Source organism: Reichenbachiella versicolor (assembly GCF_003171675.1).
GTDB classification, from domain to species: Bacteria; Bacteroidota; Bacteroidia; order Cytophagales; family Cyclobacteriaceae; genus Reichenbachiella; species Reichenbachiella versicolor.
The window spans coordinates 57,672-115,342 of record NZ_QFZQ01000002.1; the positions used below are offsets into that span (position 1 = coordinate 57,672).

The window sequence follows — 57,671 nt, forward strand, 5'->3', positions numbered from 1 at the left end:
CGGATTAGGAATTTCTATCGGTATACCTATTGAAGGATGATTAAACCAATTGTCATAAGCAACATAATCATCTTCCAAAGGCACGCCTTCATTTAAAACGATAAATTGCTGAGCCGGAGACTGAAGATAATAATATCCAGAAAGGTCATGCTTGTAATTTGTCCTGTTGTATCCAGTAGAGATTTGGAAGGAAAACTGATTTAATACTGCCCGAATAGGAGATCGGTAAATATCTTTTTCTGAATATTCATATTCTTGAGCGTACCCCAAAAATGAAACATTAATCAATATTATAGTAAAAACTAACCTCATGGATTTATTGGAGGTCTAGAAAGTTCTACATTAAAAACTAATACTTCGTAAGGGCTTATACGAGTTGCATATTCAGGAATTACTTTCTCTTCCACTAAAACAGCTAAATCAGCTGTTGGGAGTGCAAAAACACTTCCTCCATAAGAATTAGATGATGTGTATATGAAAGTAGCCCTCTCCCCAAATTCCATTTGTCGAATAGAAGCCTCTAAACCAGAAAATAAAACCCCTGTATTGTGTTGATAAATGAACTGATTAACAGTTTGAAAAGCCCCTCCACGCGGGAAATTTTCAAGTTTATACGCAGAAAAACTAAGGCTAACTGAATCTCGATCATTTGCCCTTTCATTTTGTACACCTACAGTTGTTCTTTTATAATATATACCTGTTTTAAACTCATTGAAAGGGTCTACTGGAAAAGCAACAGTATTGTTTAAATCATTGTCAGTAATCATAGTTTCTATCTGAGATTTTTGAAGAGCCAAAATTTCGGTTTCCGTTTGTTTAGAAACTACTTTTATTGAAAGTGTGATTATACTTGAATCAGATACAGACAAATTTGATTCTCCGAAAAAAGCTTGTGCTGCTGGTATGTAGAATATGGTACTATCTCCCACACGCATCAATGAAAGAGCCACATCTATACCTAATGGAAAAACGGCTCTTGAATTGAATAAGACTTTAATAGGATCTCCATTGGACGGTGAGTGAGAATCGAATGTCCTCCCTTCTAATACACTTGCTTGGTAATAAATCTCTAGTACATCTCCTGCACTATAAGATTCTCCACCTGACGTAACCAGATTTTGATAAAAAATACCTGACCTATCTTGTGTAGTAAGATCTAAAAGGTTGTTCCTTTCCAAATACGAAATGATAGAATCTCTATTTGCTATGTCTAACTGTGAAGTAGAAAGATCATCTTCACTACAACTACTCATCAAAAGGGATATAGCGACTCCCATACATAACACACAGACACCAATAAATTTATTCAACACTATTATCTAAGTTACAATCGAGTCAATAACGTATAAATAACTAAATAATTACATCAAGGTATTTATCCTATTTAACTTCAAATGTATTAAGGAAATAATGAAAGAGTGGAATTTTATCTAGACCTAATTTTTGTCCAATTGAAGTGATTCTACCGAAGTCTGTGGAATTCACCTTTCTAGGTCCAAATACGTCATCATCCGATTCTAAAAAGAATGACGCTAAAAAGCGCGTAAAGATATATGGCGCCTTTAACATTTCTAATCGATATTGAGAAACATCTACTGTAGCATTTGGATCATAGTCTTTCTCAAGTTTCTTGATGTCAAAGGTTTTCTCCATCGTCATTCTTATAAAATCTAAAAACTCCTTCTCCCAAAAATCATATTTCTGAATTAAAAATTTCATACCAAATACTACGGGGTCCTTTTTTAGAAAATACCCTCCCTTAGATAGCTTACGGGCCTTTTTGTTTAGCGCCATTTCTTCAAACAAACTCACACTTCCGTTCGCAAGAGCTACTCCAACGGTCGGCACCATCATCATTAACGCAAAAAAATCTTCATCTGATAATTCAAGATATGGAGCTTCTTGTTTCAAAAACTTCTTTTTAAGACTTTTAGTACTAGTCATCAAGTCTTCATTGCCTATTAAGGTCTCGATTTCGTATTCTGTGAACATGCCTTTGAATTTAGATGAATCATTTAATTAGTGGTTATCGGGAATTTAGTTAAATACTTAGCTAAATGAAACCTTTAAATGATCAAGAGCCTGAAGATAGTTCAGTGATGAGTGCATCATACTGAACATTTAACGAAGAATCAGAATACAATTGATGACGGATCTTATTAAATTGACTTAAGCCAACAGCATTTTTTATAATCTTAACATATTCTTTTTTATAGATTGATTTCATACTATCTATTTCCAATAGAATATCCTTATATATAGTCTTTTGTTCGTTCGATACTTCTGAACAATCGCCTTTTTTTATTTTGTTATAAACCTCTCCTTTATTCAAAAGTGGCGCATTATATATTGTATTAATTAATTGATACTCAAATATGGTAGACAAACTATCAAGTTGAATAGTTGTCTTGCAATACGCTTCCAATTGCTCTTTTGCTATTTTGGATTCTTGACCGAACAACCTTCCCTTACTTATTAGTAAGGCAAAAAACAGAATAATTATTACTCTCATTTTATATGCTTATTTAGCGAAATAAGAACCTAAGACCTTAAAAAACAAGAAGCCTATCTATAATTGCCTTTTATTTAAGAATTGACGTAATGAAAAAGATATACCATTTAAGTACTTGTAGTACCTGTAAGCGAATCATCAAAGAGCTTGATTTAAATAGTAATGGTTTCGAGATGCAGGATATTAAATCTAATCCTATCACTGAATCTCAATTAGATAAGATGAGAGAAATGTCTGGTTCTTATGAATCATTATTTAGTAGACGATCAATGAAATTTAGACCAATGGGGCTTCATGAAATGGAGTTATCTGAGTCTGATTACAGGAAATATATTTTAGAAGAATATTCTTTCTTGAAGAGACCTGTAATTATTGTTAAAGACGAAATTTTCATAGGAAATTCAAAAAAAGTAATAGCTGAAGTGGCAACTAAACTGGATTAAAATTTCCCCATAACTCTTAAGTTTATAAACCTATTAGAAAGTGAATTTGGTATTGCATAGTTATTGGATTGAAAATCTTGGATCCATGTATATGATATAGCATTGTCAGTGGCTAGAAGGTTCAATACCTCTAGCCCTATGATTATTTTTTTAGGCATCAATTTTTTGACTTTCACTAACTGAAAATGTTTGGTAAAACCAACATCAACTCTAAAATAACTATCTCCAATAAACGATGCTCGTAGCCGATCATTATTTGAAGGTCCAAAAGGTAACCCAGTACCGTAAAGCATATTCAAACTCACACGAATTGAAGGATCATTAGGAATGTGGTCTTGATAGAAAATCCCTAAATTAATTCTTTGATCTGTTGGTCTTCTTACGAAAGATGAGGTGTCATTTACAGCTTCTTTTGCATTAAGATATCCAATACTAAACCATGATTCCGCTCCTTCTACGAATTCACCATTTAATCTTAAATCAACCCCATACACTTCTGCTACCGCCTCATTATCGGCATAGTAGCGAATTTTTACATTATCAATATCATATAGATTAACATCCCATAAATACTTATTATAGCCATCAATTGACATTTTAAAAGGTCTTCCCCACATCTTAAAATATCTATCCCAGCCCAAGTTGAAATGAACGGATTTTTGAGCTTTCACAATAGGGTTTATATTACCCGATCGATCTCTCAATTCTCTATAAAATGGGTGCTGTGAATAAATACCAAAAGACATCCGTATAGCATTCGTTGTCAAACCTCTAAATACATGAACATATTGCATTCTAGGACTAGTGAGTAATTGTTGACTATAAGTCCAATAGTTAAACCTAAGTCCTATATTTATTATATCGGTTGAATCTTGATTTATCAAAGTATATTGACCAAAGGCAGCAATCTTGTGAGAGTTGATATCAAAACTATTATCAACAGATCTTTCTATTTGAACAAAATCAGCTGAATCTGTAAAAGTGTATTCTTGAAGCTGGTCATTCAATATTTCATAATCCCAATTTAAACCAAACTCCAGCAAATCATTATTGATATAGACCTCATTGCGTTGTTCTACATTTAATATCTGCGCAGTTAACTTATTTCTACCATGACGGTAAGAAGTTCCTAAACCTCTTTCTGCTATACAATCATTAAACTGATCTGTTCCTGGGGTAGCAGCTATTTCGCATAATCGATATCCAGCTTCTAAATCAAAATTTTCACGTTCACTTGATTGAATTCCTGACAAGGTCAAATTAGCAATAAAATTATCATTCAATGAATGTTTAACCTGTCCTGCTAATTGATAAGTTTGATAGTTTAATTTTTCCCTACCGTCAAAACCAATCCTTAATCTAAGAGTCTCTTGTGATGTTCCAAAAGTACTTTCCTGTATCGTAGGGATGGTTTCATAGTTATTGAATGCTGCAGCACCTAATAAGCTGATTTTAGTTTTACTTGATAATCTATGAACGAAATACGATTGAAAATCAGTAAATCGTGGAAAATATTCACCTTCTACCTCCAGAGTCCCTAAAAGATACCTAGAATTTTTGTGTCGTATTCCAGTAGCATATGAAGTTGATTGATTTTTGGAACGACCTCCTACATAAATACTCCCTCCTAACATACTGGCATTAATAGAACCTTCAAAATCCGTTGGTTCCCTATATGTTACATTCAGCATAGAAGACAGCTTATCTCCATACCTTGCTCTCCAACCTCCTGGAGAAAATTCAATACCTCTAACCAAATCTGGATTAATAAAGGAAAGTCCCTCTTGTCTACCTGCACTTACAATTTGAGGTCGATAGATTTTTATTCCATTTACATACACCAAATTTTCATCATAATTTCCTCCCCTTACTGAATAGGTACTTGATAATTCATTATTACTATAAACACCAGGAAGAGTGGCAAGAACATTATTAAAATCTCCAGTTGCAGTAGGAAGGTTTAAAACATTCTTTGCCTCTAACTTGGTAATATGCTGATCACTAAGAATATCAATTGACTTTTCTTGAACTTTAACATCATCCAGAATACTGGTCTTCTCTAATAAAACTACTTGTAAATCCTTGACGGTTGGCACACTTACTTCTCGATAAGTATCCTGAAATCTAACATGCGAAAAATTCAAATTATAGATCCCACTATCTAACAAAAAAATGAAGTGCCCATCGTTATCAGTCAAAGTACTTTTCTGAATCTGTGAGAGTTTAATAAGCACATTCTGAATCGGAGTTCCATCTTGTTCTAACACTACACCACTTAGCTTTTTTATGCTCTGTGCTGGCAAAGAAGAAACTGAACTAAAAACTAAGGTTAGTAGTAAGAATATGGTCTTTCTCATCAACTGGAAAATATACTTAGCAATTTATGTCAATCCACATATTAATACCTAAGCAGTTTTACATTTTTGACTATTCCTGCTTGATTGACTTGAAGTATATAAACTCCTTTCTCCTGTCCATTTACATTAATACTATAGACGTTTTCTTTCTTGTGGTTTTCTATTCTTATCCTATTAATCTCTTTACCTCTAGGATCAAATAGAACAAACTCTATTCTTTCCTGAGCATACTCCTTCTCTACCTTCACATTGATATTATTAGAATTAAAAGGATTGGGAAAAACAATCACCTCGTTGGTCATAACATCAAACATGGAAATTTCCTTATCTCCTACTCTTTCATAATGGGGAATTCCATATCCCGTTTTATTGTTCGGTTTTTCAAAGTCAGAACCAGAAGCTACAATAAGGTTACGAAGTTCAATATTGCTTAACTGAGGATATTTTTGCCATAAACTAGCTGCAAAGCCTGTAATCAATGGCGTTGAATAACTCGTTCCTGAACGCTTATCTACTCGGTTATTATCTAGATACAAAGTAACATTTCTACCCAAAGCCACTACATCAGGCTTAATTCTTTTGTCAATAGTAGGCCCGACTGAACTAAAAGAAGCGTATTTTAAGTCCTCATTTACAGCCCCTACTACCAATACATCAGCAACATCAGATGGAAAAATGACATAAGGCCACTGCTTATTTCTTCCTTCATTACCGGCACTATTAATGACTAATATCCCTCTATCGATAGCAAACTGTGCTGCTTTTGAAATAATAGTTGAATTACCATCCGTATCATCGTAATCGTAATCCATTGATTTATCATCAAATGTATTATAGCCTAGAGACGAACTAATAATATCTGCTCCTACACTATCTGCACGCTCTGCTGCTAACAACCAATTAATTTCCTCAATACGATATTCAGATTCTGAATCTTCGGTCACATATAATGCAAAAGAAGCATCAGAAGCACTACCTGTTAAATGCTTATGTTTTGCTGCTATGCAACTCAATACATTCGTGCCATGATCATCGTATGCGAAAGGATCTAATTCATTACGAACAAAATCTTTGGAATCGATTACTCGATTGTTTTCAAATAAGTGCTCAAACATCACACTTTTATTCACTTGATTAAATCCTGCATCTAAAATTGCAATTAAAACTCCGAGTCCGGTATAACCATCTTCTATAATTTCATCCAGACCTAAACTCTCCAACTGAAAGGCCCCATCCTTTGAAGCGATAAGTGGTTGCTTAGAACTAAATGAAAATTCATAGTCACTAGGCCTTTCAGAAAGTCTATGACCACGAGCTATTAATTCAAAAGATTTTACAAATTCGAGATCTATTTTTTCAACATCAGAATTATCAGCTTCAACGATAGCGGCATTCAGCCATCTACTAGTATATGTAGATTTAATTCCAATTTCTGCCAATGCAGAAACGTAGCTCTCATTTACTGGAAGGTCATACTCATCAATAATTACACCTTGATCCAAACGTCTTTCAATAGACCGCTGAGATAAATAATGTTCAGGTTCGCTAACATTGAATTTTGAATCGGCTTTATCTTGAAAATAAATAATATATCTATTGACTTCAGCAGAAACTGAATTGGCTAGCACCAGAAAAATGATTAATATGACACTATTCTTTACCATATTCAATCAATGTTTGTACCAGTCCCCTGCCATCTATAATCTTCTTATTTTCTGAACTTTGATCAAAAGTCCATGTACTCTCAATTTTAATTAACAACCCTACATCCGGCGCATAAACCTCTTCTCTATAATCTTTACCTAAGAAATCCTCTTCTTGATTTTTTTGAATTACCGTTCTTAAATCCTTATAAATAGACGTTTCAAAAAGTAATGTATCACTTAAACGGTTTGAATATTTATAATCTAGTTGGTTATTTCCATTCAAACCATTTGCATCCCAACTTAAATTGTTCTCGATTGGAAAAACTAATTTTATCAACGGAATACCATTTTCTACTTGAACCACTCTTGATCGGGTAACAGTAGAAGACCATATTGAATCCAACTTCCACCTCTCATTATTATTTACTCTTGAATACCTTTCAAGAGTGTATTTAATTTCATCAGTAGCATTTCCAAAAGAATCTAAAACTCTTTGTGAATCAGCTACTACTTCCATCAAAAAGTATGCTTTGATATCAGGACCTGATAATTGATATGTAGTGTCTTGCATATCGTAAATACGATATGCCCCCAACTCCATTGGATAATAATTTTGCCCTATTCGAGTCACATCATCATCTAAACTTGAATTGCATGCTATTAGTGCAAAAACCGATATGAAATACCAATATCTAAACAGCTTTAAGCTTGTTTTGATTGAAACTTGATTTAATCCATCCTCCTCCAACAACATCATTCCCTTCATAAAATACTGCCGCTTGTCCAGGAGCAATAGCTGAGACCCCATTTCCAAAAAACACTTTCATAGTACCTCCTACATGCTCAATTACTGCGGGATTACCAGGGTCATTATATCTAACCTTAGTGATTGTATCCATACGTTCACTCAAAGATTCATATTTATTCATGATCAATTGATCTACGTACATTCCATCTCTTGACAGTTCGTCAAAAGTCCCTAATACAACCTGATTTTTATCCTTTATAATCTCCACTACATATGCCGGAAAACCTAAAGCTATTCCTAAGCCCTTTCTTTGTCCAACCGTATAAAAAGGATACCCTTCATGAGTTCCTACCACAGTTCCATCCTCTAATACAAACTCTCCTCCTGCTACTTTTTCTTGTAAACCATCTACCCTTCTTTTCAAGAAACCTCTATAGTCATTATCAGGAACAAAACATATTTCATAAGATTCAGATTTATTTACCAATTCTTCGAAACCTCTTTCTAATGCCATCTCTCTGATTCGATCTTTGGTCAATTCACCCAAAGGAAGTATAGTACGGCTCAAACTCTGCTGAGACACACCCCATAATGCATAGGACTGATCCTTATTTAGATCAACTCCTTTCGACAATACATATCTGCCATTTTCTTCTCTCACCTGAGCATAATGACCAGTAGCAATATAATCACAACCAAGCTTATCAGCTCGTCTCAATAGTGCATCCCATTTGATATGAGTATTGCATAACACACATGGGTTCGGAGTACGACCATCTAAATACTCATTTGTAAAATGATCAATAACATAATCACCAAACTCTTCTCTGATATCCAATATGTAATGAGGGAAACCAAGATTAACTGCAATGTTTCTTGCATCGTTAATAGAATCTAAGCTGCAGCAGCCCGTTTCTTTCTTTCCACCTCCTGAAGATGCATAGTCCCATGTTTTCATGGTCATGCCTATCACCTCATACCCTTGTTCATGAAGCATTACTGCTGCTACAGAACTATCAATGCCACCACTCATGGCTACTAATACTCTACCTTTCGTACTCATTAATATGCATTATTGCCTGGTTCACAGCCAGGTGTTAACATCTATTGAAAACACAAAAATAGGCGAAAGGATTGTAACTATTAGACATACTAAGCTAATTCACGTTAGTTTATATTCTTATTTTGACATATATCTCTGAAATGCATCATCAAATGACTGTTCATGACTTGCCATTCTTTCTATTATCCATGTAGCAGCAGATAGTAAGTCCAAGGCTTCGGAGTCATCAGCAACATTCAAATCAAATGGCATCTGCCCTTCTATTAACAAAGTTTCCTCTGCTTGTGAAATTTCATCAACAGTGTATTTTTCTACTAGATTTTGTAAAATTGATATATCCATATGCTTTTTAGTTGAATAAAAATACAAGATTCTTATACTTCAAATTAGGCTCGTTTATCTTTGAATCCAATATTAAATAACAAATACGACACCCCTTATGAATCTAAAAACTTTTGTCAAAGTCGGTAACATTTCTAATCTGAGTGACGCTAGATATTGCGCTGGTTTTGGTGTAAATCTATTAGGATTTAACATAGATAATTCTCAATCAGATGCAATAAGCTTGGAAAAAGCGAATGAGATAATAGGCTGGGTGGCTGTAGAAGATATTATTTTAGAAGCTGGAGAATTGTCTTCGAAACAAATCTCGGAAATAAAAGAACAAAGCGGTATTAATTATTTTCAGGTTGACAACTTGTCTGTAGCGAATGAATTATCAGCCTTAGGCTATTCCATTGTTCTCAGAATAATGATACATTCGGAAGAACAAATAACTAGACTCAACAGTACTCTTTTTGGTCTTTCTGAAAATGTTAAATTTCTGCTGATAGAATCACATGACGAGCTTTTCACTGAAATACTTGAATCAAAAATAACCGAATTAGAAATTGACGTTCCAATTTTAAAAGGGTTCAATCTAGATGAAAAAAAATTAGATTCAGTTATTGATTCCAATAGTGCTTTCTCTGGGATAGCATTAAATGGATCAGAAGAGCACAAACCTGGTTTTAAAGATTATGATGAATTAGCTGATATTCTTGAATACCTTGAAGAAGAAAACTGATGTCAATTATCAGCTCAATTATTGGTATAGAATACATTAAAGAAATAGATGATCATTTATTACAAGAAATCCTTAATGCTCCTGAATCGATTTCTGAATTAATTGATACTTTTCTATCAAGCGATAATAGAGTCTCTCAGAGATGTGCTCATTTGTTAAGTAAAGTATGTGATTTTTCACCTGATTATATTTCTTCTTACGTCCCAAGATTAATAAACGTTCTTGAACAACACCCATCTACGGGAGTAAAAAGAAACATTCTAAGAATCATTCAGTTTCAACAAGTTCCTCAACGCTATCAAGGTGATTTAGTAAATCATTGTTTCCATTATCTATCATCTCAAGAACCGATTGCAATCAAAGTATTCTCAATGACTATAATAGCAAATCACTGCAAAGAACATCCAGAATTGGCGGTTGAACTTCGAATGGTCATTAATGATTTGATGGAAAAAAATTCGAGTGCTGGAATTCAATCACGAGGTAGAAAAACACTCAAACAAATTGATCAGATGAATGCATCTATCTAAGTAGTATCATTCATTCGAAGAATAATGACTACTTTTAACTAACACCTTTGAATTATTCCATTTTGAATGTCTCAAATTAATCAAGGAAAACATAATGTATCTAGTGAGCTTGAAAGACTCAAAGTCAAATACAAAGAGCTCGAAAAAAAATACGATTTATTACTAGAAACCTCGGGAAGCTGCTTCTTTATTTTCGAGGGTGATGAAGTAGTTGAGTTCAGTCCAGCAGCTGAGGAAATATTTGTTTACGCTAGTGACTTTACTGAGAAAACTGTAAACGAACTAATGCCTATCTTCCAACCGAATGGTGAAAAAAGCGCTAATATTTGGAATAAGCACCTTAACTCTAATAATCCATCTTCTCCAATAACTATCTGTTTAGTTGATAAAGAAGGAGAAAGCATTCAGTGTACTGTTTGCATCAAAAAATTCAAGGAAAATCAATTTATAGCTAGCATTGATAGAGAGTTAGAAAGCCCAAAAAAAGATTTCAATCCCATTGATCAGGCACCGGTATATCTGAGAAATATTGATGAATTTGGAAAGATAACTTTCATGAATAATCTCTGGGAGAAATTACTTGGTGGGAGTCTAGATTCTTTGAAATCAATTTGGTCCTCTAAAATCCTTGATGAAGACCGTGAACGCTATCTAAGTGGTTTAAATTTCGCTTTTCAAAGCAAAAAGAAATATGAATATTCATTTAGGATACAGACCCCTAAAGGATATAGATGGTTATTAGATGCAGGAAGACCATTGTTTGCTGGTAAAAAATTCATTGGATTTAGCTGTGCTGCTCTTGATGTTACAGATAGAAAAAACCTCGAACTAGAAACTACCAGAGATGAAGCTATCACAGCATCTGAAATAAAAATTCAGGAATCTCTAAATGCTTCTGAAGTCATAGCTTTAACTACTGATACAGAAGGTAATATTCGATTTGTAAACAAACGACTTCTGTCGATTTTAAGCATTAAACAAGCGGAAATTGCTGGAGACAACCTATTTGATCTATTTGTTCCAGAGTCTCCAAATATTACGCCTAGTAAATACAGTGAATTTGCGATTCAGGGTAAATTCGACGGTGCTATCACAGGAAAATTCTTCACAAAAGAAAAACAAGATATAAATGTAAGACTCAACGTTGTATTGCTAAAAGATGCATACAATGAAGTATCAGGAGTTAATCTTATCGGAGAGAATATAACAGATCAGCAGAAAGTAAAGCGACAATTAGAAAGAACAAATGATCAACTCAAGGAGCTTTTCGATAATTCATATGATCTTATTACCATTTTTGATCAAGATGGAAACTTTCAATTTGTAAATACTGCATGGATTGAAAAGTTAGGGTATTCAGGTAAGATTCTTGAAATGAAGTTCAAAGATGTTGTATTATCAACTCAATGGGCTAGCACAGTCAAGAACCTAGAAAAGGTAATTAAAGGAGAAAGAATAGAAAGGTTTGAGACCGTTTTAATATCAGATAATGATAAAAAACTATCTGTATCAGGAAGAGTGAATTGTTCGTTTGACATGAACGGAAAGGCTGAATACAGAGCTATTTTTTATGATATTACAGAACGTATTAGAGCAGAAAAAGCTCAGTACCTATATAACAGCATTGCAAATTTTGACTTTGAAGATTTAAAACTAAAACCTCTTTTTAGCTACTTATATGAACAACTAGATAATATTTTACCAATTAAAAACCTATTTATTGAAGTCGATGCATTTAGTTCCAGTATACGACTTCGAGAAGAGTTTTCTACTACTTCAAACACCATAGATCAAAAAAACCAAGATGCATTCAATAGACAGGTATCTAGATATACGAAAGAAGACAGTGTAGCTAAAATCCTATATGACGACGAAATAAAATCCGTATTCAACACAAAATACACACCTCCCATGGTTTATATGGGGGTTCCTATTATTATATCTGACCGTTCAGTCGGTAGTATTTCAATATATTCATTTGACAAGAGGTCAGACTATGGACATAAAGACCTAGAGTTACTCTACTTTATATCTAATCAAATATCACTGGTCATTGAACGCTTGGTCAATGTTGAAAAAATAACTGATCAGGATGCGAGATTGAAAGCTATTTTTCAAAGCAGTAGCCACCAAATATGGTCAATTGATCAAGATCATATCCTGACGTCATTTAATCACGAATATGCCCAAAGTATAGAAAATAAAACATCTAACTCCTACAATCTCCAACTAGGTTCAGAGGAACTTAACGCCAAAGAAACAACTTGGGCAAAAAAATATGAACGGGCATTTCTAGGAGATTCTATAAACTTTCAACATCAGGACACCACATCAGATGGAGAAAAAGTATGGTCTGAAGTTTTTATTAACCCCATCCAAAAAGGAGATGGAACAATTAATGAAGTTTCGGTTATAGCAAATGACATTACTGAAAAGAAAATATCTGAACTAGCTCTAGCGGAAAGTGAATATAAGTTTAGAGAGATATTTGAATCCATTCAAGATATCTACTTTAGATGCGATCTCGATGGCTACATAAACATGATAAGCCCTTCTGTTTCAGAACTAGGCCTTGAAGTTTCTGAAATACTAAAGCATAGAATTACTGATTATTTCGTTTCGGAAAGGTCTACTTTAGATGTACTCAAGGAACTTCTTGCCAATCAATCCATACAAAACTTAGAAGCCACGCTTAACAGTCATGAAAACCCGATAGACTTCTTATGTAATGTCAGATTACTCTATAGAAATAATATTGTTATTGGCATAGAGGGAGTAGCTCGTGACATTTCACAAATTAAAGAAACCAATAGGGCTTTATTACTAGCCAAGGAACAGGCAGAAAGATCATTAGAAATTAAAGAACGATTCTTGGCCAATATGAGTCATGAAATTCGTACGCCGATGAATGGTATAATCGGAATGATTGACCTATTAGGAAGTACCAATCTCGATACTGAGCAATTTGAATATGTTAAGACAATTAAAAAGTCTTCCGAGACATTGCTAGTTATTCTTAACGACATACTTGACCTATCTAAAATTGAGGCTGGTAAAATGGAACTCAAGTTCGAGCCTGTGAGATTGGTAAGTACTTTTGAGAAACTCTACGACCTGTTTTCACAGCAAGCTCTTAATAATAATACTGCTCTTTATTACCATGTAGGAAAAAACATCCCAGACTTAGTATTGGCTGATGAAACCCGCCTATTACAAGTATTATCTAACCTTACAAGTAATGCAATCAAGTTCTCTGATGGAAAGGGTACCATTAATATTAGCGTCATGCTAATGGAGTCGCAGGGATCCAATTACCAATTCAAAGTTCAAGTGAAAGATGAAGGCATTGGAATACCTAAAGATCAAATTGATCGATTATTTATCAACTTTAATCAATTAGATAATTCTCGTACAAAATCATATGGTGGAACAGGATTAGGTTTAGCAATCTCGAAAGAAATAGTGCAATCTATGCGTGGTCATATCGGAGTAGTTTCAACACCTGGTTTAGGTAGCACATTCTGGTTTACTTTCATGGCCTCACAAGTGATAGACATTGATGCTCAAAAACCAAAAAAGGAAGATCTTTCGAAAATAAAGAAAGAATTTACAATTGGATCTCCCAACATTTTAGTGGTAGATGACAACAAGGTGAATAGAACAGTATCTTCACAGATACTTATGAAATCTGGATGTAATGTGGATTTAGCAGAAAGTGGAAAACAGGCTTTAGAAGCTGTAAAACAAAAAAAATATCACCTTATCTTCATGGACATCCAGATGCCTGAAATGGATGGTATCGAAGCAACTAATAAAATCAAAGCCCTTAACCTAAAAGACTCTCCGCCTATAGTCGCTATGACCGCATATTCTATGGAAGACGATGAGGAACGTTTCTTGAAAGCTGGCTTGGACGACTATGTACCAAAACCAATTAAGGCTCAAACTATAATAAACAAGGTCAAAGACCATATCAACTTCGAGTTGAAAGATATCAAAACTACTCTAGATACAGAAGAAGATCTTCCACTGATAATCAATCAAAACACCCTCAATCAGCTTTCCAAGTTCGGAGGAATTGAATTAATAGAATCAGTACTTTCAGATTTTGAAGAAGAAGCCATAGAACTCTTGAATAATGCCATGAACTTCTACGAAGAAAATAATTTGGAAGGTATCAGACAGGAATTGCATACTCTGAAAGGAAGTTCTGGTACTTTAGGAATTGAAATATTAGAAAACCGTGTAAAAAAACTTGAATTACAACTAAAAACTTCCGACACAACCGATCTGAAACCACAACTTGACTCTATATTTGAGGCTTATTATCAATTTCAGGAAAACTACAAAAACATCATCCAGAACTAGTATTTTGTAGTTATCTTAGGATAGGAAACTAAGAATCTGCCTGTCATTTTTATATCTTATTACCGATTACTAGAATGAAAAAAGTAATAATTGCTGAAGACAGTTCTGTCATCCAGAATCTAACAAAAAAAATACTTCAGGTACAAAGCTTTAATATTAGCTCAGTCAAGAATGGAGAAGATGTATTAAAGTTGCTCAATGGAGACCATTTCGATCTTATTCTTATGGATATAAATATGCCAAAAATGGACGGAATGGAATGTGCAAAGCAAATTAGAGCTTTGGCTGACCCTATCAAATCTAGTATCCCAATTTTAGCCATCACAGGCAATGCTAAGAATTATTCAATTGAGGATTTCAAAGAAGTAGGCATCAATGAATACATACCTAAGCCATTAAATTTTGACTTATTAGTAGAGAAAGTAAAGAAATATACTGAGTCTGAATGATAAAGTACACAAACCATTTTCTCAATAAGCTTGAAGACTTGTTTTCGGAATCAAATTACATTCTGAGATATGAAAAAGGCAATTTCAAATCTGGATACTGTGTGTTAAAAGATTCGAAAGTCGCTATAATCAATAAGTTCTACTCATTGGATGGGAAAATCAACTGCCTTATGGAAATTTTAAAGGAGGTAGATATTGATACATCAAAATTCAGTGATAAGAATCAGCTGTTCTGGAAAGAAATTACTCAATATCAATTAGAGCTTTGAAGGTCACTTTTTTAGGAACAGGGACATCACAAGGAGTACCAGTTATAGGATGCAATTGTGAAGTATGCCAGAGTATTGATTTTCGTGATAAGAGACTTAGGTCTTCCATTTTAATTGAAAAAGATGGCACAAATATCGTCGTAGATACTGGGCCAGATTTTCGCCAGCAAATGCTATCCAACAATGTCCAGCACCTTGATGCTGTTTTATATACTCATGAGCACAAAGATCATGTAGCTGGTATGGATGATATACGCAGTTTTAATTTTAAGCAGAAAAAAGACATGCCGATCTATGCTCAGTCAAGAGTAATAGATCGATTAAAAAAAGAATTCTCTTACGTTTTTGCAGAAAATAAGTACCCTGGTGTACCAGCCGTTGAGGTTCATGAAATTGATACAGACACCTTTACTGCAAACGGGGTTGAGATCAGCCCAATTCAAGTATGGCATTACAAACTACCTATTCTTGGATATAAAATTGACAATTTTGCATATCTCACGGATGTCAAAACAATAGATGATTCCGAAAAAGAAAAACTACAAAACCTAGACATTTTAGTTCTTAATGCTTTGCAGCATAAGGAACATATTTCACACCTTACTCTTCAAGAAGCCATTGATTTGGTGGGAGAATTACAACCTAAAAAAGCTCTATTCACTCATATTAGTCACAAACTAGGTTTACATAGAGAAGTACAGAAAATACTCCCAGACCACATAGATCTGAGTTATGACGGTATGATAGTACATTGCTAATGCAGTTCAATTACTACTTTCTAAAACACCTCACTCCTATACTCTCGCAAGAAATCAAAGGAGGTAAAATTGCTCGTTGTTTTTCACAAAATAAAAATGAGCTAATAATTGAAATTCTTAGACCTACCAAAGAGCTATTCACAATCAAATTGATACTTGATGGTCAAGTATCAATACTAAGTTTTCCAGAAACATATGCTAGGGCAAGAAAAAATTCAGTAGATATTTTCCCCGAAATCTTAGAGTATGAAATTACATCTCTGACACAATTTTCGAACGAACGCTCCTTTGCGTTAAACCTTAAGAATGATTTTTCAATTTTATTTAAGCTTCATGGCAGACTTGCCAATGTGATACTTTTTAATAAAAAAAGTCCTTTTTCTTTATTCAAAAATAGTCTTACAAACGATAGTAATATCGAGCTCGATAATTTGAATAAAAATGTTATTCAGAATTTTGAAGAATTCAAATCTGTCGATGGCAACCTTAAATTAGCCTTTCCCACGTTTGATAATAACATCATTCAGTACCTGAAAAACAGAGGGTATGAAAATGAATCTTTAGAAGAAAAATGGAAGTTAGTGGAGCACACGTTAGTAGAGCTAAACACTCCAAAATTCTATTTAACAAAGAATACGCCGAAGTTATTATTACTAACTCCTAAAGAAGAACACAGTAATTTTAGTAACCCAATAGATGCTTCAAATCAATACGCAAACAAGTTTCTTTCTACCTTCTATCTTGCAAGAGATAAGAATGCTATTTTAAATAAAGTTCGTTCTGACATTAAGAAAGCTAAGGGATACATTAAAAAGAGTCAATCAAAGCTTTTAGAGATAAAGGAAAGAAGAAGCTATGAAGAGATTGCTAATATTCTCATGGCTAATCTTCATATAAAACAAGAAATTGGTTCGAAGACTATTGACCTACTAGATTTCTACAACAATAAGGATATTAGGATTAAACTAAATGGTAAGCTAAGCCTTCAGGCAAACGCCGAATCATACTATCGCAAGGCTAAAAATCAAAAAATTGAAATCGACCAGCTCGTACAAAACATATCCAATAAAGAACAAAAACTATTTGACTTGCTAAAACAAGAAGAAGAAGTAAATAGCATTTCAAACCATAAAGAACTTAGACCCTTTCTTATATCATCTAATAAACCACAGAAAGAAATCATCAACCTTCCATATACTTCACAGATCATAGAAGGATATGAAGTAAGAATTGGAAAAAATGCCAAAGCCAATGATGAACTGACTTTAAAAATGTCTCAAAAAAATGATCTTTGGTTACATGCTCGAGATGTAGCAGGCTCACATGTCGTCATAAAAAGCAAAAACCTAGATTCCTATCCAAACTCCGTCATTGAAAAGGCAGCACAACTAGCCGCATGGCATTCTAAACGTAAACACGATACCTTATGCCCTGTAATCTACACCTTAAAAAAATATGTGACTAAAGCAAAAGGAGCTCCTGCTGGTGCAGTCAGAGTTCACCAGGAAAAAGTGGTGATGGTAGAACCTAAAAGAGAGTTATAAAATTAATAATCGTTAGTAGCATTAATCAAGTCAAGATCATGACCAGTCATCCTTGATTGCTTCTCTGTGTATTGAAAATCATTATCCTTGGAATACTTGTCAACATAATTTAGATCTACATCTCCATCTGTCGCAAAGCCTTTAGTCATTAAGTTGCCAATTGCCGAAACGACACCTCCTTGATAGTAACCTATAGCAGCTTTCGTATTTCCCACTAATTTTAGATATGCATTGGTTATAGGTGAATTATAGATTTTAATTTCTACATTCTTTGAGTCATTACCTTGTAGATCCCAATGACCTAACCCAAAAGCAGTCTGAAGATCAACAACATTCTTCAAATGACTCTGACCCCCTAATTCTGGTCTCACAGCCATTAACTCTGACCATTTTTCAGAATTCATAACCTTTCCTGCAGTAAAGTAAAGATTATCCTGAGCAGTCTTAAAAATAGCCTCCTTGGCTTTCTTAAATCCAGCTCCACCTATTTTTTTATTAGACAGCATTAATAGCTTAATACTCACTAGAGCGAAATAATTCACATAATGCCTAGTTAAAGTCGTATCAAACTCATGAATCAAGCCATCATCAGACTTTCTACCATCCAAATTCAAATCTTCAATTGCGTGTAAAACTGGATTAACCTTTAGTTCATTAAACTCAGCAGTATTTTCTTTCCCAAAAGAAGGAGAAGCATTTATCTTCCTCTTTAGCCCTCGATAAATCTCAAATTTACACTCACTATCCCCTTTACTAATACAACTCAATTGAATACCCGTAAACACACCTGGTTGTGTATCAAAAATAGCCTCTACAGCTCCGGCCAAAAAACCTAATGTGAAATAACTCACACCTGATTCATGCTCTGTGCGTTTGCCAAAATGTTTTAACCATGCTTGGGCATAATGCTCATTTTCAGCAATGATGTAGCCACCTTTAGCTTGAATAGGTTGGAGATCTATTTTTCCAAAACCACAACTCTGAAAATAATTTTCAACAGCTCTCTTTCGATCATCAATATCACCTTTTGACATTGATTTGAAATATTTCGAAAGTTGAGAATAAACTACCTCTTGGGCAGAGGTTACCAAAATATTGTTTAGATCTAAGTGATTTCTAAACTCTTCTACAGCTTTTTGGAAATAAACATTGAAGTACTCACTTTGATAGAATAATGGCTCCTCGTGAAATTCGTACACATTTTTATCTGATAGATATGAACCGATTTTCTTCATATGAGTCAATAGGGATTTAAGGCGTTCAAATTAGCCTGTATCTGTTAATGATACAAACCAACGCGAATATATCGATAGATGGTAATTTTGGAAAGCTCTGCAATCAAAGATTCCTGCAACAATATTTAAAGCGTTATATACAAGTCAATTATAGCCTTGGGTCTTGCCACTACTTCACGAAGAATTGCAGGGGAATGTTCTATCCAACTTGGTGAATCTGCCACGAAGCAAACAGCATCTACTCCCAACTTTTCGGCTATGAACAGAGCACGATAGGCATGATACTTTTGAGTCACCAATACGCACTGATCTATCTTATAGACATTTTTTAACCTTGAAATTGAATGAATAGTCCGATTACCAAAATCATCTAATATTATTTTTTCTTCACTAACTCCCTTCTGCAAAAGCGCCTGTTTCATCGCTTTGGCCTCATTATAATAAATAGAGTCTTTAGATCCACTGACAATTAACTTCTCAACTTTACCTGATGCTAATAACTGATATGCAGCATCTATTCTTTTTTCAAAAAATGGATTCCCCCCTCCTTCCTTAAGGTATTGACTAGTGCCAAATACTAGACCTGCTTCAGCTCCTAATAGTTCACGAGTATCTTCCACTATATGATCAGAGGTAGAAGATATAATCCAATAATTAGAAGCCAATAATATGGCTAACAAGGAAAAAAAAGCTAAGTAAAAAAGTCTCTTCATTAGTAGGTTGTCATACCTGACAGCTTTTCAAATCGTTTGACATGGATATCGATATTAGGCACCACCTTTTTCATCCATTCCATCTTCAGTTCAAACAATTCTGACTTTGAGAGCTGCCAGTTTTTATTGACACGAATTTGATGATTGTAATGCTCTAAAACAATAGCAGCGCTTACTGAAATATTAAAACTTTCTGTAAACCCTCTCATTGGAATTTTGATCAGCTGATCAGCATGATCTCGAGCATAATCAGATATTCCATTCTCTTCTGAGCCAAATACTATAGCCGTCTTGTCATTTAACTCTACTTCTCTGTAGTCAACAGCATCATGTGGAGAAGTAGCAAGAATTTGATAACCTTTAGATTTCAACTCCTTATAACACGTTTCAGTATTATTTACACCACTTTTCATCAGATGGTGATGAATAGAAAGCCATTTACCAGAGCCTCTAAGAACATATGGATTTAGGTTGAAAGCATTGTCCTGTTCTATTACGTGCACATCTTGCAACCCAAAGCACTCTGCGGTACGCATTACCGCACTTGCATTGTGAGGTTTAAAAATATCCTCTAACACTGGAGTCAAACATCGAGTGCGCTGAGACAATATCTCATCAAATTTATTCAGTTTGTTAGGCGTAACGAACTCTAATAGATAGTCATAAAGCGCCTTGTCGTATTTCAGATTATCCAAAGAGCCCTAATTGATCTTTATCATCATCATCTTTTTTCTTATCATCTGATAAGTCAATTGACGATCCTACATCATACCCTTCCTTACTTGATTGATCCTCTGATTCTACTTCTTTCTGAATCTGATCTTTGATATCATCTGTATCTGTAGAAGTTTTTTCTTCCTCAATCGGTTCTTGAACAATGTCTTTAACAGACATGATATTCTGAAGTGGGAATTTGTTGCCGATTGCTCTCCAACCCTTTTTATCAATAATCTCAGACAAATCCATCTCTCGAACACTCTTAGTCCTTTCGCCCTTTTTCTTGTAGCTAATTTCTACAATTGGCTTACCTTGAGTAGTTACATGAACCAATTTTGATCCTTTAGAATCATTGATATAGGAATAGTTCTTCCCTACCACCATGGCTTCTACTGTAAATCTCTTTACATATACAATCTTAGAGTCTCCATCTAGATGAAGTGCCGATACTATTCCTTCAGAATCAAACTTTTCGATTTTAAGAATCTGTGCCTGATTATAATGATTTGACAATTCAAATGAAGTCAGCTCATAACTTCCATCCTTAAAGAAAACAATGATCTTATCTTCCGCTTTGAAATTACCAAGTAGTACACCTCGTTCATCCCTATTCAATCTACCAATAGTAGCATCATACCAAATATCAGTGCCTGGAAGCGTAGATACTCCTTCAGCTTTTAATTGCACTTTTCTTACAGGGTGCTTGGTCAATATATTACCTCCAGCTCCACGACCTTTAACTTCTAGATCAGCAAAGTCAAAATCAAATACTTTCTTCCTAGCAGTAGCTCCGGCTGTCAAGTACACTGTCACTAATTCAGCCTCACCATTTGGATTTGCAGTGAAGTAATGAACTTTAGACTTCTTGTTTCCAGTTTTAGTCTTAGTGAGAGGATATTCTTTATCTCTGGTGACAGCAGTGACATTAAAACGCTTCACGTAACTATTTCCAGTCCCACCATCTACATAGGCCATGTTATACACCATTCGCTCGTCTCCTTTCTTAAAGACTCCTGCATATATCACATCTTTACCTACGAATACTTTGTCTTGAATTTTTGTCACCAAACACTTACCGTCCTTTCGAAAAACGATGATATCGTCAATATCCGAACAGTCACAGACAAAGTCGTCCTTCTTCAAAGCTGTCCCGATGAACCCATCTTTATAATTAGCATAAAGCTTAGTATTGTTCGCCGCAACTGCTGTTACAGTAATATTTTCGATAGATGATATTACCGTCTTACGCTCTTTTCCTTTACCGTATTTATCTAATAAGTTTTGGTAATAATCAACCGTAAAATCTATAATATTAGCAAGGTTATGCTCTACCTGAGCTAAATCTTCTTGCAACCTGCGCATCAACTCATCCGCTTTGAAAGAGTCAAATTTTGAGATACGCTTGATTTTAATTTCAGTAAGCTTGATGATGTCTTCTTGCGTGATTTCTCGATAGAAGTCAGGCTTATAAGGGTCTAGTCCTTTGTCAATTGTCTCTAAAACAGCTTCCCAAGTCTCACATTCTTCTATATCACGATAGATTCTATTTTCAATAAAGATTTTTTCAAGAGAAGAGAACAAAATCTTCTCCATCAACTCTCCTTTCTTGATCTCAAGCTCTTGAGTCAGCAAACTTACCGTTTGGTCAGTGTTGTGTCTTAAGATTTCATGAACATCAAGAAAAACAGGCTTTTCGTCGATAATAACACAGGCATTAGGAGAAATTGACACCTGACAATCTGTAAATGCATAGAGAGCATCAATGGTAATATCAGGAGATACTCCGTTAGCTAATTCCACCAATATTTCTACATCAGCCGCAGTGTTATCTATTACCTTTTTGATTTTGATCTTACCCTTATCATTGGCCTTGATAATGGATTCTATTAGACCAGTGGTGGTGGTACCATATGGGATGTCTTTGATGACTAGGTTCTTTTTGTCGTACTCCTCGATTTTTGCACGAACTTTTACTTTACCACCTCTCAGACCTTTGTTATATTCTTCTACATCGATGATTCCTCCAGTAAGGAAGTCAGGATACAACTTGAAACTTTTACCTCTAAGATGCTTTATGGACGCATCAATTAATTCGCAGAAATTGTGAGGAAGTATTTTAGTAGATAGGCCAACAGCTATACCTTCCACTCCTTGAGCAAGTAGTAAAGGAAATTTTACCGGTAGAGTGATAGGTTCTTTTTTACGACCATCATACGATAGTTGCCAGTTAGTCGTTTGAGGATTGTAAAGTACATCTAATGCAAACTTGGATGGCCTTGCTTCAATATACCTAGATGCCGCCGCTCGGTCACCGGTACGGATATCTCCCCAGTTACCTTGCATGTCTATTAGCAATTCTTTTTGACCAAGGTTGACCATCGCATCACCAATCGACATATCACCGTGTGGATGATAAGACATCGTACTACCGATGATATTGGCTACTTTGTTGTATCGACCATCGTCCATTTCCTTCATGGCATGGAGGATACGGCGCTGTACAGGCTTTAGTCCATCATTGATTGCTGGTACGGCACGTTCAAGAATCACATAGGATGCATAATCCAAGAACCAGTTTTCATACATTCCAGAAACTGCAATGACATCCTGTATCTTTTCGTCTTCGTATTGACCGTGTTGTTCGTCTTCGTTGAGGTTATTCTCGTTTTCTGCCATCTTATACTTCTTCCTCTACTAGGTCTTTTTCTACTCTCAATTTATCAATAATGAAATTCTGTCTATCAGGTGTATTCTTACCCATATAGAATTTTAACAAGTCTTCAATATCAGTCTGCTTTTGAAGAATTACTGGTTCTAGCCTGATATCTTCACCTATAAACTCACCAAATTCCTGTGGTGAAATCTCTCCAAGCCCTTTGAATCGAGTGATCTCTGGTTTATTACCAAGCTTAGTAATAGCAGCCTGACGCTCTTCATCACTGTAGCAGTATATGGTTTCTTTCTTGTTTCTAACTCTGAATAAAGGAGTTTCTAAAATAAAAACGTGTCCATTTTTCACTAATTCTGGGAAGAACTGTAAAAAGTAGGTCAACAATAGCAACCTAATGTGCATACCATCCACATCAGCATCTGTTGCTATAACTATCTTTCTATACCTAAGACCTTCTAATCCGTCTTCAATGTTCAAGGCATGCTGAAGGAGGTTAAACTCTTCGTTCTCATATACTACCTTTTTTGTGTGACCGTAGCAATTGAATGGCTTACCTCTTAGACTAAATACAGCTTGAGTCTGAACATCTCTAGACTTAGTAATAGATCCACTTGCTGAGTCTCCCTCGGTAATAAAAAGCATAGTCTCACCTTTCTTCTCTTCATCACCTCTCTTGTCATCAAAATGTACTCTACAGTCTCTTAATTTCTTATTGTGCAGGTTCGCTTTCTTGGCTCTATCATTTGCCAGTTTTTTAATCCCAGCTATTTCCTTACGCTCACGCTCTGATTGGATGATTCGCTTTTGAAGAGCTTCAGCTACGTCACTGTGTTTATGGAGATAATCATCTAATGCTTTCTTTACAAAGTCATTGACGAAAGTCCTCATAGTTACACCATCAGGTGCAACATTAAGCGATCCTAGTTTTGTCTTGGTTTGAGATTCGAATACTGGTTCTTGCACCCTCACAGCAATTGCCCCAACAATACTTGCTCGGACATCTGCCGCATCGTAGTTTTTACCATAGAAGTCTCGAATGGTCTTCACCACCGCCTCACGCATGGCTGCTAAATGCGTCCCTCCTTGTGTAGTGTTCTGTCCATTCACAAAAGAATAATACTCTTCTCCATATTGGTTAGAGTGAGTCAGTGCCATCTCTATGTCTTCACCTTTTATGTGAATGATAGGGTACCTTAAGTTTTCTACATTGGTTTTTCTAGACAATAGGTCTAAAAGTCCATTTTCACTGTGGTACTTCTGTCCATTGAAATTGATGGTGAGTCCAGCATTTAGATAAGCATAGTTCCAGATTTGGTTGTCAAGGTATTCTGGAATAAAATGAAAATTCTTAAATACAGTATTGTCTGGCTCAAAGGCGAAAAATGTTCCGTTTCTTTCTGTAGTGGCTGCTACTTTATGATCGTTGACTAGGTTACCTGAATTGAACTCAGCTACCTTAGTCTCACCTTCTCTGAACGATTGTACTTTAAAATAAGTAGAAAGAGCATTTACTGCTTTGGTACCTACTCCATTTAGTCCTACTGATTTTTGAAAAGCTCCTGAATCGTATTTACCCCCCGTATTGATCTTGGATACGCAGTCCACGACTTTACCAAGTGGAATTCCTCTACCATAATCCCTCACTTCTACACGGTGATCTGATACTTTGATACTGATGGTCTTACCATGTCCCATCATATGCTCATCGATACTGTTGTCAACGATCTCTTTCACTAGGACATAGATACCATCATCCTGTGCTGATCCATCACCCAACTTACCAATGTACATCCCCGGACGTAGTCTGATATGCTCTTTCCAGTCAAGGGATTTAATACTATCCTCGGTATATTCTACTGCAGCCATTTATAAGAATCGAACGAATTAAAACTCTGTAAAATCAAGTTGTATTGAAGCAAGTTTGCTTTCAACAAAGACTCGAATTTAACAGAAATAGGACTAAAAAAAGAAGTAGAATAGCCAGTCTAGGTTGGGTTAGCTGATGTGTATTTTAGACTATTACTTTAAGGTAGTTTCACTAACTACCTGTTTAACTGCACTTTTACTTTGATATAAATTTCAAGTAGAAAAAGTAAAAAACCCATCCAATCAAAATTATCGGACATAAGTAAACTAAGGCTACATAATGGTCTGGATTGACATCTCTACTGTTGTATAGGCCTATGTAAAAGGATGAAAAGATATAGATCACATTGAATACCAATGACAATCCAGTCCACCAATGATAGATCTTTTGCTCTTTCGACAATTGATCGTATGACTCCATCGAAATCTCACTCTTTGGCAAAATCATATGTTGATAAGCTCTGATCAAGCCATTGGTCAAGATGAATAATGCAAAGTATGCGTAGAAGAAATACGACTTGTTTATAGAATATGAGGCCGAGCCATTATCATCATACATGACTCCTATGTCTGTGGGTAATAAGGCATACACATAAAGGATAGTGGCTAGGAAGATGGGAACAGATGCCCAGTATTTGAATTTGATAATCTTAATCATAACTGAAAATTGTGCGGCAAATCTAGTTAATAGAAAATGGAACATTGACACAGCTGTTCTGATTTGTTGCATGCATTCGTCGTGGAATTATCATAGTAATAGTAGTTTTGATTTTTACTTCAATCAAAATACAAAATGATGAAAAAAATAGGGCTAGCTCTTATTGCTGTACTTGTTATAATCCAGTTTTTCGGAATTGATAAAGAAACTCCTATGTCTGACCCTAAATCAGACTTTATTGCTATCCATACCCCTCCAACTTCTGTGGCAAACATGCTAAAAACTTCATGCTATGATTGTCACTCCTACGAAACAAAATACCCTTGGTACACTAATGTGGCTCCTTTGTCTTGGTGGATTGGTCACCATATCGAAGAAGGTCGAGAGGAATTGAACCTATCTGAATGGAGTAAATACCCACAAGCGAAAGCATTGCATAAACTGGAAGAGATGTATGAAGAAGTGGAGCATGATGAGATGCCTCTAAGTTCTTATCTATGGGTGCATAGTGAGGCTGCTCTTACTGATGAACAAAAAGAAGAAATGGTCGCTTGGATCAAATCGATTCCCAGTGTAGAGGATGAGCATTAACCCGAAAGATTCGGGATCCAATTAATGAAGCTCCCCGACCCAAGGGTACGGGGTATCTTTGGGATTTTATTTCTACTCGACCCAAGGGTCGGGGAATTAAACCCAAAGGGCTATCGCCCTGCGATTAAAAGCATTATCTAATTGATTGTCAAATAGGTTTGACGTTTGAAGTACACCAAGAAACTGGCGATAAATTTAACTGGTCATTCGATATATAAAATATTATATATCAATCTCTTGTGCTTCATAATAAACATTACTGGTGAATTATGCGGGTTAAGAAATAAGCTATAGCCCTGCGATTCTAAAACCCTGAAGGTAATTACACAAAATAGTACGTTTGAACAGCCCTGTAATAGGTTTTAACAGGTCTCTCAAACGTATTTTCTTTAAGAAAAAGCTTTAGTCCTTTTTTGTGCCAAATATCACTTTCAATATCAATAGTGAATATGGAGTGATGGCTGCTCCGGTGATAAACCAAGCCCAAAATGGTGAGATAACTTTGAGCAAGTTGGAAGATATTAGTGCGTGAAGGACTATTTCTCCTGTGAATGCCAAGGCATATAATAGACTCCTAACTCCTCCATTGAGCTTTCTATTATCTTCTTGAGCCGGATAGGTAAAATACTGATTGACAAAGTATGAAAAAATCAGGTTGAGCGTTTGAGATGAGACTGATGCAGCTATTGGGTTGAAATGGTGCAATACTATCAAGTATATATTTCTATTGAACAATGCACAGACCATGATCGCAATCCCAAAGCGTATCACTAAATGCATATTCAATGGGGCTGATAACAAAACAGCATTGGTCGCCACTGTTCCAAACAATAGCATGTAAAACACCCAATCATTGATAGCTTGTTCATTGACTGACATGAAGTACAGCAGACTGAATAGAATGGGGACTATACTAAGAAAACCTAGTGATCGATAGCAGGGTCGATTAACAGCGTCTAGGACGAATAATTGTCTCATGAGTGCAAAGTTATGAGTATCAATGAGCACTATCAACCTACTCTCAATATTATTCTCAAACTGCCTAAGACTTAATCTTCTGTTTCAAGTTTCGTTATTTAATCATCATATAAATTTTAAATTCTCAGGATCTACCATTCCATCCCCTTAGTATCATCTAATTTTCAAAGCGTAAAGCAAAATTTATTTATCTCTCTGTCTAGAAATTTCAATCTTTCTTCTTCCTCTTTGGGTCCTTCTTCTTCTTTGGGGCCTTCTTAGAATAGTCCTCACTTTTTATACTATTTAATACTTTACCATATTTTCGAAATTCTTGCTTAACCATTCTTGAATATTTTTTATCATTCTCTTTCTTCCTCTCAAGAGTATAATTTTCTATTTGAGACTCACTTACCGGTACTAGTTTAATGAACCTTGTAATATGTCTATCCTTCCTCTTTTCATACCAAACGGGATAAAAAACACTTGGAGATTTTATCTTCGTTCCATCTAAGTATCTAAATGTCTCTAACAAATCGTAAACTTTACCATTCTTCACAAAGACTCTTATGCTTGGTAAACCTGCTTTTTTAGCTGATAACTTAAAAGGTGTACTTGAACCAAAATACCCCTCTCCATCATCCCGATAGCCTGCACCAAAAATCCCTGTATGAATAGATGAAATACCATCAGGAAAAAATAGTTTCCCTACCTTACCCAGATTTCCAATTGAAGTTGCTTTAGGCTTTGACCCTATGGTAAAAGCTTCGAAGAATTCTCGAAGGTTGGTCATGATATCACCATTCTTTAGCTTATACCTTGCATAGGCATACTTATCTTCAGGTCTTTTATCAATTCTTCTGTCCTCAATCTCTTCCTCCTCTTCGTACTTTTTTTTCTTCTTTGTTTCCTCAGGGACTACTGGTGGGATGTACTTACGTGTCAAATAATTATTCAAATACCTTAACAACTGGTCTATGTCATATGAAAACTGATGAGTATATCCTCTCTCAAGTGGATGTCTGGAAAGAAAATCATATAATTCTGTTCTTAAACTTTGCAATGAAAGAGACCATCGAGGGTCATCTGGTTGAGAACCTATCTTGCGCTCAAGTCCACTTAAGTAAGTAAACAAATCATTTTCTCTAGGATGCTTAGATCTCTTTGGAGTCCTTACTCCGTTATATTTAGAAAAAGAAAGATGAGCTTCTTGTAATTTCTTGAGCAGACCGATTTCTAAGTTTTTATCCTCCTTTAAATTATAATTAGACAATGCTCTTGTCAGCTCAAGAATCATGGAAGGAATAGGATCATCCTTGAGAGGCTTGATGTAAGGAAATTTATTCTCAGTCTCTATATCGCTTCGATTGTTGCTATGAGTAGAGTCAAGGTTTCGAAACTGTTCTTGGGCCCAAGGACTTTTCTGTAAATGAGACCAACTGTTTATGAGTTCATCATTATCATCGAAGAAGTCATCATCAGTATCAAGGTCATTTAGGCGTTGTATTTGATTAGGTATATCCATTGTTTTTCAAAGAAATAAAGTTGCCCTCAATAAATCACACGAAAGTTTCAAGAACAACAAATGAGTTTATATTCTAAAGTATTACAATAAAAGCAAGAAGAGAGCTTTACTGATAACCTATTCTTTGAAAGATCAAAAAAATACCAAATTAGGGGACTATATTTTCAATAACAAATTCACTTTTTTTGAGGTCATCTATTATCTGTTATTATCCAAACACTGCTGCTTTATCTCCTATGAATTACGAAAATAACCTTGACAAACACGACTTAAAACATGAGGTCTTTTCTGACCGAGAACAGGAAAGTTACCATGATACCAAATTGGACATCATCCGAAATTATTTTGGACTCATGGTCATGAATCCAGACGAAGCTCCCAGCATTCACCACCGGGCGATCTATCGTGAGATTAACTGGTTGCTACAGATTATAGGATATAGATTCCGGAACTTTAATAGCCAAGAAGACTTTGAGGTCTTTCAAGGAGAAATGGATTTTCAATATAGCATGATTCAGATACCCAATCTTGACGAAGCTAGTCATTATGGTTCATGGGTTATTGAGCATCAACTTTCTTCACAAGACAGGCTCTTCATGTCTGTTGTGATGGCGATGAGCCTTAATGATGCTTTATTCTTTGCATTGCTTGAGTTACTCAAACTTCCCATCATATCAGTCTATGTCGGTGGACTAACTCAAAACAACGGACGTAGATTCCTACCTACGGTACAAACAATTTTATATCTATTAGCGGGTACTGATTTAAAAAAACAAGCGGAATATCAACTCTATTTCCGGTCAAAGGCTATTCTAATCCAAAAAAGTGGCATACAGCTGAAAAGCAGTCAGTCGATGCGTACGGGGTATGACGATATCATAGACGAATGGAAAAATCTATTGGTATCTCTTGACCCTGTGGTGTGGCAGTACTTCCTAGGAGCCGACATGCCTCAGCCAGAGGAAAACAAACAGCTACCTCTGACGCTACTGGAGACCTCTTTGAGTTTGGACGAATTGGTCTTGAAGGACAGTGTGATGAAACAATTGCAACCGATCATCGCATTTGCCCGAAATGGCCGAAATTTCTTTGAAGATCCTAATATCAGCGCTGGCTTCAAAAAAGGTTTTATTGTCCTGCTACATGGAGAGCCTGGTACAGGTAAAACATTGATCGCCTCCACCATCGGCAAATATGTAGGACTTAAAACCTATCAGTTGGAAGTCGCTCAAGTCATTTCTAAATATATCGGCGAGACGTCTCAAAATATGAGTAAAGTCTTTGATGAGTTGGAGCGTACCATTAATTGGCTACAGGGAGAACCCAGCATTTTATTCGTTGATGAGGCGGATGCCATCATGGGCAAGCGGTCAGAAGTAAAAGATAGTAAAGATCGATATGCCAATCTGGACGTATCCTTTTTGCTTCAAAGACTCGAGAAGTTTCCAGGGGTAGTAATCCTTGCTACTAACTTTCATCAAAACCTTGATGACGCATTTAAGCGTAGAATTCAAAATCAAATCTACATTCCTCAGCCTGAGGCTCCTGAACGAACTCAGCTCTGGACCAATTATTTGCCTAATCACCTCTATTACCCTTCAGAAAACTTCGCGACTCACATGGGCGAAAAGTTTGCTCTGACGGGAGCACAGATCAACAATATCCTGAAACAAGCTTCTATTATTGCATTTTCTGAGGGTGCGTACACATTGGAATTTATTCAACATATAGAGCCAGCTATCAAATCTGAATATATCAAAATGGGTAAAGTGTATCATAGACCACAGGAAATACATTATGAATACGCCTTTGATCATGGTGAATCAGAAATAGAGTCAGACCAGACAGAAAAAACTGTCAATATCAATGCAACTAAAAACAATGACCACATAGACATAGATAGCGAACTCTCTCCAATACCAAATCCCTCTTCTAATCAGCGCATCGGTACACCTGGAAGACCCCAAAAACTGGTCAAAAGAAACAGAAGGACAGAACGAACTTCGATCATAGCCTCTAACAGGACTTTGAGCGTTAAAAGTGCTATTCATATCTGGCAGAGCAGTCTGCCAGAAGGCTATAGTTATGCTAGACGTGATTTAGCTTCTAATCTTGCCAAATTTTATGCCCTTACCCAATCACAAATCGTCTGGGTGGTAGAACGAGCTGTAAATCATGCAAAAGTTGAAGATACTTGTGTTTTGGATCAGAACAGTTCTATCAATCTAGCTCTAGAGGAAATGCGACAGCAACTGGGAAAAGTGAATTTATTGCGATAGTCATAATAAGTTTCTTTAAACCCAATTTCAATTCATTCTAATAGGTCAATTTCTAGAACGAGGGTACCTCAGAGGTACCCCCTAGTACCTCAAAATTCATCAAGGGTACCTCTGAGGTACCCTATTCCACCTTGGAGCTCCGTCGATGTATGTAAAAGCTTACTCAATGGAGCTCTGAGGTAGAAGTTTCTATGTTTTAGCTCCAAGCTTGGAGCTTTTAGCTCGACGTTTCGACCTCTGAGGTTAATCTATTGATCTTTTTGCTAGATGATTGCATGTTAGAGGTGGACGCTTGTATGTTTAAGATGGACGTTTGTACCTTTTAGCTTTGCGCTTGCACCTCTGAGGTCCATCATTGAACCTTTTTGCTGCATCATATAACGTTATTTTAGATAACTATGACCTGGCTCATACTATATTCAATAAATATCTCATATATTTAATCCTAGGGCGATAGGCTAATGGGTTTAGTCTCCCGACCCTTGGGTCAAAGAGCCTTACTGATATTCTTCAATTTCAAAAAATAAACCATCCCTATGAATGACCAAATTCACATCTGTACTTATCACTCCCCTGTTGGCGAATTAATTATTGGTATCTATGACAATCAGGTTTGTTTGTGTGACTGGAAGTATCGCAATATGAGGGCTTCTGTTGATCAACGAATCGGTTCTAGTTTGAAAGCTCACTATATTGAGAATCTTCACCCTCTGGCAGAGGTAGTCATGAACCAACTGAACGAATATTTTAATAAATCTCGAAAGGTATTTGAATTACCTCTTCTCATGGTCGGCACAGAGTTCCAGCGGAGTGTTTGGGATATGCTGATTTCCATTCCTTATGGACAAACTCATTCATACTTGCAGCTCAGCCAACGTCTTGGCGATCCTAAAGCGATAAGGGCTGTGGCATCTGCCAACGGTGCTAATGCTCTTTCTATCATAGTTCCATGCCACAGAATAATAGGAAGCAATGGTGATCTGACTGGCTACGCAGGGGGTTTGTCTGCTAAGCAAAAACTTCTCGAGATGGAAGGCGCTATTTTGCCCAATATGCAGGTGGAATTGTTTGAAATGTAGTGTAGAAAATTATCTCCATCAGTATATCGTCTAATGATAAAACAAAAAAGAGGCTCAAGGCCTCTTTCTTATTTTTGTTTTCTATTAGCGTATCCTTCTAGGAGTAATTGAGCACCGGCAGGATTAGTCGTCAATGGTATATTATGAACATCACACAATCTCATCAGCATCTGAATATCTGGCTCATGTGGATGCTTACCTTGTGGATCTCTGAAAAAGAAAACCAAATCGATTTTCTTTTCAGCTACCAAAGTAGCTATCTGCGCATCCCCTCCCATTGGTCCAGACAAAAACTTGTGAACTGTAAGCCCCGCTTTCTCGGCATGTGAACCTGTAGTTCCTGTTGCGACGATATCTGCTTCTTTCAAAAACTCCTTGTTTTGCAACAAGAAGGCTACCATCTCTGCTTTTTTCCCATCGTGGGCTATTACTGCTAATTTCATATACTATTCGTTTACCAATACAATGTAATGGATTATTTCCACGCTTTGTACTGATTGATCAATCCATTGGTAGATGCATCGTGAGAAGTCACATCATCAGTCCCTTCTAGCTCTGGCAAAATCTGACCTGCTAGCTGCTTTCCTAACTCTACTCCCCATTGATCAAAACTGAATACATTCCATATGATACCTTGAACGAAAATTTTGTGTTCGTACATCGCTATCAAAGCACCTAAGTTGAATGGTGTTATTTTTTTGATTAATAATGAGTTCGTAGGCTGATTTCCTTCAAACACTTTAAATGGTAGAATAGCATTAATATCTTCTTCTTCCATTCCTGTCTTCAATAGTTCATTGATGACCGTATCTTCTACTTTTCCTTTCATCAATGCCTCTGTCTGAGCAAAGAAATTAGCTAGAAGCTTAGGGTGATGATCACCTACTGGGTTCAAGCTCTGTGCTGGAGCTATGAAGTCTGAAGAAATCAATTTTGTCCCTTGGTGAATCAACTGATAGAAAGCATGCTGTCCATTAGTCCCTGGCTCTCCCCAGATCACTTGACCTGTTTGGATCGCTACCGGATTACCGTTTCTGTCAATAAACTTACCATTTGACTCCATGTCTCCTTGCTGTAGGTAACTTGCAAATCGGTGAAGGTATTGATCATAAGGAAGTACGGCATGTGACTCAGCTCCAAAGAAGTTGTTGTACCATACTCCTAGCATCGCTAGAATCACCGGCAGGTTATCTTTAAACTCAGTATTTCTGAAGTGAAGATCCATCTCTTCTGCTCCTTTCAACAATTCTTTGAAGTTGTCAAACCCAATAGCCAAAGCTATAGATGTACCGATAGACGACCACAATGAATATCTTCCTCCTACCCAATCCCAGAACTCGAACATGTTGGCTGTATCGATCCCGAAATCACTTACTTTTTCTTTGTTGGTAGATAGTGCGATGAAGTGCTTGGCTATTGCCGATTCATCTTTAGCTGCCTCTAGGAACCATGATTTCGCTGAGTTAGCATTGGTCATCGTCTCTTGAGTAGTGAATGTTTTAGAAGCTACTATGAAAAGCGTCTCTTCTGGGTTCACTTTCTGAAGTACTTGGTGAATGTGTGATCCATCTACGTTAGATACGAAGTGAATATCTACTCCTTCTTTTTGATATGGCTTCAATGCTTCAGTAACCATATATGGTCCTAAATCAGATCCTCCGATACCAATATTGATTACTGTCGAAAGCTTCTTACCTGTATACCCTAATAGCTCTCCTCCGTGAAACTTAGTACAAAAAGCTTCAATCTTGTCAAGCTGCTCTTTGACCAATGGTCTTACATCCTGACCATCTACTTCTAGAGGTTCAGTACTTGTGCTTCTCAAAGCAGTATGAAGAACGGCTCTATTTTCAGTTTCGTTGATCTTCTCTCCTGTAAACATCGCTTCGATGGCTTCTTTCAACTCGCACTCTTCTGCAAGCTGGATCAACAAAGACTTAGTTTTGTCAGAGATAATATTTTTAGAGTAGTCGAGTAAAAACTCTTTCCAAACTATTGAGAACTTACTGTATCGATCTGCGTCCTTTTCGAACATATCGATCATTGGTTCTTTTGAGATCGCTTCGTAGTGTTTCTCTAGTTCTGGCCAGGCTTTAGTTTGAGAGGGGTCAATTTTAGGAATCATCGTGATTGTAATTCGTAATTAAGGATTTTAGCTCATATCCATAGGACTTCTATGCCATGAGCGCGCTAAATTATCGAAGAATATCTAGAATAAACATAGCTCATGAATTATCTATTCTTTATTCCTGAATGAGGGAAATCATAATTTGAGATCAAATTATAGATCCACTACTTATACATCTTAACGTGAGGAAATATCTATGAGCGATTAGAGTAGCCTTTTGGCAAGTAATACTGATCTAGAGTTGTCGTCTTCGCGATGTGTGAAACTCTTGGTTCAATTACTTTTCAGGTCGTCTTCGCGAGGCACGAAGCGATCTGTTTGGGTGAGGTATTGCTTCGCTTTGACAGATTATTACTTCATAATGACGATGATTTTTGAGAAGCAATCACTTCTTTTTTTGTCATCTTGACAAGAAGGAGAATCTATGAGCGGATATAGTAGCCTTATGGAATAGTACAGATTCTTACTATCGTAGAAGGACTTAAGAATAATGAATTGCTGTGCGTCCCTTAATTCGAAAGTTTTTCCCTTCAAGTCACTTCCGACGCTATCGCTAACCCCATACCACAGAGTAATGAACAGGTAAGTTTACACCTGAATAAATGGGATAAACCCATATAGACACAACCTCACCACCTTTTGGGCAGTGATGATTGCATAATTTGAATCAAGTCCACTCTATAAAGTCTCATGCAAAAATCTTACTTACACAATCTCACTTCTCTCAGAGGAATAGCAGCCATATTAGTAGCTACACTTCATTTTCACTTCTTCCTTGGAGGAATTCTACCTGCAAAAAATTCAGCTATCGTAGATAAGTTCTATCTAATGGTAGACTTGTTCTTTATCTTAAGTGGATTTATCATGTGTTACGTCTACGAGGATAAGTTCAAAGAAGAAGTATTGAACAGAGACTACAAAAGATTCTTGACAGCTAGACTAGCACGTATATACCCTTTGCACCTACTTTCCTTGACTGGAGAGTTGTTAATCTTTGTATTTCTTACCTTCTCAGGTCTTTTTCAAACCTTACACCCTACAGCTAAACATCTTTATCGATTAGAAACTATTCCTATTCAACTCACATTCCTACAAACAATCGGTATATACAATTTTGATACTTGGAATGCACCCGCTTGGAGTTTAAGTGCTGAATGGTGGGCTTATGTCTTATTTCCTTTTATGTTTCTTTTAACAACCAAACTTGGGTATCAAAAATGGTTTCTAGCAGCTGGTATTGCTATAGCCGGTTGGGTAACAATAGAATTCGTTTTAGCACCAATGGAACCGTTTATGAATAAGCCTCCCAATCCAGCACACAAAACTTTGGATGTGAATTGGCACTATGGCACATTAAGAGGAATCGTAGGTTTTATTGGTGGAATGTCTTTGTGGCAGTTATTCAGGTTATCAAAACTCAAAAGCTGGTTTGGTAATGGTTGGGCTCTACTAATCATTGCTTTGGGGTGTGCCCTATCTATGCATTTCAAGTGGTATGATTCTCTGACAGTAGTATTAATAGGCTTACTTATTTTGTCATCAGCCTATGGCAGTCAGTCGATCGATAAGTTTTATTCTTTTGGAGCATTAGTAAAATTAGGGAAGTGGTCCTTTTCTATTTACATGTGGCATATGATCTTAATTCATCTAGTCAAGCTTTATTTCCACATAGAAAAAGGAACACCAGTCTGGAGGCCTTTGCAAAGTGACAATTATTATAAGGCCAACATCATGTTGTTGACATTTCTATTAATAACGAGTTTGATTGGTTACTTATCTTACAAATTTATTGAAGTCCCAACCCGGCAGTGGATTAGAAGAAAATGGTCTTAAAAAATCTTAAGCCTTTAGGAATAATCTACGGATCGAAAAGAATAGTACTGGTATAATTCAGCGAGATACTATATCAGTCAAATAAACCTATTAATGATAGGTTTGTTGAAATAGTCACACGTTACGCTATCGCTAAACGCGCGCCATTTTGAGCTTTAGCCTTTTTGATGATCCTCTGTATATCCCCAAGTGATTTCAGATTTCCACTTGCCATTCCTTATGAAGCTTTTTATAATTTGCTCACCGTCATAAGGTGTCCAATAGTGGGTTTCATTAAACTGTTCGTAGTTTGAATAAAGTTCAGAGGAATGCTTTATTAATCTATTGATTACCAACCCAGTACGATCTAAGTTAATTTCTGGTTCGTTGATAAGATCATTGAATTCAACAAAATCGTCTACTTCTACTCCGACTAAAGCAAACCTGAAATCAGGAGCAGATTTCAGTATATCATACAATTTTAAACCTAGTTCAGACATTTCAATACATTGTTCCTTTGTATCAATTCCAGTTGTTGATGTCCCATTTGGAGTTATTGCACACCCATCTGTTGCTGTGAAAGATTGTAATTGATATTCTTTTCCATTCCAATTAATTGATCCATGATTCAAAAAACACTGTTCAATCACTCTTGTCTGTTCAAGGTTTCCTGTCTCTATATATATGGAGAAAATTAGTGCCATTAGAAAGCATTTAATGCTAGTCCTTTATAGCGAATTATTAATAGTGTAAGCATGACTTTCTTTATAAGAGGACTATATGTTTAGTCTATAAACCTTTTCTAGCTCATTAAAGAGCTCATTTATATTTAAAATGAAGTTACTCTTTAATGTAATTATTTCCTTGATATCGTTGTTTAATGAGGTTATATAAACATGATCAAATCGTTGTTCTCCTATATGAAGAGCGCGTTCTAATAGACTATTCTTTTCCTTAAACTCGACGTACTGTACATGGTTTAAATCTACCGTTTGATTTCTTTTAAACAAGCTATAGTATTTGATTCGTAATTCTGTACCTGAAATATGAATCCAATACATGTTTCGGTTTATCATGGAGGCTAATATGAACATTATGAATCCATAAAATAGAGATGGAAGAAACTCTAACCCTTTAAAGTCAAGATAAATAACGAATAGTACAGGTATCAACAATATGGTATTTACTAATATTGACGTTCTGCTATTAAACTTTTTTATCATGTTTTGTATATCGATCAGCTAAGGTGACTGCGTTTATCGCTTTTGAGTAGAAATAAACTATCTGTTACTTCTTTAAAGATCTTCCAAACAGTCACCTTATTATCTGTTATATTCTTGTTAATTATTCTTAAGCTGAAGTATTTCATGTTCAGCTTTCTCTAGTCGTTCTAAAAGTTCAATTTGATACAGAGTTAGTTCTTCGATCTTCTTCAAAAGCCTCATGTTCATATCTCCAATATCAATCCCATTTTCACTGATTTCAGAAGCTGAAGGAATTTCTGGAAGATGTTTATTCTTTTTAATGTATTTTTTTGTCTCACTAAGAGTTCGGAGCTCATAATCTTGTTCGAATACGTAATCTGGCACACTTATATCTGACAGAACTTTTATTTCAGTTGCTCTTATTTGACCTTCCACAGAAAGCTTGGATTGAGGATTTGTTGTACCAATACCAATATTACCGCTTGCATTAATGTAAAGTCTTGTATTAGGGTGGCTTCTATCGTTTGAGCCTGTCTGCAAAGCAATACTATGACCATGAAATAGTGTCAATCTTTTATATTGTCCATCGTCACCAGTTATCCCTCCTGCAAAACCTAATTTTTCGGGAAACAGAATCTTATTATATTCAGAATCAAATTGGAAATTACCGACGACATGTAGTTTTTCAGAAGGCCGGGTGGTTCCAAGTCCAATGTTACCACTTGCATTAATGTAAAGTCTTGTATTAGGGTGGCTTCTATCGTTTGAGCCTGTCTGCAAAGCAATACTATGACCATGAAACAATGTTAACCTTTTATATTGCCCGTCATCACCGGTTATCCCTCCTCCATATCCAAGATTGATTGGCCATAATAATTTATTGTATTCACTGGTAAAAACCTTGTCTTGACCAAAAGTCTGAGTAATAATACTGATGAAAATTGCTGCTAAAAATATCTTTTTCATTTTGTTGAATTATGAATTTGGGAGAAACTGAACATAACATTTTAGTAACATAGTGTGAGTTATACGCACTATTTTTTTTGCAAATCTAAGGGATTTTTGATCTGTAAGGAACTCGAATTAACTGCGTGGGTATAAATTTCGGTAGTTCGATTCGAACTGTGTCCCAATAAAATTGGGTACAAAGTAAATCCGTTCCCGATTCCCTACTGGAATAAGCATGAAACTCTTATCCTAGTCACTAATCTAGTCGATCTCCAAACAACCATATCCAACCAAATAATCAACTGTACTCATACACTGAATCTCGCGGCGCCATTGGAAATAGGTGAGCTAATTTGTCGGATGCCCCCCATTGAACCGACTGACTTACATCACTTGCACTGACCGAGTAGAATGGCACTATTTACAGAATGCCGATTGGTAGATAGAGTTCACGATTAGATCGATCCACTCTAGCTAAACATAAGCTATCATCTATATGTTAGATGACTTTTTTACATTTCTCTGTTTGTTGCACCAGTTGATTATATTAAAAGATACTTCCCACAATACCATTGATGACCAAACACTAAAAATAAAATAGTGCAATAACCTTCGGTCAGAACTATAACTGTTAAAGTTAAGATGAGTTTTAACCGATTCGTTCACATCTATTTTTAGCAATAACAATACAATCCATAAGAGTAAAACGATTGAAATGTTTACGTATTGAATTGTTTTCTTAGGTTTTAATATGGCCAATCCAATATCAATGGGATATTTTAAAATTACAATGACTAATAAAGCACTTGTCGAAAAAAGAAGTAGACGATTCCCGGTTGGTTCAATTAGATCAATTAATAGAATGCTTACAAGGACAGACGCTATATATTTTAATATGGCCTTGATGTATATTCTAAATCTGTTTGATAGAGTTAAAGTGCTCATTGGTCTATAACGTAGAGAATAGATAAAATATGCCACTTATTCACAATATATCAATTTTAAAACTATTTACTAATTCCCTTGAAAATAGGCTATCAAAAACAACAGCTCTCAAAAGAAATATGAATTTCGTCGAGCAAATACTAGCCCGTCCTGTTCAAAAAAATATGCTTAAAAGAGATTCTAAAAAAAATATGCGAGGTGAACGGTAAAAGAATTAACGCGAAAAGTTTTCTAAAAAAAATATGCGTGACTTAAAAATAAACTATGCATATATGCGTAACCACCTTGTGCATAAAAATATGCGCAACCACTCTACGCATAAAAATATGCACGACCCCTTTACGCATATATGCGTGGTAGTCTACTGACAATATGCGTAAGTAAAAAAAATCAATCATGCATAATTTTTTGCTGACGAAAAAAATATGCACAGTCGAAGAAACATTTCACGCATAATCCAATTCTGTATTAGTTCTAGTTTTTGTGATTCAATTGGAAGTTTAAAACAACTGCTAATCAAATCGTCTTCGCGAGCGCAGCGTGGCGATCTATTCAGGTGAGGTATTGTATCGCTTTAGCAGATTACTTCGTCATACCTCCTCGCAATAGACGTTGTCTTTATAAGTTCAAGTATAGAAAGATCTATAGACCAATAGACTCCTACTCGCTACAGAATAAAAATACAACCACCGCAACATTCGTCATCCCAAAAAACAATGATGCGAAAGCAAGAATTGGTTATTTGGGATCTCTCAGTTAATGTACAAATAGCCAATCACCATAACGGACAGATAGATCCCTGATAGCTTTTCTTCACTCTCGTCAGAAAACCTTCTGGGATGACGATTATTCGTGCTCAGTGGTGACAGATTACTTCGTCGTGCCTCCTCGCAATAGACGTTGTTTTTAAGTTCAAGTATAGTAAAATACCCTTCAATGAATAATAGTCTTCGCGAGCGGAGTGCAGCGATCTATTCAGATGAGGAGTACTTCTACCGTTTAAAAAATAGACCTAAAACATTGAGATTAAATGTTAAATACATTTTGACCTAGTCAGATGAAACCAATGGACTATCAAGACGTGATTAAAATATCTTGAAAGATTGGTGGGTTACGAATGTATTCGCTAATTATACCGCTTGAATTATCAATTAATAAATACATGGCTAAGATTAGAAAAAAGGACGCTCTAGACTTTCACGAATTCCCTACTCCTGGAAAGATAGAGGTCAGACCATCAAAATCATTAGGTACACAACATGACCTAGCTTTGGCTTACTCACCTGGGGTAGCTGAACCGTGTTTGGAAATCGCTGAAAACAAAGAAGATGTATATAGATATACGTCTAAAGGAAACCTGATCGGCGTCATATCAAATGGTACTGCTGTCCTCGGACTTGGTAACATCGGCCCTGAAGCATCTAAACCTGTGATGGAAGGTAAAGGTGTTTTATTCAAGAAATTTGCTGGTATCGATGTATTCGATATTGAGATAGATGAGTCAGACCCTGATAAGTTTATAGAAATAGTAAAATCGCTAGAGCCGACTTTTGGAGGTATTAATCTAGAAGACATCAAAGCCCCTGAGAGTTTCAAAATTGAAACTGAGCTGATCAAGAAAATGAACATCCCGGTCATGCATGATGATCAGCATGGTACAGCTATCATTTCCAGTGCTGCTCTGCTGAATGCCTTGATCGTAGTCGATAAGAAGATTGATGAAATCAAAATCGTAGTTAATGGTGCGGGTGGAGCTGCAATGGCTTGTACAGACCTATATGTCAAAATGGGTGCTAAAAAGGAGAATATCCTGATGCTCGACAGTAAAGGAGTCATTAAGAAAAGCCGTACGAATCTAGATGAAATGAAGGCTAGATACGCTGTTGATACAGAACTGACCACGCTATCCGAAGCGATCAAAGGTGCGGACATGTTCCTTGGACTATCTATGGGTAATGTCATGACAGCTGATGATTTACTATCTATGGCTGACCACCCTATCGTTTTCGCTCTCGCTAACCCAAATCCTGAAATCGAATACAACTTAGCGATGTCTACTAGAGAGGATGTAGTGATGGCAACGGGTAGATCTGATCATCCTAACCAAGTCAATAATGTTCTTGGATTCCCTTATATATTCAGAGGGGCACTTGACGTACGTGCTACAGGCATCAATGAAGAAATGAAGTTGGCGGCAGTCTATGCTTTAGCTGAGCTTGCTAAGCAGCCTGTTCCAGATGCGGTTACTAAAGCCTATCATAAGGAGACAATCAAATTTGGTAAGGACTATTTGATTCCTAAGCCTCTCGACCCAAGGCTGATCGCTACTATATCTTCTGCAGTGGCTAAAGCTGCTATTGACTCTGGTGTGGCTCGTACAGAGATCACCAACTGGGAAGAATATAAAATCAAGCTAGAAGAGATGCTTGGTATGGGACAGCGTATTGTGACCAGATTGGCGACTAGAGCTAAGAAAGACCTACAGAGAGTTGTATTCTCAGAGGGAGATAGATTATCGGTGCTCAAGGCCGCTCAGCTACTGATCGATGAAGGAGTAGCTATTCCTATTCTTCTCGGAAATGAGACGAAGATCAAAGCTTTGATGGAAGAATATGAATTAGACTTTGACTGTGAAATCATCGACACCTATGTAGTGAGAGATCAGCGGATGGAATATGCCAAGAAGTTGTTCGAAAAGCGCCAGCGTAAAGGAATGACTCAGCGAGAAGCAGACAGAGTCATGATCGACAGAAACTACTTCGCCGCAATGATGGTGGAATTAGGAGACGCAGATGCTATGATTTCAGGTCTTTCCAATGACTACCCTAATACTATCCGCCCTGCGCTACAGATCATCGGTACGGAACCAGGTCTACATCGCGTAGCGGGTATGTATATCATTCGAAACCAAAAAGGAACGTTTTTCCTTGCAGACACTACAGTCAATGTAGATCCTAATGAAGAAGAATTATTAGACATCATTGATTTGACAGCCAAGACGGTTAAGTTTTTTGATTTTGAACCTAGAATGGCGGTACTGTCCTATTCTACTTTTGGTTCGTCTAAGGGAAGAACGCCTGAGAAAACGGCAAAGGCGGTAGCTATGGCGAAAGAAAAATGGCCAGACTTGATCATCGATGGAGAAGTTCAAGCCAATGTCGCTCTTGATCCAGAATTGATGGCTAAAGAATATCCTTTTAGTAGCTTGAATGGTAAATCTGTCAACACGCTAATATTCCCTAACCTGTCTGCGGGTAATATAGCTTACAAACTGTTGATGGAAATAGGGTCTAGTGATGCGATCGGTCCAATATTGATGGGAATGAACAAGCCAGTACATGTTTTACAAAAAGGCAGTACTGTACGTCAAATCTTCAACATGGCAACCATTGCTGCCGTAGATGCGATAGAAAGTAAAGCCAGAAGGGCTCAGCAAGACTAAGACCGCGCTGGTCTACGAATTTGTATCGGTTAGCTACATTGTAATAAACACTCATGTAGCTAACCGATTTTTTATATTCATTTATTTCTTACGCTTGATGGCCATGAAAAGAGTGTCCATCACTTCTTGAAAATGCAAACTGGCATCATGTGGCATTCTAGATACTTGAGTTTGCCCCGCTAAAAATGCTTCGTTGAAAGCATTAATCTCATGCATGAATCCAATCGATGGATGCTCATCTATAAACCCATCTACTTGCTTGTCCAGCTTGTAAAGTCTAGATTTTTTGGCTGCCCAAAAATCATCAACTTCTACCCTACCTTTTTCACCTATGATTGCTAATCTATTGGGAAGCATGCAATCAAAGTCTAAGTGAAAGTGACAATTAACTTCACCATATCTTAATATTCCATAGACATTGGTCTCCACTCCTGTATCGGCAAATTTGGCTGTTGCCTCCAAAGACCTGATTTGCTCAGAAGTAAATAAAGCAGACATCGCAATGTTATAGATCCCCAAGTCATGAATACTTCCTCCAGCTAAATCTGGATTATACAATCTGTTCTTAGGGTCTTTATCCATCAAATGCCCAAAATCAGACTTAACATGAAGCACTTTTCCTATTTTCCCTTCTTCTACCCAAGTCTTGGCTTGCTGAATGGCTGGTAAAAAGTAAGTCCACATACCTTCCATGATCAACTTGTTTTCTTCCTTAGCAATGGAAAAAAGCTCTTCTGCTTGTTTTTTGGATATGGTAATAGGTTTTTCGGATAATACAGCCTTGCCTGCTTTCAGTGCGTTTTTAGCTTGATCAAAATGAAAATTGTGTGGAGTCGCTATATAAATAGCGTCAATATCTGGGTCTTTGTACAACTCTTGATAAGCTCCATATACTTTTTCTATTCCATATTCTTTAGCGAAAGTCTCTGCTCTTTTCTTTTTGGAAGAAGCTACAGCGACCACCTCTCCGCTCTCTACATATTGAAAATCACTTACAAACTGTCTAGCTATGTGCCCTGGGCCAAGAACACCCCATCTTACTTTTTGATTCATGACTGCAACTTTGTCAAAGTTGACAACATAGACAAACATATTTCTGCTAAGGTGACTGGCTGTGGATAATTCCAAACTCAACCTCTACTTTAGCAAATCGTTTCGTATTAATTTTAAGGTTTGATATTGTTGTCCTCTTTCGAGAAACAGCATCCTTTCGATAAGTATAAACACACCGCAGATGTACTTAATTTTTGATACTGAGACTACAGGTTTACCCAAAGATTGGAACGCTCCACTTACGGACTTTGACAATTGGCCCCGACTAGTTCAGCTTGCATGGCAGCTTCATGCCAATGATGGTTCGCTCATTGATGCTCAAAACTATATCATCAAGCCAGAAGGGTACAACATCCCGTACAATGCCGAAAAAGTACACGGTATATCTACTGAGAGAGCCAACAAAGAAGGTCACGACCTAAATGAAGTATTAAGCATTTTCTCTGAGGACCTCAAGAAAACTCAAGCGGTCATAGGTCACAACGTGGAGTTTGACCTCAATATCGTAGGGTGCGAATACCTAAGAAAGGAAAGAAAAAACGATCTAGAGGATGTAGACAGTATAGATACTAAGGACGAAGCGACTGATTTTGTAGCGATTCCTGGTCGTGGCGGCAAGTTCAAGTGGCCTACCTTGACAGAGCTTCACATGAAGCTATTCGGAGTAGGATTTGAAGATGCTCACGATGCAGCCTATGACGTAGACGCTACTACCAAATGTTTCTTTGGACTGATTACCGAAGGAGTCATCGCTCCGTTGGACGATACCCCTAAGGAGAGTATTGTTTATGAGCCGCCGAAACTAGATGCCGCTAACTTTGCCGTAGCACAAAAGGATAAAGAAGCATCTGGACCAGCCAAAGCTACAGCGGCAGACCTAGAAGCCATGAAGGATATGGACTTTGTTCACCTTCATGTTCATTCACAATTCTCAGTATTGCAAGCTGTATCCGAAGTAGACTCCATCGTCAATGCTGCGAAGGATCAAGGAATGCCGGCCATAGCACTTACGGATCATGGTAACATGATGGCCACCTTTCATTTCGTAAGAGCTGCCCTCAAAGCCGAAATCAAACCTATCGTAGGTTGTGAATTCAATGTCTGTAAGGATCACTTAGATAAGTCCAAGCAAGACAATGGTTTTCAACAAGTTTTGATTGCCAAAAACAAGCATGGTTATCACAACATTGCCAAAATGGCTTCGATAGCTTTCGTCGATGGTCAGTATTATGTACCACGTATCAGTAAGTCAATCATCGAACAATATAGTGAAGATGTCATAGCTACTACAGGTGGTCTATGGGCGGAAATTCCTTTCGCTATTCTTAACTATGGAGAGGATCATGCAGAAGAAGCATTCCTATGGTACAAAAACCTATTTGGCGATGACTTCTACATTGAGCTATTGAGACATGGAATCGAAGAAGAAGATATCGTAAACAAGACGCTACTCAAGTTCGCCGAAAAGCACAATGTCAAATACTTCGCATCGAACAATACCTACTATACGGATAAGAAGCAGGCGAATGCCCACGACATTTTGATGTGTGTAAAAGACAGTGAACAACAGTCTAAGCCTAAAAAATACATCGGTAGACGTGGACGTGAGTTTAGATACGGATTTCCTAATGACGAATTCTACATCAAGTCACCTGATGAGATGAAGAAATTGTTTGCAGACCTACCTGATGCGATCAAAACTACTTCGGAGATTACTGACAAAATAGAAGCTTTCGAACTAGAAAGAGACATTCTTCTTCCTGCTTTCGATATTCCTGAAGAGTTTCAAGATGAACGTGACAAAGACGACCCTAAATTGAAACTGGGTGAAAACAACTTACTCCGACACTTGACCTATGAAGGGGCTAAAAAGAGATATGATGAGATCACACCTGAGATTGAGGAACGTCTAGACTTCGAATTGGATGTAATCCGTAATACTGGTTACCCAGGTTACTTCTTGATTGTACAAGACTTCTGTCAAGCCGCTCGTGACATGGGAGTATCGGTAGGTCCGGGCCGTGGATCAGCTGCTGGTTCTGCGGTAGCTTATTGTATCGGGATTACCAATGTTGACCCTATTCATTATGATCTACTTTTTGAGAGATTCTTGAATCCAGAAAGGGTATCCATGCCCGATATTGATATTGACTTTGACGATGAAGGCCGTGAAAGAGTCATCAAGTATGTAATCGATAAATATGGTGCCAATCAGGTGGCTCAAATCATCACATACGGTACTATGGCTGCAAAGTCTGCCATTAGAGATACTGCTAGAGTACTGGATCTTAACCTTGGAGATGCTGATAGACTAGCCAAACTCGTCCCCGACATCAAGTTGAAGAAGCTATTTGGTTTGGATGACAAGGCACTGGCGGATAAACTAGGAAATGCGGATGCTATCCAGATGGCAACTGAACTCAAAGCGATTTCAAAGCAATCTACCGAGGAAGCTAAAGTACTCAATCAAGCTAGAGTACTTGAAGGGTCTGTCAGGAACACGGGTATTCACGCTTGTGGTGTGATCATTACCCCAGATGACATTACGAAGTTCGTACCCGTAGCACTGTCAAAAGACTCTACCGCTGAGAACAAAAAATACTGTACTCAATTCGACAACTCGGTCGTAGAAGATGCAGGTCTACTCAAAATGGACTTCTTGGGGCTAAAGACGCTTACGCTGATCAAAGACGCTTGTCGCTTGGTCAAACAAAGGCACGATATAGATCTGGAGCCTGATGAGTTTCCGATAGATGATGTTCCGACATACGAACTATTCCAGCGCGGTGAGACGGTAGGTATATTCCAGTACGAATCCCCTGGTATGCAGAAATACATGAAGGAGCTGAAGCCTACTGTATTTGCCGATTTGATTGCCATGAACGCACTCTATCGTCCGGGGCCTATTGAATACATTCCTTCGTTCATTAGGCGTAAGCATGGTGAAGAACCTATTCAGTATGACTTGGATGACATGCAAGAATACTTAGAGGAGACCTATGGTATCACGGTCTATCAGGAGCAGGTAATGAGACTCTCTCAAAAGCTAGCTGACTTCACCAAAGGTGAGGCCGATGTCTTGCGTAAGGCTATGGGTAAGAAGCAAATGGCTGTACTGGAAAAAATGAAGCCTAAGTTCATTGAACAAGCTTCAGCTAAGGGACACGATGCCAAGGTATTAGAAAAAGTTTGGAAAGACTGGGAAGCTTTTGCCTCCTATGCTTTTAACAAATCTCACTCTACTTGTTATGCCTGGGTAGCTTATCAGACAGCCTACCTCAAAGCCAACTACCCTGCTGAATACATGGCGGCTGTGCTTTCCAACAACATGAATGACATCACTCAGGTAACTTTCTTCATGGAGGAGTGCCAGCGAATGGGGTTAGACGTATTGGGCCCAGATGTCAATGAGTCGATCATGAAGTTTAACGTAAACGACGATGGACAAATCCGATTTGGTCTAGCAGCGATGAAAGGTGCGGGTGATGCTGCTGTCACTGCATTGATCGAAGAAAGAACTGAAAATGGTCAATTCAAAGATATTTTTGAACTAGCCAAACGTGTAGACCTTCGAAAAGTCAATAAGAAAACACTTGAAGTAATGGCTCAAGCTGGTGCTTTCGATTGTTTTGAAGAATACCATAGACGTCAATTCCTGATTGGGGAAAATGGTGAGGCGAACTTAATCGAAAAGGTAGTTAAGTACGCTCAGCGCATGGAGGCTGAAGAAGCTAGTGCACAGGCTTCTCTTTTTGGTGGAGATACTGGGGTTGCTGTCCCTACCCCAACTGTTCCGAACATCGAACCGTTTACTAATCTTGAACAGCTGAAGCTAGAGAAGGAAATTGTTGGTCTTTATATTTCTGGACACCCTCTTGATCAATTCAAATTTGAGATAGAGTCATTCTGCAATGCTACGATAGCCGACTTGGGCAATCTCGATGAGTTAGAAAAGAAAGGCAATAACATTCGCATTGGAGGAATGGTGACGGCAATCGCTCATAGACAAACTAAGAATGGAAAACCCTTTGGTACGCTTGAAATTCAAGATTACATGGGAACTCATACGTTTTTCTTGTTCTCCGATGACTACTTGAAGTTTAAAGAATTCTTTGAGGTAGGTTGGTTTGTGTATTTACAAGGCGGCGTTAAGCTAAAATGGCAAGGACCTGAAAAGGAATTTAAAATCCAGACCATTTCATTATTAGATGAAGTCAGGGATGCAAAAACAAAAGGTATCAACCTCAACATTCCTCTTCAGTCTGTCACTGAAGATTTCATCCAAGAATTGGATAGTATTATCAAAGAATTCAATGGAAGTAGTGAATTAAAAATCAACATCATGGATAATGAAGGGGGCAATCAGGTCAATCTATTGGCAAGAAAAGCGAAGATTTCGCCTTCGAATGAATTCATGAAAAAACTGGATGAAATGCCTCAAATAACATACAATGTATTACAGTAATTTCGTTCTATAATTCCACTTTGGTTATTAAGAGTCTATAAGATATTTACATATATCACTGCTATTGAAGGACATAAAGCTGGATTTAGATGTATCTCAATCGAACTCTTTTTAACTTTGAAATACAACCTTTAACAATATGATATGAAAATTATTAAGTCTTTATTATTCACTCTTGTTCTATCAACCATTAGTATTGGGTTATTTACTAGCTGTGAGGACGGTGTAGTATTATTCTCAATAGAAGACGATAAGCAATTAGGAGCTCAAACTGCTGCTCAAATTGCTAGTGACCCAGAGCAGTTTCCTATCCTACCTAGACAGGGTAATGAGGCGGCTTACTCTTACCTTCAGAATATGACTGATCAAATTCTAAATTCTGGAGAGGTGAAATACAGAAATGAATTTGTATGGAAACTTCATATCATTGACCAAGATGTATTGAATGCTTTCGCTACGCCTGGTGGATATATTTATGTCTATACGGGGCTAATTAAATATCTCAATACTGTAGATGATTTGGCTGGAGTAATGGGACATGAAATTGCACACTCAGATAATAGACATAGTAGCAAAGCACTTCAAAGACAATATGGAGTTCAAATTCTATTGAGCATCTTATTAGGTAACGATCCCGGAACTCTAGCCCAAATAGCAGGGTCCTTAGCAGGAACAATAGACGGGTTGAAATTCTCTCAAAAAAATGAGGCCGATGCTGATGATCAATCGGTTATCTATCTCTCTTCAACAGACTACGCTTGTAATGGTGCTGCTACTTTCTTTGAGCAACTATTAGCAGATGGATCAGTTAGTAGTGGGCCTAGTTTTCTAAGCACCCACCCGTCACCAGATAACAGAGTAGCTGATATCAATTCTAAAGCTACAGATATTGGCTGTAGCGTCAGTCAAAGCAATGACAATACAGACAATATGACTTATGCCGAATTTCAAGCTTTGTTTGATTGATCTATGTATACAATGATCTGGTGACTTCGTACCCATTTAAAAATGCAATTAATAAAGATCCATTTGGATACTCAAACATGTAACCTTATAGGTCAATTTTATGAATTGAAAAACCTATTCCAAGTTCAAACAACTTCAAATCAGTCGTTTTACTAAGCTTTGATCAATCACCTCAGCAGGTGCTACGCATCTTTCTAAAAACTACCTGATTTATTGTTGTTTAATCTCTTATTACAAATTTTCAATTCATAAACGGGATTTGACATATTCCAATACCCTTATTGGAATCAGTATGTTTTTTCTAAATAGAAAAAACATACTGATTGATAACTCTTTATCAAAAAAGAATAGAGTTTATTGTTTAATAACGCGAACCACCTTTACCTGATTTGAGCCAGTAAATCGCAAGAAATAAACTCCTGCGTTAACCGAAGTATGAATACTTATTTTTGATTTATCAACAATATCTGTAGTCTCTAAAATAGCCCCATTGACATCCAATAACTGTACTTCTTTGAAGGCATGACTTGATGACAATGAAATATTCAAATCATTTTTGAAAGAATTAGGGAATACTTGAATTGTACTTTGAGAAGATTCAAAAACATCTGAATCAATTAATCTTGAGGATGACGATGATTCAGTAGGTGATTCAGGAGTATTATTGTTCAATGCCGTAGTTCTTTTACTAGTTTGAAACAAGAACAATCTATCTATAATATGATCAGGCGAACGACCAGCTACCTCTATAGAGTAATAGCCGGGAGTATCAAAATCTGCCCATATACTCATACCATTGGTACCGTGGTGCTCTCCAAAGCATTCGTTAACGAAAGCATCCTTCTGAACCCATACTTTCATATACTCACCTGTACAATCTACTTTTGTAGATCCTGATTTACCATAGAACTCGCTACCGTTGATTTTCAACCATGAATCATTGCTTGAATCAAAGGTAGTGGAACTAAACCCGTACCCAGTTCTCCAGATAAACTGATAAGTACCTGGTGTATTGATCTTGACGGCATAAGTGAGCTTTTCATTTTCATTAAGGGTATTCGGATTTCCACGCCATCCTCCATCGTACTGAATAAAACCAGTACCTAATGGGTTATTACCTCTTGAATTCTGAAATGACCATATTTTACCCGTCAAGTTTACTGACTCTGCCTCAATGACCAAATATCCGTCATTCTCCACGAATACGGGTGATCCATTACCTCCAACTTCTTCTTGAAATGAAATCCAGTTCAAATTGACAGCCCCAGTAACAAATTCTAATCTGATTTCATGAGAACCTGCAGGTATCGTCACACCTTTAATAGTAACCGTCTGGAAGTTTCCCCAATCACCTGTATTTGGAACATTTACAGTAGCAATCTTATTACCATCTAAAAGTATGTCTATATCATTTCCAGCTGATTGACTCGCCACTCGTGCTTTTAAGTCATAAATACCTGCAGTGGCGTCTACTGTATATTCTAACCATTCTCCAGACTGAGTCCACCCCACAGAAATTCCTCCATCACGCTGCTCAAGATCAACTCCTTCTGAAACTCTATAGGCACCACCCTGATTAGTTTGACCATTGTCATGATAAGCTACCCCTTCACCTCCAAGGTCAAAATTTTCAGACTCAATTACACCTGGAATTGAACTAGCTGAACCCAAGTATGGTGTCTGAGTTGGGTTATTACTTGAGGCAATAGATGTTCTTATAGTAAGAACTGGCTTTAAAAAAGAATTTGAGTTTTCGTCTGAAGCAAATGAAACATCTCCTCCTGAGATCTGAGAAACTACTAAGGTCAAAACTCCTCCTGTCTGTATAGCTGATTGATCCAAGACCCAACTATAAGTATTTCCTATACCATAACTGGTGTTCAATGCACCCAATTGTGTAATGCCATTAGGTGCATTAGAAGAAGAAAGATTTGTTTCTGTCCAATTGTTTGAATCGCCTTTTCCAACAATTATGGTACCGTTACCGGCATCATTACTAACCGATAGTTTTAATTCTGCAATAGTAACTTCTCCAGTAAGGCCACTTAGATCGAATTTTAAGTAACTAACTCTTCTACCATTCTCAACACGCAAATCTCCAGTATTGTATCGTGTACCGTTTTGTAAATAAGCATCTTCAATTGAGTTCAGGTCAACCGTCACACCAGTTGCAGCGGTAACAGTAACGACACTACTGGCTGAGAATCCTCCATCGCTTGTTGTCACTGAAATAGTAGCCATCCCAGCAGATACACCTGTGACTACCCCTTGGGTATTTACCGTAGCAACTGATGTATTACTACTACTCCAAGTCACTGATTGTATAGACGCATTGGATGGTAATATTGAAGCGCTCAATTGCGAAGTCATATATTCTTCTATTTGTACAGAAGATGGAGTTAACGTTACACCTGTCACATCCACTTTTGGTCCTCCATTACCGCTATGTAAAAAATTAACATTCCGTATGAGAGCTACCCAATCATTGCCATTAGGCGCTGAACCAATAGACGTATTATTACCTCCAGAAATATTGGTTGTACTTCCATCAACCAAGTTTCCTCCAGTACGTGGATTGTACCATTTTACGGTATATGAACCAGAAGCTAAATCTACTGTAGTAGATCCACCATTTCTTAAGTAGACAACATATACATCCCCTTCTTTATAAAATCCATAAGCATTATTTGCAGATACAATACCATCATCACATTTCATTTCCCAAAAAGGGATGTACAGATTGAAAAATCTAAGCGCATGAGCGGCATACTCCCAGCTGTCATTTCTAGTACGGAAATTTTCACAATCCAAATCATCACAAGGCAAGGAATATCCGAAATAATACTCTACTCCAGCTCCTCCTGCCATCAAATTCCCCCAAAGAGTTTGCTTTCGGATGTCATGCTTGTTAGGAGTACCCGTATGACTGTCTGGAGGCACTCCAGTATTAGCTCCTCCTTGTTCGTCATTAGCTACGACCCAAGCTTTACCAGCGTCAGCTGATTTTTTAACCCAGTCTTTGGTCACATTATGAACATGATTCCAATGCGTCTGTATTGAAACACCAGTAATTTCAGAGTTACTTCCTAACAATGGCGTGTATATCTTATTGTATGAGCTAGGAGCCGTATGCAAAACAATATGGTTATCATACGGATCTGTATCTCTAAAATACTGTGCCATTTGTATCCGTTGTTGATCATTTTGATCACCATTTTTAGGAAAGTCACCATTTTCCTCTCCCAAGTTCCAATTAAGAGCCAAATGATGACCAAACCTAGCAATCAATTCTCTGTAATACACTTTGCGCTCTCTACCAACTGCCCCACCATCAAGAAGTGTTTCATTTTCAGTCTCCTGTGTCTTGAAGTGTAGATACATTCCCTTTCTTTGACCATGGTTAAAAACTATTTCCCATTGATCAAGCTTCGAGCAATCAAATTGTAAAAAGTTATTTTTACTCACATAAGGGTAAACATTGCCATCATCTCCTTGAATATTCATAGTCAAAAAAGAAAAAACATTCATACCTTTTGACGAGAGATAATTAATTGCTCCTATGATTCCATGCCCTTTTGATGCTTTCCATTCTGGATCTCCAGAATTCCAATCTCCTGTATGTAAAGACCAAGATTTTCTTCTACCTCCATTGTTAGATGTGTTATCAAAATCATCATACGCTAAGAAATTCTCTGGAGCATCTGAGCCGGCTTTAAGAAACCATTCACCATTTTCAGAGAATTGCAAATGATGCTCATCCACATATTTCAACCTACCCTTTCCTCTCAAGTCCAAACCCGTTTTATCTGTATCAGTCACAATAAATGATCCCGTAACGTTATCTTGACCATTGACAGCGGATCCGGCAGCTATGTTACTTTTAATGGCGACATCAGTACCACTTCTGAATCTAATTTTATAATTCCATTGTCCTGTGGTAGGAGGCGTAAAGTGTATTCTCCATACGTCTCCTTGGGTAGCACCTGTTTCAGCAGCATTTCCATCTGCAGCAAAATACCCTGGTACCTCATAAGATATATTACCTTGAGTGAAAACTCCTGTTAATTTATAATCCAGAAAAGGATTAGGTATACCGGTTTCTGAAGCTTGCACACCTACAATGTCCAAAGTGACTTTGTGCCACTTCTTCTTCTCTCCGTTGACAGAAATAGCTGCCCAAGAAGACAGATTACTAATAAGTATACTCATTAGCAAACAATACAAAATTTTAAAATTGTTAATCATAATAAAAATATTTAAGTTAAAAAATTGGTTATCCGAGCACATCAAGAGCCTTTATTTCCATTAATTCACTCATTTATATCTTGCTAGCATTAGATATAACATTGCAATTCCATTTTCTTAAAAATTTGATATCTGCACTATTGGAATTACAATGACGGTTTGTTCTCAATTAAAACAAGGGTTATTAATTACTCCTTTCCTAAGGTCATTTTCTTACTGACTTCTGTAATAACTAAATACGGAAGTAAATCACGTACAGAGACATTGTACTTGCTTCTTTAAGTACTTTTAAAACCAAAAGAATACTATTCATACAAGGAATCAATTGTAATCATCTAAGAATAGAATTGTTCATACGAATTGCATTATAATATGCATTCCTATTCATAAATATGGTATAGAGTAGGTAAGCTTGCCCTTAAAGCTTTTCACCTAATTATTACCCATATCGAAAAAGCGAAAGTCTATATTTACAATAAAAATTGTACGGAGTCTGAGTGGTGACTATTTTTTTGAATAAATAGCAAAATAATTTCTTCTTATACATAGCGGTTGATTGGTTGGTAAATACATCAATAATATAAGTCTATAATAATTTAAACATTTTTTTAGCCTAATACTAACATAAAGGGGAGGGAATTTTTGGTCGAAAATGAAGCTCCCCAATCCAAAGGTTCGGGATATTTTAAGATTTTATTTCTACTCGACTCAAGGGGTCGGGAAATTAAGCCCAAAGGGTTATCGCCCTGCGATTAAAAACTAAGATCATAGAAACTTAATTTGGCTTATGCCGAATTTCACGCCTTGTTTGATTAGAAGTTCGAGTAATAAGGAATTTAAAACAAATTCCCCTTTTAAAACAAATTCCCCTATCCTAACGGTTCACTTTATTTTACATCAATTAAGGAAATATTATTCAAAAAAGGGGTGTGATGAAATTCATCACACCCCTTTTTCATATCGAATAGTTACTATTACTAGATAGCACTTACTTCAGCCTCTCTGTGAATTTTCTTCACTAAACCTTGAAGCACTTTGCCTGGGCCACACTCTATGAATGAAACGGCTCCATCAGCTACCATAGCTTGCACTGACTGAGTCCATCTTACTGGAGCAGTCAACTGCGAAACTAAATTGGCTTTAATTTCAGCTACATCACTATGAGGCTTAGCATCAAAATTTTGATAAACTGGACATATTGGGTTTGAGAAAGTAGTTGCTTCTATAGCAGCTGCCAATTCCTCTCTAGCAGGTTCCATCAATGGTGAGTGGAATGCTCCACCAACAGGAAGAGGTAAAGCTCTTTTTGCTCCTGCTTCTTTGAATTTTTCACAAGCTACCTCGATACCGTCCTTAGCACCAGAAATCACCAATTGACCTGGACAGTTGTAGTTAGCAGGAATTACACCTTCTATACTTTCACAGATCTCCTCCACTTTAGCATCTTCTAAACCAAGAATAGCAGCCATACCACCTGGGTTTAGCTCACATGCTTTCTGCATTGCTGTTGCTCTTTGTGATACTAATTTCAATGCATCTTCAAAAATCAAAGTACCATTGGCAACTAAAGCAGAAAACTCCCCTAGAGAGTGTCCTGCTACCATATCAGGCTTGAAGTTTTCGCTTACCAAAGCAGACACTGCTGAATGAATGAAGACTGCAGGTTGAGTCACTTTTGTCTCTTTCAACTCATCAGCCGAACCTTCGAACATGATCTTTGTAATATCAAACCCTAAGATATCATTAGCACTATCAAATAGTTCTTTAGCTTTAGCTGAATTATCATATAAGTCTTTCCCCATGCCCGTAAACTGAGCTCCTTGACCTGGGAATACGTATGCTGTCATAGTCGTAAATGTGAATGTTATCGTTGATAGCTGGCAATCAATCCATCTGTCAACACTCAATTAATTTGTGCGCAAACTTACAGCAAATGAGCTATTCTAAAAACCTGAGTTAATATTTCACCTATTTGGCACAACAACCCTGACCACTGTTTTTGAATTCTTTGATAGTCATGCCATAAGCACTCTTGAATGATTTAGATAAATGACTGCTATCTGTAAAATTGAGCTGATATGCTATTTCTTTGAGTGTAAGATCTGTGTGCAATACTTTCGTCTCCACTAATTTAAGTTTCGATTTCATTATATACTCTCCCAAACTCATATCGGCTTGTTTCTTGAAATACTCTGAAAAGTAAGTTGGTGAAATCCCAAACTTATCAGACAAATACGGAACCCTCAATTTATCTGTATCACTAATATTAGTATTGATAAACCTGAGTATCTCTCCGAATCGACTATCAGACTCATTAGCCTGTTCTACATATTGATGTTCTATGCTCCTAGCTAATATATTTAATATAGAGACCATGCCTCCTGTGATGATCGACTTTGAATAAGTATCTCCTACCAAATATTCTTGATGAATAGATTTGATAGTCTGAATGATAAAATCGCGCTCTCTCTCAGTTCCAATAATATCTCCTGGCACTTTATTGTAATTGGCTAATATGTAAGCCATTCTATCAAACCATTGCTTATAATCTGCCTCGTCCTGATTATTCAAAAAGTAATGATCTGTGAATCGAATAAAATAAAACCTAGACTTCTCTCTAATATTAAACCAGTGACAATCTAGTGGAGGCAATAAAAAGATGTTCCCCGACCGATACTCAAATTGATGGTAATTTATACACTGAAAACCGACTCCTTGATCAACATAAACTATTTCAAAGAAATTATTCTTCTTGGGACGTTTTTGCCATTGATCAAAATCTTCTACATGAATCTCAAAAATATGTTGTGCATCCTCTACGATCATAATAGTATGATTATTGGTTCTTCGGTGCAAAGAATAGTGATTAAGCGTTAAAAAACGAATATCAAATTTTTAATTAGATCTCAATTCCAACCATTATACTATTCTTTCCAGTTTTCATACATTAACCCCTACGGTTCAATAGATGATTTTTGCCCTGTAATCTTAAAAACAAATAACAAACAATGGATATAGTAGAAATTCTAAATAGAAGATATTCGACAAAGGAATTTGACCCAAATAAAAAGATATCTCAAGAAGATTTTAATCAAATCAAGTCACTACTACGTCTTAGCCCGTCAAGCACCAACATCCAACCATGGCATTTTATCATAGCAGATTCTGATGCTGGTAAAGAACGTATCACAAAAGGTACACAAGGCTTTTATCAGTTCAATAGTGAAAAAATTTTAAACGCATCTCATGTGATAGTTTTCTGCTCAAGAACAAGCGCTGATGATGATTACATGCAACATTTGCTTGATAAAGAAGATAAAGATGGTAGATACCCGAATGAAGAGGTTAAACAGATGGTTTACGGTGCAAGAAACATTTTCGCAGATATGCATCGATATGATTTCAAGGATCTACAACATTGGATGGAAAAACAAGTGTATCTGAACATTGGCAATCTTCTACTAGGAGTGGCTACACTTGGAATCGATGCTTTACCAATGGAGGGAGTAGACTTAAAAGCGTTAGATGAAGAATTTGAACTTCGTCAAAAAGGGTTTACTGCTGTTGCTGTTGTCGCCTTGGGTTATCAAGGTGAAAATGACTTTAATGCTAAGACGCCAAAGTCTAGGCTGTCAGAAGAAGAGATAATTACTGTATTAGACTAATAGAAAACATCATCAACCCAAGATTTGGGAGATAAACTTAAAAGGTGATTCCTACTTCAAAGATGTTAGTTCCACTAACAATTGATAATTGTTCAAATAGACTCCGGTGCATGCTGGAGTCTTTTTTATGCTTTGGGAAAAATAACCTCAAATACAGCCCCTCCCTCTTTACTATTTCTAATATTTAAAGTTCCGATATTTTTGTGAATCAATTCTTGACAGAAACTCAACCCTACTCCTGAGCCTTTCTCACCTTCTGTTCCTGCACTAGATTCCATCAACTTACGGTCTAAAATCGAAACTACTTTATCTTCATCTATTCCAGAGCCTGTGTCTTTGACTGATACTTTTACACTAGAACTATTTGAAGCCACGTTTAATTCTATCTGACCTCCTTTAGGAGTGAATTTAATAGCATTATGTAATACGTTTCGAATGATAATAATAAAGTGATTTTTATCAACGTATGCCTTCAACTCTTTTTCGCTAATGTGAATGACTTCAACTTCTTTTGAATGAATTAAATCCTGAAATAGAATCATAATCTGATCAATTTCTCGATCCACTGACACTTTTTCCTTATTGATACTAGTTTTGCCCAATTGTGACTGAGCCCAACCAAGGAGGTTATTCATTGTCTCTTGAACAACACTAATTCTAGTCCTGATGGTTTTAATGTATTCGAAATAGGTCTCCTTATCAAAGGACTTCATTATATCCGGATCCAATAAACTAGAAACCAGTGTAATCGGA

43 protein-coding genes (2 of these 43 cut by a window edge) are annotated in these 57,671 nt (G+C 36.8%); 16 read left to right on the forward strand and 27 right to left on the reverse strand.

Annotated features, from left to right (window positions below):
- The 4 genes from DKG80_RS05185 to DKG80_RS05200 all read right to left on the reverse strand — a co-directional run.
- A protein-coding gene (locus DKG80_RS05185) for a hypothetical protein (protein ID WP_109830259.1) crosses the window boundary here: on the reverse strand, nucleotides 1–312 show its 5' portion. Its footprint begins 762 nt before the window's first position; the window shows 312 of its 1,074 coding nt (coding positions 1–312); the start codon lies at nucleotides 310–312; its stop codon lies off the left edge, out of view.
- A complete protein-coding gene (locus DKG80_RS05190) occupies nucleotides 309–1,253 on the reverse strand; it encodes an FKBP-type peptidyl-prolyl cis-trans isomerase (RefSeq protein WP_162555698.1) in 945 nt (314 codons plus the stop codon). The genes DKG80_RS05185 and DKG80_RS05190 overlap by 4 nt, the downstream gene beginning before the upstream one ends.
- A 127-nt stretch (nucleotides 1,254–1,380) precedes the next feature.
- The gene (locus tag DKG80_RS05195) at nucleotides 1,381–1,992 is read right to left on the reverse strand and encodes a hypothetical protein (protein WP_109830261.1); all 612 of its coding nucleotides are present in this window, start codon (nucleotides 1,990–1,992) and stop codon (nucleotides 1,381–1,383) included.
- An 82-nt stretch (nucleotides 1,993–2,074) separates the two neighbouring features.
- Entirely contained in the window at nucleotides 2,075–2,512 is a 438-nt protein-coding gene (locus tag DKG80_RS05200; protein WP_109830262.1) for a hypothetical protein, read from the reverse strand.
- Nucleotides 2,513–2,601: 89 nt separating this feature from the next.
- Between DKG80_RS05200 and DKG80_RS05205 the strand changes: the two genes are divergently transcribed.
- Nucleotides 2,602–2,955, forward strand: a complete 354-nt coding sequence (locus DKG80_RS05205) for an arsenate reductase family protein (protein ID WP_109830263.1) — start codon at nucleotides 2,602–2,604, stop codon at nucleotides 2,953–2,955.
- On the opposite strand, the gene DKG80_RS05210 is transcribed toward DKG80_RS05205, so the two are convergent.
- The 5 genes from DKG80_RS05210 to DKG80_RS05230 all read right to left on the reverse strand — a co-directional run bounded on the left by DKG80_RS05210 (nucleotide 2,952) and on the right by DKG80_RS05230 (nucleotide 9,111).
- A complete protein-coding gene (locus DKG80_RS05210; protein WP_109830264.1) occupies nucleotides 2,952–5,312 on the reverse strand; it encodes a TonB-dependent receptor in 2,361 nt (786 codons plus the stop codon). The two genes, DKG80_RS05205 and DKG80_RS05210, sit on opposite strands and share 4 nt — an antisense overlap.
- A gap of 41 nt (nucleotides 5,313–5,353) precedes the next feature.
- A complete protein-coding gene (locus DKG80_RS05215) occupies nucleotides 5,354–6,976 on the reverse strand; it encodes a S8 family serine peptidase (RefSeq protein WP_109830265.1) in 1,623 nt (540 codons plus the stop codon).
- The gene (locus DKG80_RS05220; protein ID WP_162555693.1) at nucleotides 6,963–7,724 is read right to left on the reverse strand and encodes a hypothetical protein; all 762 of its coding nucleotides are present in this window, start codon (nucleotides 7,722–7,724) and stop codon (nucleotides 6,963–6,965) included. The genes DKG80_RS05215 and DKG80_RS05220 overlap by 14 nt, the downstream gene beginning before the upstream one ends.
- The gene (mnmA, locus tag DKG80_RS05225) at nucleotides 7,651–8,769 is read right to left on the reverse strand and encodes a tRNA 2-thiouridine(34) synthase MnmA (protein WP_109830267.1); all 1,119 of its coding nucleotides are present in this window, start codon (nucleotides 8,767–8,769) and stop codon (nucleotides 7,651–7,653) included. The genes DKG80_RS05220 and mnmA overlap by 74 nt, the downstream gene beginning before the upstream one ends.
- A gap of 117 nt (nucleotides 8,770–8,886) precedes the next feature.
- The gene (locus DKG80_RS05230; protein ID WP_109830268.1) at nucleotides 8,887–9,111 is read right to left on the reverse strand and encodes a DUF6952 family protein; all 225 of its coding nucleotides are present in this window, start codon (nucleotides 9,109–9,111) and stop codon (nucleotides 8,887–8,889) included.
- 97 nt (nucleotides 9,112–9,208) lie between these two features.
- Between DKG80_RS05230 and DKG80_RS05235 the strand changes: the two genes are divergently transcribed.
- The 7 genes from DKG80_RS05235 (at nucleotide 9,209) to DKG80_RS05265 (ending at nucleotide 17,753) form a co-directional block, all read left to right on the forward strand.
- Nucleotides 9,209–9,835 carry a beta/alpha barrel domain-containing protein gene (locus tag DKG80_RS05235; RefSeq protein ID WP_109830269.1) on the forward strand — a complete coding sequence of 209 codons (627 nt, stop codon included), beginning with the start codon at nucleotides 9,209–9,211 and terminating at the stop codon, nucleotides 9,833–9,835.
- On the forward strand, nucleotides 9,835–10,365 hold the full coding sequence (locus tag DKG80_RS05240; RefSeq protein WP_109830270.1) for a hypothetical protein: 531 nt from the start codon (nucleotides 9,835–9,837) through the stop codon (nucleotides 10,363–10,365). Before DKG80_RS05235 ends, DKG80_RS05240 begins: the two co-directional genes overlap by 1 nt.
- A gap of 66 nt (nucleotides 10,366–10,431) precedes the next feature.
- The gene (locus tag DKG80_RS05245) at nucleotides 10,432–14,733 is read left to right on the forward strand and encodes a PAS domain S-box protein (RefSeq protein ID WP_109830271.1); all 4,302 of its coding nucleotides are present in this window, start codon (nucleotides 10,432–10,434) and stop codon (nucleotides 14,731–14,733) included.
- 74 nt (nucleotides 14,734–14,807) lie between these two features.
- On the forward strand, nucleotides 14,808–15,182 hold the full coding sequence (locus tag DKG80_RS05250; RefSeq protein WP_109830272.1) for a response regulator: 375 nt from the start codon (nucleotides 14,808–14,810) through the stop codon (nucleotides 15,180–15,182).
- Nucleotides 15,179–15,451 carry a hypothetical protein gene (locus tag DKG80_RS05255; RefSeq protein ID WP_109830273.1) on the forward strand — a complete coding sequence of 91 codons (273 nt, stop codon included), beginning with the start codon at nucleotides 15,179–15,181 and terminating at the stop codon, nucleotides 15,449–15,451. Before DKG80_RS05250 ends, DKG80_RS05255 begins: the two co-directional genes overlap by 4 nt.
- Nucleotides 15,448–16,209 (forward strand): MBL fold metallo-hydrolase, encoded by a 762-nt coding sequence (locus tag DKG80_RS05260; protein ID WP_109830274.1) that lies wholly within the window; start codon nucleotides 15,448–15,450, stop codon nucleotides 16,207–16,209. The genes DKG80_RS05255 and DKG80_RS05260 overlap by 4 nt, the downstream gene beginning before the upstream one ends.
- On the forward strand, nucleotides 16,209–17,753 hold the full coding sequence (locus tag DKG80_RS05265; protein ID WP_109830275.1) for an NFACT RNA binding domain-containing protein: 1,545 nt from the start codon (nucleotides 16,209–16,211) through the stop codon (nucleotides 17,751–17,753). The genes DKG80_RS05260 and DKG80_RS05265 overlap by 1 nt, the downstream gene beginning before the upstream one ends.
- Nucleotides 17,754–17,755: 2 nt before the next feature.
- Here the strand turns inward: DKG80_RS05265 and DKG80_RS05270 are convergent, their stop codons facing one another.
- The 6 genes from DKG80_RS05270 to DKG80_RS05295 all read right to left on the reverse strand — a co-directional run bounded on the left by DKG80_RS05270 (nucleotide 17,756) and on the right by DKG80_RS05295 (nucleotide 25,613).
- Entirely contained in the window at nucleotides 17,756–18,988 is a 1,233-nt protein-coding gene (locus tag DKG80_RS05270) for a 4-vinyl reductase (protein ID WP_109830276.1), read from the reverse strand.
- Nucleotides 18,989–19,113: 125 nt separating this feature from the next.
- Entirely contained in the window at nucleotides 19,114–19,701 is a 588-nt protein-coding gene (locus DKG80_RS05275) for a SanA/YdcF family protein (RefSeq protein WP_109830277.1), read from the reverse strand.
- Nucleotides 19,701–20,396 (reverse strand): TrmH family RNA methyltransferase, encoded by a 696-nt coding sequence (locus DKG80_RS05280; RefSeq protein WP_245906963.1) that lies wholly within the window; start codon nucleotides 20,394–20,396, stop codon nucleotides 19,701–19,703. The genes DKG80_RS05275 and DKG80_RS05280 overlap by 1 nt, the downstream gene beginning before the upstream one ends.
- The gene (locus tag DKG80_RS05285; protein ID WP_109830278.1) at nucleotides 20,389–23,094 is read right to left on the reverse strand and encodes a DNA gyrase/topoisomerase IV subunit A; all 2,706 of its coding nucleotides are present in this window, start codon (nucleotides 23,092–23,094) and stop codon (nucleotides 20,389–20,391) included. The genes DKG80_RS05280 and DKG80_RS05285 overlap by 8 nt, the downstream gene beginning before the upstream one ends.
- Nucleotide 23,095: 1 nt before the next feature.
- Nucleotides 23,096–24,955, reverse strand: a complete 1,860-nt coding sequence (locus DKG80_RS05290) for a DNA topoisomerase IV subunit B (RefSeq protein WP_109830279.1) — start codon at nucleotides 24,953–24,955, stop codon at nucleotides 23,096–23,098.
- Between the two features lie 196 nt (nucleotides 24,956–25,151).
- Complete coding sequence (locus DKG80_RS05295) at nucleotides 25,152–25,613, reverse strand: hypothetical protein (RefSeq protein ID WP_109830280.1); 462 nt, start codon at nucleotides 25,611–25,613, stop codon at nucleotides 25,152–25,154.
- Nucleotides 25,614–25,751: 138 nt separating this feature from the next.
- Here DKG80_RS05295 and DKG80_RS05300 point away from each other — a divergent pair, with 138 nt between their 5' ends.
- Entirely contained in the window at nucleotides 25,752–26,204 is a 453-nt protein-coding gene (locus tag DKG80_RS05300) for a heme-binding domain-containing protein (protein ID WP_245906964.1), read from the forward strand.
- Nucleotides 26,205–26,606: 402 nt separating this feature from the next.
- On the opposite strand, the gene DKG80_RS05305 is transcribed toward DKG80_RS05300, so the two are convergent.
- Complete coding sequence (locus DKG80_RS05305) at nucleotides 26,607–27,182, reverse strand: GtrA family protein (RefSeq protein WP_109830282.1); 576 nt, start codon at nucleotides 27,180–27,182, stop codon at nucleotides 26,607–26,609.
- 208 nt (nucleotides 27,183–27,390) lie between these two features.
- Complete coding sequence (locus DKG80_RS05310; RefSeq protein WP_109830283.1) at nucleotides 27,391–28,686, reverse strand: hypothetical protein; 1,296 nt, start codon at nucleotides 28,684–28,686, stop codon at nucleotides 27,391–27,393.
- A 185-nt stretch (nucleotides 28,687–28,871) separates the two neighbouring features.
- On the opposite strand from DKG80_RS05310, the gene DKG80_RS05315 reads away from it, so the two are divergent.
- A complete protein-coding gene (locus DKG80_RS05315; protein ID WP_162555699.1) occupies nucleotides 28,872–30,965 on the forward strand; it encodes an ATP-binding protein in 2,094 nt (697 codons plus the stop codon).
- Nucleotides 30,966–31,501: 536 nt separating this feature from the next.
- Nucleotides 31,502–32,044 (forward strand): methylated-DNA--[protein]-cysteine S-methyltransferase, encoded by a 543-nt coding sequence (locus DKG80_RS05320; protein ID WP_109830285.1) that lies wholly within the window; start codon nucleotides 31,502–31,504, stop codon nucleotides 32,042–32,044.
- Nucleotides 32,045–32,112: 68 nt separating this feature from the next.
- Here the strand turns inward: DKG80_RS05320 and DKG80_RS05325 are convergent, their stop codons facing one another.
- Nucleotides 32,113–32,487 carry a methylglyoxal synthase gene (locus DKG80_RS05325; protein WP_109830286.1) on the reverse strand — a complete coding sequence of 125 codons (375 nt, stop codon included), beginning with the start codon at nucleotides 32,485–32,487 and terminating at the stop codon, nucleotides 32,113–32,115.
- 32 nt (nucleotides 32,488–32,519) lie between these two features.
- A complete protein-coding gene (gene pgi / locus DKG80_RS05330; RefSeq protein WP_109830287.1) occupies nucleotides 32,520–34,169 on the reverse strand; it encodes a glucose-6-phosphate isomerase in 1,650 nt (549 codons plus the stop codon).
- Nucleotides 34,170–34,862: 693 nt separating this feature from the next.
- Here pgi and DKG80_RS05335 point away from each other — a divergent pair.
- Complete coding sequence (locus tag DKG80_RS05335) at nucleotides 34,863–36,005, forward strand: acyltransferase family protein (protein WP_109830288.1); 1,143 nt, start codon at nucleotides 34,863–34,865, stop codon at nucleotides 36,003–36,005.
- 155 nt (nucleotides 36,006–36,160) lie between these two features.
- Here DKG80_RS05335 and DKG80_RS05340 read toward each other — a convergent pair whose 3' ends face one another.
- The 3 genes from DKG80_RS05340 to DKG80_RS05350 form a co-directional block, all read right to left on the reverse strand.
- On the reverse strand, nucleotides 36,161–36,688 hold the full coding sequence (locus DKG80_RS05340; RefSeq protein ID WP_109830289.1) for a hypothetical protein: 528 nt from the start codon (nucleotides 36,686–36,688) through the stop codon (nucleotides 36,161–36,163).
- A 72-nt stretch (nucleotides 36,689–36,760) separates the two neighbouring features.
- Nucleotides 36,761–37,207, reverse strand: a complete 447-nt coding sequence (locus tag DKG80_RS05345; protein WP_109830290.1) for a YdbT family protein — start codon at nucleotides 37,205–37,207, stop codon at nucleotides 36,761–36,763.
- Between the two features lie 117 nt (nucleotides 37,208–37,324).
- Nucleotides 37,325–38,155 carry a hypothetical protein gene (locus DKG80_RS05350; protein WP_109830291.1) on the reverse strand — a complete coding sequence of 277 codons (831 nt, stop codon included), beginning with the start codon at nucleotides 38,153–38,155 and terminating at the stop codon, nucleotides 37,325–37,327.
- A gap of 2,089 nt (nucleotides 38,156–40,244) precedes the next feature.
- Between DKG80_RS05350 and DKG80_RS05370 the strand changes: the two genes are divergently transcribed.
- A complete protein-coding gene (locus DKG80_RS05370) occupies nucleotides 40,245–42,524 on the forward strand; it encodes an NADP-dependent malic enzyme (protein ID WP_109830294.1) in 2,280 nt (759 codons plus the stop codon).
- Between the two features lie 81 nt (nucleotides 42,525–42,605).
- On the opposite strand, the gene DKG80_RS05375 is transcribed toward DKG80_RS05370, so the two are convergent.
- Nucleotides 42,606–43,577: a Gfo/Idh/MocA family protein gene (locus tag DKG80_RS05375; RefSeq protein ID WP_162555700.1), complete on the reverse strand. Its 972-nt coding sequence runs from the start codon at nucleotides 43,575–43,577 to the stop codon at nucleotides 42,606–42,608.
- Nucleotides 43,578–43,758: 181 nt separating this feature from the next.
- On the opposite strand from DKG80_RS05375, the gene dnaE reads away from it, so the two are divergent.
- On the forward strand, nucleotides 43,759–48,042 hold the full coding sequence (dnaE, locus tag DKG80_RS05380; protein WP_109830296.1) for a DNA polymerase III subunit alpha: 4,284 nt from the start codon (nucleotides 43,759–43,761) through the stop codon (nucleotides 48,040–48,042).
- 144 nt (nucleotides 48,043–48,186) lie between these two features.
- Nucleotides 48,187–49,008: a M48 family metalloprotease gene (locus tag DKG80_RS05385; RefSeq protein ID WP_109830297.1), complete on the forward strand. Its 822-nt coding sequence runs from the start codon at nucleotides 48,187–48,189 to the stop codon at nucleotides 49,006–49,008.
- Between the two features lie 354 nt (nucleotides 49,009–49,362).
- Here the strand turns inward: DKG80_RS05385 and DKG80_RS05390 are convergent, their stop codons facing one another.
- The 3 genes from DKG80_RS05390 to DKG80_RS05400 form a co-directional block, all read right to left on the reverse strand.
- Nucleotides 49,363–53,217 (reverse strand): carbohydrate-binding protein, encoded by a 3,855-nt coding sequence (locus DKG80_RS05390; RefSeq protein WP_109830298.1) that lies wholly within the window; start codon nucleotides 53,215–53,217, stop codon nucleotides 49,363–49,365.
- Nucleotides 53,218–54,230: 1,013 nt separating this feature from the next.
- Complete coding sequence (fabD, locus tag DKG80_RS05395) at nucleotides 54,231–55,100, reverse strand: ACP S-malonyltransferase (protein WP_109830299.1); 870 nt, start codon at nucleotides 55,098–55,100, stop codon at nucleotides 54,231–54,233.
- A 121-nt stretch (nucleotides 55,101–55,221) separates the two neighbouring features.
- The gene (locus tag DKG80_RS05400; protein WP_109830300.1) at nucleotides 55,222–56,079 is read right to left on the reverse strand and encodes an AraC family transcriptional regulator; all 858 of its coding nucleotides are present in this window, start codon (nucleotides 56,077–56,079) and stop codon (nucleotides 55,222–55,224) included.
- Nucleotides 56,080–56,261: 182 nt separating this feature from the next.
- Between DKG80_RS05400 and nfsB the strand changes: the two genes are divergently transcribed.
- Nucleotides 56,262–56,918, forward strand: a complete 657-nt coding sequence (gene nfsB / locus DKG80_RS05405; protein ID WP_109830301.1) for an oxygen-insensitive NAD(P)H nitroreductase — start codon at nucleotides 56,262–56,264, stop codon at nucleotides 56,916–56,918.
- 125 nt (nucleotides 56,919–57,043) lie between these two features.
- On the opposite strand, the gene DKG80_RS05410 is transcribed toward nfsB, so the two are convergent.
- On the reverse strand, nucleotides 57,044–57,671 hold the final stretch of the coding sequence (locus DKG80_RS05410; RefSeq protein ID WP_162555701.1) for a sensor histidine kinase. 665 nt of this gene lie beyond the right edge of the window; 628 of the gene's 1,293 nt are visible here — the last part of the coding sequence; the start codon falls outside the window, past its right edge — the gene reads right to left on this strand; it ends in the stop codon at nucleotides 57,044–57,046.

Bases quoted from the DNA above. Each gene is read 5' to 3' on its own strand.
- DKG80_RS05190 (WP_162555698.1), bottom strand. From the start codon at position 1,253: ATGAGTAGTTGTAGTGAAGATGATCTTTCTACTTCACAGTTAGACATA.
- DKG80_RS05195 (WP_109830261.1), bottom strand. From the start codon at position 1,992: ATGTTCACAGAATACGAAATCGAGACCTTAATAGGCAATGAAGACTTG.
- DKG80_RS05200 (WP_109830262.1), bottom strand. From the start codon at position 2,512: ATGAGAGTAATAATTATTCTGTTTTTTGCCTTACTAATAAGTAAGGGA.
- DKG80_RS05205 (WP_109830263.1), top strand. From the start codon at position 2,602: ATGAAAAAGATATACCATTTAAGTACTTGTAGTACCTGTAAGCGAATC.
- DKG80_RS05210 (WP_109830264.1), bottom strand. From the start codon at position 5,312: ATGAGAAAGACCATATTCTTACTACTAACCTTAGTTTTTAGTTCAGTT.
- DKG80_RS05215 (WP_109830265.1), bottom strand. From the start codon at position 6,976: ATGGTAAAGAATAGTGTCATATTAATCATTTTTCTGGTGCTAGCCAAT.
- DKG80_RS05220 (WP_162555693.1), bottom strand. From the start codon at position 7,724: ATGAAGGGAATGATGTTGTTGGAGGAGGATGGATTAAATCAAGTTTCA.
- mnmA (WP_109830267.1), bottom strand. From the start codon at position 8,769: ATGAGTACGAAAGGTAGAGTATTAGTAGCCATGAGTGGTGGCATTGAT.
- DKG80_RS05230 (WP_109830268.1), bottom strand. From the start codon at position 9,111: ATGGATATATCAATTTTACAAAATCTAGTAGAAAAATACACTGTTGAT.
- DKG80_RS05235 (WP_109830269.1), top strand. From the start codon at position 9,209: ATGAATCTAAAAACTTTTGTCAAAGTCGGTAACATTTCTAATCTGAGT.
- DKG80_RS05240 (WP_109830270.1), top strand. From the start codon at position 9,835: ATGTCAATTATCAGCTCAATTATTGGTATAGAATACATTAAAGAAATA.
- DKG80_RS05245 (WP_109830271.1), top strand. From the start codon at position 10,432: ATGTCTCAAATTAATCAAGGAAAACATAATGTATCTAGTGAGCTTGAA.
- DKG80_RS05250 (WP_109830272.1), top strand. From the start codon at position 14,808: ATGAAAAAAGTAATAATTGCTGAAGACAGTTCTGTCATCCAGAATCTA.
- DKG80_RS05255 (WP_109830273.1), top strand. From the start codon at position 15,179: ATGATAAAGTACACAAACCATTTTCTCAATAAGCTTGAAGACTTGTTT.
- DKG80_RS05265 (WP_109830275.1), top strand. From the start codon at position 16,209: ATGCAGTTCAATTACTACTTTCTAAAACACCTCACTCCTATACTCTCG.
- DKG80_RS05270 (WP_109830276.1), bottom strand. From the start codon at position 18,988: ATGAAGAAAATCGGTTCATATCTATCAGATAAAAATGTGTACGAATTT.
- DKG80_RS05275 (WP_109830277.1), bottom strand. From the start codon at position 19,701: ATGAAGAGACTTTTTTACTTAGCTTTTTTTTCCTTGTTAGCCATATTA.
- DKG80_RS05285 (WP_109830278.1), bottom strand. From the start codon at position 23,094: ATGGCAGAAAACGAGAATAACCTCAACGAAGACGAACAACACGGTCAA.
- DKG80_RS05290 (WP_109830279.1), bottom strand. From the start codon at position 24,955: ATGGCTGCAGTAGAATATACCGAGGATAGTATTAAATCCCTTGACTGG.
- DKG80_RS05295 (WP_109830280.1), bottom strand. From the start codon at position 25,613: ATGATTAAGATTATCAAATTCAAATACTGGGCATCTGTTCCCATCTTC.
- DKG80_RS05300 (WP_245906964.1), top strand. From the start codon at position 25,752: ATGAAAAAAATAGGGCTAGCTCTTATTGCTGTACTTGTTATAATCCAG.
- DKG80_RS05305 (WP_109830282.1), bottom strand. From the start codon at position 27,182: ATGAGACAATTATTCGTCCTAGACGCTGTTAATCGACCCTGCTATCGA.
- DKG80_RS05310 (WP_109830283.1), bottom strand. From the start codon at position 28,686: ATGGATATACCTAATCAAATACAACGCCTAAATGACCTTGATACTGAT.
- DKG80_RS05320 (WP_109830285.1), top strand. From the start codon at position 31,502: ATGAATGACCAAATTCACATCTGTACTTATCACTCCCCTGTTGGCGAA.
- DKG80_RS05325 (WP_109830286.1), bottom strand. From the start codon at position 32,487: ATGAAATTAGCAGTAATAGCCCACGATGGGAAAAAAGCAGAGATGGTA.
- pgi (WP_109830287.1), bottom strand. From the start codon at position 34,169: ATGATTCCTAAAATTGACCCCTCTCAAACTAAAGCCTGGCCAGAACTA.
- DKG80_RS05335 (WP_109830288.1), top strand. From the start codon at position 34,863: ATGCAAAAATCTTACTTACACAATCTCACTTCTCTCAGAGGAATAGCA.
- DKG80_RS05340 (WP_109830289.1), bottom strand. From the start codon at position 36,688: ATGGCACTAATTTTCTCCATATATATAGAGACAGGAAACCTTGAACAG.
- DKG80_RS05345 (WP_109830290.1), bottom strand. From the start codon at position 37,207: ATGATAAAAAAGTTTAATAGCAGAACGTCAATATTAGTAAATACCATA.
- DKG80_RS05350 (WP_109830291.1), bottom strand. From the start codon at position 38,155: ATGAAAAAGATATTTTTAGCAGCAATTTTCATCAGTATTATTACTCAG.
- DKG80_RS05370 (WP_109830294.1), top strand. From the start codon at position 40,245: ATGGCTAAGATTAGAAAAAAGGACGCTCTAGACTTTCACGAATTCCCT.
- DKG80_RS05375 (WP_162555700.1), bottom strand. From the start codon at position 43,577: ATGAATCAAAAAGTAAGATGGGGTGTTCTTGGCCCAGGGCACATAGCT.
- dnaE (WP_109830296.1), top strand. From the start codon at position 43,759: ATGTACTTAATTTTTGATACTGAGACTACAGGTTTACCCAAAGATTGG.
- DKG80_RS05385 (WP_109830297.1), top strand. From the start codon at position 48,187: ATGAAAATTATTAAGTCTTTATTATTCACTCTTGTTCTATCAACCATT.
- DKG80_RS05390 (WP_109830298.1), bottom strand. From the start codon at position 53,217: ATGAGTATACTTATTAGTAATCTGTCTTCTTGGGCAGCTATTTCTGTC.
- fabD (WP_109830299.1), bottom strand. From the start codon at position 55,100: ATGACAGCATACGTATTCCCAGGTCAAGGAGCTCAGTTTACGGGCATG.
- DKG80_RS05400 (WP_109830300.1), bottom strand. From the start codon at position 56,079: ATGATCGTAGAGGATGCACAACATATTTTTGAGATTCATGTAGAAGAT.
- nfsB (WP_109830301.1), top strand. From the start codon at position 56,262: ATGGATATAGTAGAAATTCTAAATAGAAGATATTCGACAAAGGAATTT.